The sequence below is a fragment of the Aquibacillus rhizosphaerae genome (assembly GCF_030282825.1).
Lineage (GTDB): Bacteria > Bacillota > Bacilli > Bacillales > Amphibacillaceae > Aquibacillus_C > Aquibacillus_C rhizosphaerae.
Genome location: NZ_JASTZU010000041.1, coordinates 115,343 through 173,013 on the forward strand (window position 1 = coordinate 115,343; position 57,671 = coordinate 173,013).

At 34.4% G+C, this 57,671-nt stretch carries 62 protein-coding genes, 1 tRNA gene, 2 pseudogenes and 1 riboswitch; of the genes and pseudogenes, 48 read left to right on the forward strand and 17 right to left on the reverse strand.

All coding sequences use genetic code 11. The annotated features are described in order from the left end of the window. Positions 1-36 precede the first annotated feature (36 nt). The 6 genes from QQS35_RS13920 (at position 37) to phoU (ending at position 6,899) form a co-directional block, all read left to right on the forward strand. Positions 37-2,169: a peptidoglycan D,D-transpeptidase FtsI family protein gene (locus QQS35_RS13920; protein ID WP_285932820.1), complete on the forward strand. Its 2,133-nt coding sequence runs from the start codon at positions 37-39 to the stop codon at positions 2,167-2,169. A 208-nt stretch (positions 2,170-2,377) separates the two neighbouring features. Further along, a complete protein-coding gene (locus QQS35_RS13925) occupies positions 2,378-3,415 on the forward strand; it encodes a PstS family phosphate ABC transporter substrate-binding protein (RefSeq protein WP_285932821.1) in 1,038 nt (345 codons plus the stop codon). Between the two features lie 96 nt (positions 3,416-3,511). Continuing rightward, a complete protein-coding gene (gene pstC / locus QQS35_RS13930; protein ID WP_285932915.1) occupies positions 3,512-4,477 on the forward strand; it encodes a phosphate ABC transporter permease subunit PstC in 966 nt (321 codons plus the stop codon). 1 nt (position 4,478) lies between these two features. Beyond that, positions 4,479-5,363, forward strand: a complete 885-nt coding sequence (pstA, locus tag QQS35_RS13935; protein ID WP_285932822.1) for a phosphate ABC transporter permease PstA — start codon at positions 4,479-4,481, stop codon at positions 5,361-5,363. A gap of 22 nt (positions 5,364-5,385) precedes the next feature. After that, positions 5,386-6,222, forward strand: coding sequence for a phosphate ABC transporter ATP-binding protein PstB (gene pstB, locus QQS35_RS13940; RefSeq protein ID WP_285932823.1), 837 nt, complete (start codon positions 5,386-5,388; stop codon positions 6,220-6,222). A gap of 17 nt (positions 6,223-6,239) precedes the next feature. Continuing rightward, positions 6,240-6,899, forward strand: coding sequence for a phosphate signaling complex protein PhoU (phoU, locus tag QQS35_RS13945; RefSeq protein ID WP_285932824.1), 660 nt, complete (start codon positions 6,240-6,242; stop codon positions 6,897-6,899). 200 nt (positions 6,900-7,099) lie between these two features. Here phoU and QQS35_RS13950 read toward each other — a convergent pair whose 3' ends face one another. Both QQS35_RS13950 and QQS35_RS13955 read right to left on the reverse strand, forming a co-directional pair. Further along, complete coding sequence (locus QQS35_RS13950; RefSeq protein WP_285932825.1) at positions 7,100-7,573, reverse strand: hypothetical protein; 474 nt, start codon at positions 7,571-7,573, stop codon at positions 7,100-7,102. Between the two features lie 10 nt (positions 7,574-7,583). Continuing rightward, on the reverse strand, positions 7,584-7,937 hold the full coding sequence (locus tag QQS35_RS13955; protein WP_285932826.1) for a hypothetical protein: 354 nt from the start codon (positions 7,935-7,937) through the stop codon (positions 7,584-7,586). 199 nt (positions 7,938-8,136) lie between these two features. Between QQS35_RS13955 and rpmG the strand changes: the two genes are divergently transcribed. From rpmG to QQS35_RS13970, 3 genes are all read left to right on the forward strand, one after another. Continuing rightward, positions 8,137-8,286, forward strand: coding sequence for a 50S ribosomal protein L33 (gene rpmG, locus QQS35_RS13960; RefSeq protein ID WP_285932827.1), 150 nt, complete (start codon positions 8,137-8,139; stop codon positions 8,284-8,286). 83 nt (positions 8,287-8,369) lie between these two features. Beyond that, the gene (locus tag QQS35_RS13965) at positions 8,370-8,933 is read left to right on the forward strand and encodes a 5-formyltetrahydrofolate cyclo-ligase (RefSeq protein WP_285932828.1); all 564 of its coding nucleotides are present in this window, start codon (positions 8,370-8,372) and stop codon (positions 8,931-8,933) included. A gap of 481 nt (positions 8,934-9,414) precedes the next feature. Then, positions 9,415-10,983 carry a rhomboid family intramembrane serine protease gene (locus tag QQS35_RS13970; protein ID WP_285932829.1) on the forward strand — a complete coding sequence of 523 codons (1,569 nt, stop codon included), beginning with the start codon at positions 9,415-9,417 and terminating at the stop codon, positions 10,981-10,983. Here the strand turns inward: QQS35_RS13970 and QQS35_RS13975 are convergent. Beyond that, positions 10,959-11,828 carry a hypothetical protein gene (locus QQS35_RS13975; protein ID WP_285932830.1) on the reverse strand — a complete coding sequence of 290 codons (870 nt, stop codon included), beginning with the start codon at positions 11,826-11,828 and terminating at the stop codon, positions 10,959-10,961. The two genes, QQS35_RS13970 and QQS35_RS13975, sit on opposite strands and share 25 nt — an antisense overlap. A gap of 193 nt (positions 11,829-12,021) precedes the next feature. Here QQS35_RS13975 and QQS35_RS13980 point away from each other — a divergent pair, with 193 nt between their 5' ends. The 4 genes from QQS35_RS13980 to QQS35_RS13995 all read left to right on the forward strand — a co-directional run bounded on the left by QQS35_RS13980 (position 12,022) and on the right by QQS35_RS13995 (position 17,202). Further along, positions 12,022-13,479, forward strand: coding sequence for a spore germination protein (locus QQS35_RS13980; RefSeq protein WP_285932831.1), 1,458 nt, complete (start codon positions 12,022-12,024; stop codon positions 13,477-13,479). A gap of 297 nt (positions 13,480-13,776) precedes the next feature. After that, positions 13,777-13,986, forward strand: a complete 210-nt coding sequence (locus QQS35_RS13985) for a YqgQ family protein (protein ID WP_285932832.1) — start codon at positions 13,777-13,779, stop codon at positions 13,984-13,986. 1 nt (position 13,987) lies between these two features. Beyond that, entirely contained in the window at positions 13,988-14,950 is a 963-nt protein-coding gene (locus tag QQS35_RS13990; protein WP_285932833.1) for an ROK family glucokinase, read from the forward strand. 350 nt (positions 14,951-15,300) lie between these two features. Continuing rightward, entirely contained in the window at positions 15,301-17,202 is a 1,902-nt protein-coding gene (locus tag QQS35_RS13995; protein WP_285932834.1) for an LTA synthase family protein, read from the forward strand. A gap of 163 nt (positions 17,203-17,365) precedes the next feature. Here QQS35_RS13995 and QQS35_RS14000 read toward each other — a convergent pair whose 3' ends face one another. Beyond that, positions 17,366-17,527, reverse strand: a complete 162-nt coding sequence (locus tag QQS35_RS14000) for a DUF2759 family protein (RefSeq protein WP_285932835.1) — start codon at positions 17,525-17,527, stop codon at positions 17,366-17,368. 156 nt (positions 17,528-17,683) lie between these two features. Here QQS35_RS14000 and QQS35_RS14005 point away from each other — a divergent pair, with 156 nt between their 5' ends. Next, positions 17,684-18,304: an MBL fold metallo-hydrolase gene (locus QQS35_RS14005; RefSeq protein ID WP_285932836.1), complete on the forward strand. Its 621-nt coding sequence runs from the start codon at positions 17,684-17,686 to the stop codon at positions 18,302-18,304. A gap of 424 nt (positions 18,305-18,728) precedes the next feature. Here QQS35_RS14005 and QQS35_RS14010 read toward each other — a convergent pair whose 3' ends face one another. From QQS35_RS14010 to comGA, 9 genes are all read right to left on the reverse strand, one after another. Then, positions 18,729-18,971, reverse strand: a complete 243-nt coding sequence (locus tag QQS35_RS14010; protein WP_285932837.1) for a DUF2626 domain-containing protein — start codon at positions 18,969-18,971, stop codon at positions 18,729-18,731. 179 nt (positions 18,972-19,150) lie between these two features. Continuing rightward, positions 19,151-19,222: transfer RNA gene (locus QQS35_RS14015), tRNA-Gln, on the reverse strand. A gap of 59 nt (positions 19,223-19,281) precedes the next feature. Then, a complete protein-coding gene (locus QQS35_RS14020; RefSeq protein WP_285932838.1) occupies positions 19,282-19,665 on the reverse strand; it encodes a hypothetical protein in 384 nt (127 codons plus the stop codon). Then, positions 19,640-20,086, reverse strand: coding sequence for a competence type IV pilus minor pilin ComGF (comGF, locus tag QQS35_RS14025; RefSeq protein ID WP_285932839.1), 447 nt, complete (start codon positions 20,084-20,086; stop codon positions 19,640-19,642). The genes QQS35_RS14020 and comGF overlap by 26 nt, the downstream gene beginning before the upstream one ends. Continuing rightward, on the reverse strand, positions 20,034-20,375 hold the full coding sequence (locus tag QQS35_RS14030) for a hypothetical protein (RefSeq protein ID WP_285932840.1): 342 nt from the start codon (positions 20,373-20,375) through the stop codon (positions 20,034-20,036). Before QQS35_RS14030 ends, comGF begins: the two co-directional genes overlap by 53 nt. Continuing rightward, a complete protein-coding gene (comGD, locus tag QQS35_RS14035) occupies positions 20,359-20,802 on the reverse strand; it encodes a competence type IV pilus minor pilin ComGD (RefSeq protein ID WP_285932841.1) in 444 nt (147 codons plus the stop codon). Before comGD ends, QQS35_RS14030 begins: the two co-directional genes overlap by 17 nt. Then, complete coding sequence (gene comGC / locus QQS35_RS14040; protein ID WP_285932842.1) at positions 20,802-21,116, reverse strand: competence type IV pilus major pilin ComGC; 315 nt, start codon at positions 21,114-21,116, stop codon at positions 20,802-20,804. The genes comGD and comGC overlap by 1 nt, the downstream gene beginning before the upstream one ends. 16 nt (positions 21,117-21,132) lie before the next feature. After that, the gene (comGB, locus tag QQS35_RS14045; protein ID WP_285932843.1) at positions 21,133-22,191 is read right to left on the reverse strand and encodes a competence type IV pilus assembly protein ComGB; all 1,059 of its coding nucleotides are present in this window, start codon (positions 22,189-22,191) and stop codon (positions 21,133-21,135) included. Next, the gene (comGA, locus tag QQS35_RS14050; protein WP_285932844.1) at positions 22,151-23,158 is read right to left on the reverse strand and encodes a competence type IV pilus ATPase ComGA; all 1,008 of its coding nucleotides are present in this window, start codon (positions 23,156-23,158) and stop codon (positions 22,151-22,153) included. The genes comGB and comGA overlap by 41 nt, the downstream gene beginning before the upstream one ends. A 100-nt stretch (positions 23,159-23,258) precedes the next feature. Between comGA and QQS35_RS14055 the strand changes: the two genes are divergently transcribed. Both QQS35_RS14055 and QQS35_RS14060 read left to right on the forward strand, forming a co-directional pair. Further along, on the forward strand, positions 23,259-23,753 hold the full coding sequence (locus QQS35_RS14055) for a shikimate kinase (RefSeq protein ID WP_285932845.1): 495 nt from the start codon (positions 23,259-23,261) through the stop codon (positions 23,751-23,753). Positions 23,754-23,800: 47 nt separating this feature from the next. Next, positions 23,801-23,986 (forward strand): YqzE family protein, encoded by a 186-nt coding sequence (locus QQS35_RS14060; protein WP_285932846.1) that lies wholly within the window; start codon positions 23,801-23,803, stop codon positions 23,984-23,986. An 8-nt stretch (positions 23,987-23,994) separates the two neighbouring features. Here QQS35_RS14060 and QQS35_RS14065 read toward each other — a convergent pair whose 3' ends face one another. Together QQS35_RS14065 and QQS35_RS14070 are read right to left on the reverse strand one after the other, a co-directional pair. After that, positions 23,995-24,840 (reverse strand): YqhG family protein, encoded by an 846-nt coding sequence (locus QQS35_RS14065; RefSeq protein ID WP_285932847.1) that lies wholly within the window; start codon positions 24,838-24,840, stop codon positions 23,995-23,997. Continuing rightward, positions 24,818-26,488, reverse strand: coding sequence for a DEAD/DEAH box helicase (locus QQS35_RS14070; RefSeq protein WP_285932848.1), 1,671 nt, complete (start codon positions 26,486-26,488; stop codon positions 24,818-24,820). Before QQS35_RS14070 ends, QQS35_RS14065 begins: the two co-directional genes overlap by 23 nt. 168 nt (positions 26,489-26,656) lie before the next feature. Next, a riboswitch (glycine riboswitch) is annotated at positions 26,657-26,746 on the forward strand. A gap of 153 nt (positions 26,747-26,899) precedes the next feature. On the opposite strand from QQS35_RS14070, the gene gcvT reads away from it, so the two are divergent. Genes gcvT through gcvPB form a run of 3 tightly spaced genes read left to right on the forward strand, consistent with a single transcriptional unit; the run spans position 26,900 to position 30,822 of the window. After that, positions 26,900-28,003, forward strand: coding sequence for a glycine cleavage system aminomethyltransferase GcvT (gcvT, locus tag QQS35_RS14075; protein ID WP_285932849.1), 1,104 nt, complete (start codon positions 26,900-26,902; stop codon positions 28,001-28,003). Positions 28,004-28,025: 22 nt separating this feature from the next. Further along, positions 28,026-29,372, forward strand: coding sequence for an aminomethyl-transferring glycine dehydrogenase subunit GcvPA (gene gcvPA, locus QQS35_RS14080; protein ID WP_285932850.1), 1,347 nt, complete (start codon positions 28,026-28,028; stop codon positions 29,370-29,372). Next, the gene (gcvPB, locus tag QQS35_RS14085; protein ID WP_285932851.1) at positions 29,365-30,822 is read left to right on the forward strand and encodes an aminomethyl-transferring glycine dehydrogenase subunit GcvPB; all 1,458 of its coding nucleotides are present in this window, start codon (positions 29,365-29,367) and stop codon (positions 30,820-30,822) included. The genes gcvPA and gcvPB overlap by 8 nt, the downstream gene beginning before the upstream one ends. Positions 30,823-30,876: 54 nt before the next feature. Here the strand turns inward: gcvPB and QQS35_RS14090 are convergent, their stop codons facing one another. Beyond that, positions 30,877-31,269: a rhodanese-like domain-containing protein gene (locus QQS35_RS14090; RefSeq protein ID WP_285932852.1), complete on the reverse strand. Its 393-nt coding sequence runs from the start codon at positions 31,267-31,269 to the stop codon at positions 30,877-30,879. A gap of 443 nt (positions 31,270-31,712) precedes the next feature. Between QQS35_RS14090 and QQS35_RS14095 the strand changes: the two are divergent. The 9 genes and pseudogenes from QQS35_RS14095 to QQS35_RS14135 all read left to right on the forward strand — a co-directional run. Continuing rightward, a pseudogene (locus QQS35_RS14095) lies at positions 31,713-33,152 on the forward strand (vitamin B12-dependent ribonucleotide reductase); the annotation flags it as partial. 270 nt (positions 33,153-33,422) lie between these two features. After that, a pseudogene (locus QQS35_RS14100) lies at positions 33,423-34,544 on the forward strand (vitamin B12-dependent ribonucleotide reductase); the annotation flags it as partial. A 497-nt stretch (positions 34,545-35,041) separates the two neighbouring features. After that, a complete protein-coding gene (locus tag QQS35_RS14105; protein ID WP_285932853.1) occupies positions 35,042-35,488 on the forward strand; it encodes a hypothetical protein in 447 nt (148 codons plus the stop codon). A 1-nt stretch (position 35,489) separates the two neighbouring features. Continuing rightward, positions 35,490-35,714 carry a helix-turn-helix transcriptional regulator gene (locus tag QQS35_RS14110; RefSeq protein ID WP_285932854.1) on the forward strand — a complete coding sequence of 75 codons (225 nt, stop codon included), beginning with the start codon at positions 35,490-35,492 and terminating at the stop codon, positions 35,712-35,714. 405 nt (positions 35,715-36,119) lie between these two features. Beyond that, the gene (locus tag QQS35_RS14115) at positions 36,120-36,827 is read left to right on the forward strand and encodes a DUF2306 domain-containing protein (RefSeq protein ID WP_285932855.1); all 708 of its coding nucleotides are present in this window, start codon (positions 36,120-36,122) and stop codon (positions 36,825-36,827) included. Positions 36,828-36,908: 81 nt separating this feature from the next. Further along, a complete protein-coding gene (locus QQS35_RS14120) occupies positions 36,909-37,889 on the forward strand; it encodes an NAD(P)-dependent alcohol dehydrogenase (RefSeq protein WP_285932856.1) in 981 nt (326 codons plus the stop codon). 214 nt (positions 37,890-38,103) lie between these two features. After that, positions 38,104-38,523, forward strand: coding sequence for a transcriptional regulator MntR (gene mntR, locus QQS35_RS14125; RefSeq protein WP_285932857.1), 420 nt, complete (start codon positions 38,104-38,106; stop codon positions 38,521-38,523). A gap of 265 nt (positions 38,524-38,788) precedes the next feature. Beyond that, positions 38,789-39,460 (forward strand): HAD family hydrolase, encoded by a 672-nt coding sequence (locus QQS35_RS14130; RefSeq protein ID WP_285932858.1) that lies wholly within the window; start codon positions 38,789-38,791, stop codon positions 39,458-39,460. Positions 39,461-39,632: 172 nt separating this feature from the next. Beyond that, positions 39,633-40,520: a patatin-like phospholipase family protein gene (locus tag QQS35_RS14135; RefSeq protein WP_285932859.1), complete on the forward strand. Its 888-nt coding sequence runs from the start codon at positions 39,633-39,635 to the stop codon at positions 40,518-40,520. A gap of 285 nt (positions 40,521-40,805) precedes the next feature. Here the strand turns inward: QQS35_RS14135 and QQS35_RS14140 are convergent, their stop codons facing one another. Continuing rightward, positions 40,806-41,189, reverse strand: a complete 384-nt coding sequence (locus QQS35_RS14140) for an SA1362 family protein (protein WP_285932860.1) — start codon at positions 41,187-41,189, stop codon at positions 40,806-40,808. Positions 41,190-41,714: 525 nt separating this feature from the next. Between QQS35_RS14140 and QQS35_RS14145 the strand changes: the two genes are divergently transcribed. The 20 genes from QQS35_RS14145 (at position 41,715) to QQS35_RS14240 (ending at position 57,227) form a co-directional block, all read left to right on the forward strand. Then, positions 41,715-42,209, forward strand: a complete 495-nt coding sequence (locus QQS35_RS14145) for a YqhR family membrane protein (RefSeq protein WP_285932861.1) — start codon at positions 41,715-41,717, stop codon at positions 42,207-42,209. 130 nt (positions 42,210-42,339) lie between these two features. Next, positions 42,340-42,771, forward strand: coding sequence for a type II 3-dehydroquinate dehydratase (gene aroQ / locus QQS35_RS14150; RefSeq protein ID WP_285932862.1), 432 nt, complete (start codon positions 42,340-42,342; stop codon positions 42,769-42,771). Positions 42,772-42,791: 20 nt separating this feature from the next. Next, positions 42,792-43,853, forward strand: a complete 1,062-nt coding sequence (locus tag QQS35_RS14155; RefSeq protein WP_285932863.1) for a M24 family metallopeptidase — start codon at positions 42,792-42,794, stop codon at positions 43,851-43,853. A gap of 23 nt (positions 43,854-43,876) precedes the next feature. Next, on the forward strand, positions 43,877-44,434 hold the full coding sequence (efp, locus tag QQS35_RS14160) for an elongation factor P (RefSeq protein WP_285932864.1): 558 nt from the start codon (positions 43,877-43,879) through the stop codon (positions 44,432-44,434). Between the two features lie 340 nt (positions 44,435-44,774). Then, positions 44,775-45,752 (forward strand): stage III sporulation protein AA, encoded by a 978-nt coding sequence (spoIIIAA, locus tag QQS35_RS14165; RefSeq protein ID WP_285932865.1) that lies wholly within the window; start codon positions 44,775-44,777, stop codon positions 45,750-45,752. Next, positions 45,697-46,209 carry a stage III sporulation protein SpoIIIAB gene (gene spoIIIAB, locus QQS35_RS14170; RefSeq protein ID WP_285932866.1) on the forward strand — a complete coding sequence of 171 codons (513 nt, stop codon included), beginning with the start codon at positions 45,697-45,699 and terminating at the stop codon, positions 46,207-46,209. The genes spoIIIAA and spoIIIAB overlap by 56 nt, the downstream gene beginning before the upstream one ends. 15 nt (positions 46,210-46,224) lie before the next feature. Further along, positions 46,225-46,431 (forward strand): stage III sporulation protein AC, encoded by a 207-nt coding sequence (gene spoIIIAC, locus QQS35_RS14175; protein ID WP_153736780.1) that lies wholly within the window; start codon positions 46,225-46,227, stop codon positions 46,429-46,431. A 4-nt stretch (positions 46,432-46,435) separates the two neighbouring features. After that, complete coding sequence (gene spoIIIAD / locus QQS35_RS14180; RefSeq protein WP_285932867.1) at positions 46,436-46,825, forward strand: stage III sporulation protein AD; 390 nt, start codon at positions 46,436-46,438, stop codon at positions 46,823-46,825. A gap of 25 nt (positions 46,826-46,850) precedes the next feature. Beyond that, positions 46,851-48,038: a stage III sporulation protein AE gene (spoIIIAE, locus tag QQS35_RS14185; RefSeq protein ID WP_285932868.1), complete on the forward strand. Its 1,188-nt coding sequence runs from the start codon at positions 46,851-46,853 to the stop codon at positions 48,036-48,038. A gap of 26 nt (positions 48,039-48,064) precedes the next feature. Further along, entirely contained in the window at positions 48,065-48,673 is a 609-nt protein-coding gene (gene spoIIIAF / locus QQS35_RS14190) for a stage III sporulation protein AF (RefSeq protein WP_285932916.1), read from the forward strand. After that, positions 48,673-49,326, forward strand: a complete 654-nt coding sequence (gene spoIIIAG, locus QQS35_RS14195; protein WP_285932869.1) for a stage III sporulation protein AG — start codon at positions 48,673-48,675, stop codon at positions 49,324-49,326. The genes spoIIIAF and spoIIIAG overlap by 1 nt, the downstream gene beginning before the upstream one ends. 2 nt (positions 49,327-49,328) lie before the next feature. After that, the gene (locus QQS35_RS14200) at positions 49,329-49,934 is read left to right on the forward strand and encodes a SpoIIIAH-like family protein (protein WP_285932871.1); all 606 of its coding nucleotides are present in this window, start codon (positions 49,329-49,331) and stop codon (positions 49,932-49,934) included. Positions 49,935-50,767: 833 nt separating this feature from the next. Beyond that, complete coding sequence (gene accB, locus QQS35_RS14205; RefSeq protein ID WP_285932872.1) at positions 50,768-51,259, forward strand: acetyl-CoA carboxylase biotin carboxyl carrier protein; 492 nt, start codon at positions 50,768-50,770, stop codon at positions 51,257-51,259. Positions 51,260-51,275: 16 nt separating this feature from the next. Further along, positions 51,276-52,631 (forward strand): acetyl-CoA carboxylase biotin carboxylase subunit, encoded by a 1,356-nt coding sequence (gene accC / locus QQS35_RS14210; protein ID WP_285932873.1) that lies wholly within the window; start codon positions 51,276-51,278, stop codon positions 52,629-52,631. Positions 52,632-52,733: 102 nt separating this feature from the next. Continuing rightward, positions 52,734-53,132 carry an Asp23/Gls24 family envelope stress response protein gene (locus tag QQS35_RS14215; protein ID WP_285932874.1) on the forward strand — a complete coding sequence of 133 codons (399 nt, stop codon included), beginning with the start codon at positions 52,734-52,736 and terminating at the stop codon, positions 53,130-53,132. 325 nt (positions 53,133-53,457) lie between these two features. Next, entirely contained in the window at positions 53,458-53,841 is a 384-nt protein-coding gene (nusB, locus tag QQS35_RS14220; protein WP_285932917.1) for a transcription antitermination factor NusB, read from the forward strand. Between the two features lie 13 nt (positions 53,842-53,854). After that, complete coding sequence (gene folD, locus QQS35_RS14225) at positions 53,855-54,709, forward strand: bifunctional methylenetetrahydrofolate dehydrogenase/methenyltetrahydrofolate cyclohydrolase FolD (protein ID WP_285932875.1); 855 nt, start codon at positions 53,855-53,857, stop codon at positions 54,707-54,709. A gap of 48 nt (positions 54,710-54,757) precedes the next feature. Then, a complete protein-coding gene (xseA, locus tag QQS35_RS14230; RefSeq protein ID WP_285932876.1) occupies positions 54,758-56,119 on the forward strand; it encodes an exodeoxyribonuclease VII large subunit in 1,362 nt (453 codons plus the stop codon). Further along, positions 56,103-56,336, forward strand: coding sequence for an exodeoxyribonuclease VII small subunit (locus QQS35_RS14235; RefSeq protein WP_285932877.1), 234 nt, complete (start codon positions 56,103-56,105; stop codon positions 56,334-56,336). The genes xseA and QQS35_RS14235 overlap by 17 nt, the downstream gene beginning before the upstream one ends. Then, on the forward strand, positions 56,337-57,227 hold the full coding sequence (locus QQS35_RS14240; protein ID WP_285932878.1) for a polyprenyl synthetase family protein: 891 nt from the start codon (positions 56,337-56,339) through the stop codon (positions 57,225-57,227). The last annotated feature ends 444 nt before the right edge of the window (positions 57,228-57,671 follow it).

Genomic DNA, 57,671 nt, shown 5'->3' on the forward strand with positions numbered 1-57,671 from the left:
ATAAAATTAAACTAAAATTAGAAATGGGGGAGGACAATGGGAAACGATAAAAAGAAAAAGACACATCTTCCCTTTCGATTAAATATATTATTTATTTTTGTATTTGCCTTATTTTCATTACTCATATTACAACTTGGTGTTGTTCAAATTTTAAATGGTGAAGAAGCTCAAAAAGAAATTGATAAAACAGAAAACACAAATTCAAAGCTTTCCGTGCCACGTGGGATTATGTATGATCGCTATGGTCGAATAGTCCTTGATAATGAACCAGTTCGATCCATCACGTACACTCCACCAAAAAGTGGTGATACAGCATCAGAGCGTCTTGACCTGGCGATAAAACTTTCTGAGATGATTGTCATGGAAGATGATTTAGAAGTACTCCAAGATAAAATCACTGAAAGAGATAAAAAAGAATATTGGTATATTGAGGATTCAAAAAATGCAGAAGATGCTAAGGAGCGGCTGACGACTGAAGAAATAGAAGAGCTTGATAATGGTGAGCAATACAACGAAATGCTAAACCGAATTACGGAAGAAGATTATAATGAGTATGATTGGGATAATAAAGATCTCTTAAATCTTGTGATGATAAAAAAAGAATTGGACCAGGCTTATGAATTATCACCACATGTAATAAAAAATGACAATGTAACAGAAAAAGAGTATGCAGTTGTTGCAGAACATTTATATGAGCTACCTGGGATTGATGCTTCGATTGATTGGAATCGAACAACGACTTTCGGTAGTACATTTCAGAACTTTATAGGTAGAATCTCCTCTTCCAATGAAGGTATCCCTGGTGATAATAGTAATTATTATTTAGCAAATGGATATAGTAGAAATGATCGTGTCGGCTTAAGTGGTCTAGAGCAGCAATATGAAAGTGAACTTCGAGGATTAAAAGAGGAAGTTCAATATACGATTGATAAATCAGGAGCAGTTGTTGGAATGGAAACTGTTGTTGATGGTCAAAGTGGAAATGACTTAGTGTTAACGATAGATATGGAATTGCAACAACAAGTTGATAAAATTGTACAAGAAGAACTTGAAGCAGCAATTAAAAGAGACCCTTATAAAAATAGATTCTTACAAGATGCTCTCGTTGCAATGATTGACCCTCAAACTGGTGAAATATTAGCACTTTCAGGTTCACGTTATAACCGAGAAGAAGGAACGTATTCTGATGAATCGTTTCGAGTTGTATATGATGCGCATGCACCTGGTTCAGCGGTCAAGGGCGCGACTCTATTAGCTGGATATGATTCAGGTGTAGTTAATATTGGAACAACTATTAATGATGCACCAATCAAAATTGCAGATGATGAACCCAAAAGTTCATGGACGGACTTAGGCCCAACTAATGATCGTAGAGCACTTGAACAATCTTCAAACGTATACATGTTCAAATTAGCAATAGAGATGGCTGGAGCAACATACCGCTATGGCGAACCCTTATACAACTTTAATTGGGATTCTTTTAGAACGATGCGAAATTATTTCAATCAATTTGGTTTAGGTGGAGAAACAGGTGTTGATTTACCATTTGAAAGTACTGGTGTTGTTGGACAAAATTCACAGGCTGGTAACTTATTGGATATTGCGATTGGTCAGTATGACACGTACACAACGTTACAGTTAGCGCAATATGTATCCACGATTGCTAATGATGGTTACCGTGTTCGACCACATTTAGTTAACGAGATTCGTAAATCTGAACCAGAAAAGACAAAGCAAGGACCGGTTATAAAGAGTTTCAATACCGATGTATTAAATAAAGTCTCTATGGATGACAAATATATTGAGCGCGTGCAACATGGTTTTATTGACGTGTATAGTAAAGGTACAGCTTCAACATATTGGGGTTCTAAAGCTAGTGAGTATAAAATGGCTGGTAAAACGGGTACAGCGGAAAATGATATATATGAAAATGGTGAATTTAAAGAAGCAACAGAGAATTTAACCTTAGTTGGTTACGCTCCATACGATGAACCTGAAGTAGCATTTGCAGTTGTTGTTCCTAGAAATGGTAAAGAAACTGGCAGTCCTCATCACAACATCGGTAAAAGAATTATGGATGCATACTATAATTTAAAAGAAGATAGAGCAAAAAACGGCGTGAACCAAGACCTAAATGAAGATGAAAAAGAAGAACAAGAAGAAGAATAAAGTGATTAAAAAGCCTTGATAACACCGTTATCAAGGCTTTTTTTGTCATTTAATTTAATAGTATACCCATTGTGACAAAATACTATACAAATTTACAATTTCTTTACGTTAGCTTAACTGTAAATTCACACTAAGAAGTTATGATGTACTTGTGGGTAGGTTAAGCCAAGCCCAAAAATTCAACATAATCTTTAGGGGGAAATTAGTAATGAAGAAAATGAAGTTAATATCATTTGCAGCGCTTTTAATGTTGCTTATTGGAATTCTTGCAGCATGTGGTGCAGCCGAAGAGACTGAGTCAGAAGAAAGCAATGGAAGTGATGACACAAATACAGAAGAAACAGATACTGAAACAGAAGCGGAAGAAGAGCCAGCTGAAGAAACAGCTCTTGAAGGCAGTGTAGTGATTGATGGTTCTGGTACTGTCTATCCTTTTATGGCTAAAATGGCTGAAAACTATATGCTTAATGAACAAGAAGGTGTATCTGTAGAAGTTGGACGTGCTGGTACTTCTGCAGGTTTTGAAAAGTTCTTAGTTGAAGATGGTGGAACTGACTTTAACGATGCATCTCGTACAATTAAAGATGAAGAAGCTGCGAAAGCTGAAGAATTAGGAATTGAGTACCACGAATTCCAAGTTGCTCTTGATGGTATCACAATCGTTATTAATCCAGAAAATGATTGGGCTACTGAGTTAACTGTAGATCAAGTCAAGGATATTTTCTTAGCAAGTTCTGGATACACAAAATGGAGTGATGTTGATCCTAGCTTCCCTGATGAAGAAATCGTTGCAATGGGACCTAACGAAAACCATGGTACTTATGAATTCTTCTATGAAACAATTCTTGAAGAACAAGAAATGGTTGAAGGAATTAACTTACAACAAGAATATTCAACTTTAGTTGAATTAGTATCTCAAGATGAAAATGCAATTGCGTTTTTCGGATATGGTTACTTTGACAATAATAAAGACAAAGTATCTGCTATAAATATTGATTTTGGTGATGGTCCAGTTGCTCCATCTTTAGAGACTATTGGATTAACTGAAGACTTTGGTTACATGCCATTTACTCGTCCAGTGTTTACTTATTTAAATGTTGGATTGGCAAATGAAAAGCCTCAAGTTCTAGATTATGCTATTTATACAATGGAAAATGCACAAGATGTGGCTGCTGAAACTGGATTTGCTCCATTGGCAGATGAAAAGATTCAGGAATCTCTTGATTTCCTTAATGGCTTAAAGTAATTATGTAATCCTAAAATAGAAGATGAGAAGTTCTGCTTCTCATCTTCTTAAATATTAAATATAAAAGATAGTAATTTGTCCTTATTAACAATAAGGATGAAAGGGGTAATTACGTTGGGACTTAAAAACAATAAAGAGAAAATAAATGTCCGTGATATGATTGAAAAAAATAAAAATTCATTTAATCTTAATAGTGTTACTGAAAAAGTTATCCCCTATATCTTATTAGGGATAGCAGCTGTTTCTATTATAACGACAATTGGTATTGTATTCACTCTTTTAAGTGAAACTATTTCGTTTTTTCAAGCAGTCCCTTTTTGGGATTTTTATACAGGAACTGAATTAAAACCTTTGGGTGATGATGCCAAATTTGGTATTTTGCCATTATTGACTGGAACTATTCTTTCAACTCTAATAGCTGTTGCTGTTGCCATCCCAATAGGTTTAATGACAGCAATCTTTTTAAGTGAATATGCTTCAGAACAGTTAAGGAAATTTTTAAAACCAATTTTAGAAATTCTTGCAGGAATTCCTACTATTGTTTATGGATTTTTTGCATTTACATTTGTTACACCTCTACTCAGATCTTTTATTCCCGCTCTGGACCCTACCAATATCCTTAGTCCAGGACTAGTAATGGGAATAATGATTATTCCTATGGTTGCATCACTTTCAGAGGATGCGATGAGCTCTGTGCCAAATTCCATGAGGGAAGGTGCTTTAGCCTTAGGCGCAACCAAACTTGAAGTGACTTTTAAGGTAATTCTACCGGCGGCTATTTCCGGAATAATCGCATCTTTTGTTCTTGCGATCTCACGTGCGATTGGAGAAACAATGATTGTAACTATTGCTAGTGGAAGTAACAAGGCCTTTTCATTTAATATTACTGAATCAATGCAGACGATGACAGCTTACATCGTTGAAGTAACTGGTGGAGAAGCGGCAGCTGGCACAACGCTTTACTATAGTCTATATGCTGTTGCTATGACACTATTTGTTTTCACTTTAGTTATGAATTTAATTGCCCAATATATTTCCCGTAAATTTAGGGAGGAATATTAGTATGAAATATATAGATGTAGAACAAGTAAATAAAAACATGTCACCACGTATATTTAAAAATAATTTAGCGAAGTCAATTTTTTTCGTTGCAGCGATTTTTGGACTACTTGTATTAATTACTTTAATTTATCGTGTCTTTTCAGATAGTATTGGCTGGATTGATATTAATTTTCTTATGAGCAAATTATCAACGGATGCTGAGCGGGCAGGGATATTTGGAGCGATTATGGGAACTGTCTGGTTGATGGTGGTTGTAGCTCCAGTAACAATATTTTTAGGAGTAGGAACTGCAATTTATCTCGAAGAATACGCAAAAAAAGGAAGAGTTCGAAACATCATACAAACTAATATTTCCAATTTAGCAGGTGTTCCTTCTGTTGTGTTCGGTATATTAGGTTTAACTGTATTTGTCAGAGCAATGGGGCTTGGAAATATTATCTTAGCTGGTGGTTTAACTATGGCTCTGCTTATTCTTCCAATCGTTGTTGTGGCAAGTCAAGAAGCGATTCGTGCGGTACCACAATTTTTGCGAGAAGCTTCTTATGGAATGGGAGCTACTAAGTGGCAAACGATAAAAAACATTGTTTTACCTGCAGCAATTCCAGGAATTTCAACTGGTGTTATTTTATCTCTTTCGCGTGCGATTGGAGAAACTGCACCATTAGTTGTAATTGGTATTCCAGCATTAATTATCCCAATTCCAGATAGTGTTTTTGATAAATTTACAATTATGCCGATGCAAATTTATTACTGGACAATTGATTCAGCACTTGTTGATGAGTATGCCAATTTAGCTGCTGCTACGATTGTAATTTTATTAATCATATTGTTTTTAATGAACTCTATTGCAATTATCATTCGAAATAAGTTTCAAAAGAGATTCTAAATTTTTATAGGGGTGAAAATAAATGAGTTTTGTTATGGATAAAGAAAGTAGTAGTTTAAATCAATACTCAAGTGCAAATGCTTTTAAAAATGCTGATACAGGCAATAACATTGTGTACGATACACAGGATTTGAATTTGTGGTATGGTCAGACACATGCATTAAAAAATATAATTTTACCTATCTATGAACAAGAAGTTACGGCCATTATAGGGCCCTCAGGTTGCGGGAAATCGACCTATTTAAAAACTTTAAATCGTATGGTGGAATTGGTACCAGGCGTCCGTACATCGGGAACGATCAAGTATAGAAATAAAGATATACTTGATAAATCGTTTAAAGTTGAGGAATTAAGAACAAAGGTAGGTATGGTTTTTCAAAAGCCTAATCCATTTCCAAAATCTATTTACGATAACATTGCATACGGTCCAAGGATTCATGGAATTCGCAATAAGAAAGTATTAGACCAGATTGTAGAGAAAAGCCTTCGCGGTGCATATATTTGGGATGAAGTTAAAGATAGATTGAAAGAAAACGCCTATTCACTTTCTGGTGGTCAACAGCAAAGAATATGTATCGCGCGCTGTTTAGCAATTGAGCCTGATGTTATTTTAATGGATGAACCAACATCTGCACTAGATCCAAAATCAACTTTAAAAGTAGAAGAATTAATCGAAAAATTAAAAAAAGATTACTCCATTATTATTGTTACACACAATATGCAACAAGCAGCACGTATCTCAGATAAAACAGCATTCTTTTTAAACGGTGAAGTAATAGAATATGCAGATACTAACTTCTTATTTTCAACACCAAAAGATAAAAGAACAGAAGATTACATCACGGGAAGATTCGGATAAGAGAGCGGGGATATGTAATGGTAGCTAGAGAACAATTTCAAATTGAGTTGGATAAAGTGAAAGCAATGATTATCGAACTAGCGCGAGGAACAGAAAGTCTCCTACGTGATGCTGTCAAGGCATTGTACACTGCTGACATCGAATTGGCTAAGCAAGTAATTGCTTACGATAAGGAATTAGATAAAAGAGACTTCGAAATTAATGAAGCAGCTGTTTTATTAATTGCTAAACAACAACCGGTAGCCTCAGACTTAAGGAGGCTAATTGTTGCGATTCGTATTTCTTCGGATTTAGAACGGATGGGGGATAATGCAAAAAACATTGCTAAATCAACCATTCATCTAGGAGAAAAGCATGGGATTCAGATTCATGGTGCTATAGAAGATATGAAGGACATTGCAATTAGGATGATTGATCTATCTGTTAAAGCATATGAAAATGAGGATATTACATTAGCAAGAAAGTTAGCTGAATTAGATGATTTAGTTGATGGGATGTATTCGACGGTTTTAAGAGAGCTACTAGAAGAAACTGCAACTAATCCCGAAAAAATCCAGCATATTATGCAAATGGCATTCAGTGGTAGATATATTGAACGATTCGGTGATCACGCTACAAATATTGGAGAAAACATCATGTATCTAGTGAAGGGTGAATCGTTTGATTTAAATGAATAACATAAAAGAGGGGGAAAGCATAAATTGCTTTCCCACTTAATATGGAAGACTTTTTTCAAAATATTTTTTAGACATACAACGCTATTTCTCTTTTAGGCCTAACCATCGAAAATCAACATAGCTGTTAGTGCAAACTTTATATAAAGTTTGAAGTTTGTAAAGCAACAATGTTTACGAAAATGCCTTGAGAAAAAACCGAGTTACTGGTTTGTAATCGTATTTGCTATTTCTTCCTTAGTCATAGAACTATTTATCGAAAATTCACCAATTTGAATTTTAGTACTATATTCGTTTTCTTCAAGATAAGTGATAAAATCATTTTGATTTTCTATCATTGTAGCTTCATATAGTAATTCTGAAATTTCATTAACATTCATTCCTGCCTCAATAGTAAGTGTGAATGTTGTTAGTTCTGATTCTTCTTCCTCTTCCTCTATTACTTCTTGTTCTGGAACTGTGTCAGGTTTATTGTTTTCTACTTCTTTCATTTTTTCTAGTTCCTGTTCCGTTAGAATAATATACCCTTCTTGTTGTAGTGAATTAATCATTTCATCGTTAGTTATCTCTGTTTCTTTATTCTTGTTATCAGAATTCCGATCGATAACAAGAGAGATAGTTAATATTAAAGTTGCACACAAAAGACCTAGTGCGAATGCTCTTATCGTTTGTTTCATATAAACGCCTCTATCTTTCTTTAGAAAGTTGATTAACAATAGAATGCACGTCGTACTCACTAAGTTTAGTTTCTATTGCGATTTCTTTTATTGTAGCTCCCTGTTTGTACAGGTGATTTATCTTGCGCATTAACGGTGACTGATTGTTTTCTGGTCTTCTGAATTCTGGCTCAGATAGATCCTCGGATAAAAGTTCTTCTTCTAATATTTTTATCTTTTTTTTCATTTGATAGGATTCTTGCAGTGTGGTGATGGAAATTTGTTCAACTTGTTCTTCCATTTGCTTGAATTTATCGTTCATAAAGAAGGATAAAATAATTAGTAGTAAACCAATTGTTGCTATACTTATTAGTGCTGAAATCACATGCGTCCCTCCATTTTTGTTTACAGTATTATTTATAACATAAGTAGATGTAGTAGAAAACAACAGATAAAAAATATTTATAGAAAACGGTTAACTTTTATTAAGTTAACTTGATATTTGGTAGGATTTTTGGTAATATTATTAAGTCTGAAAAAAGATATGAAATTCTAGTTAATGATAATGGTTTGGAGGGATAACAATGCGTGTAAACATTACACTTGCTTGCACCGAAACTGGTGACCGCAATTATATTACAACTAAAAATAAACGTAAACATCCAGAACGTTTAGAGCTTAAAAAATACAGCCCGCGATTGAAAAAAGTTACTCTACATCGCGAAACTAAATAATATACACATAGTATATTCGACAAACTCTTACCAGCAAAAGGTAAGAGTTTTTCATTTTCTTATTATAAGAGGTGTATCTTTATATGGATCTTAAAAAGGAACATAGAAACCGAGCGAAACAAATACTAAAAGAAATAGATATAGATACGAGAAATAATATTCAAAAAAAAATGCAGTACTACCTGGTCAATAGCTGGATTTGGGATAAAAACGATGTTATTGGCATCACAATTTCACAGAACTATGAATGGAACACACGTGAAATAATTAAGCTAGCTTGGTCACATGGGAAAAAGGTCTGTATTCCTAAATGCTATCCTACATACGGTAAATTAGTTTTTTTCGAACTACAGTCATTTGATGAACTAGAAGTTGGATTTTCAAATTTGCATGAACCAATACCAGACGATAATAGAAAAATTAACAAAGACAAAATAGATGTTATGATTGTTCCAGGATTAGTATTTGATAGAAAAGGATACCGTATTGGATATGGAGGTGGATATTATGATCGATACCTTAATAATTTCAAAGGTATTACACTTTCATTAGCCTGTAGTTTCCAAATTGTAGATACAGTACCAAGGGAACCTTTTGATATTCCAGTTAATTATCTAATTTCTGAATATGGCTTTCTCGATAATTAAATGTTTTTGATAGTCATATTTTTAACAAATACGAGCACACTATACATATTCACATTAAGGTAAAGAAAGGGTGTTATGATGAGGTCTTTCTTAGTAATATGTTCTGTTATAATTGGCTCAACTGTTGTATTTAAAAAAAGGTACAAAATTCTAAATATGTTACTAGCTGTTAATATAATAAGAAAGATTATTGTGAGTATTTCAATGAATATGCCTTATATACGTAAAAGAATACTACCGAGTATTCTGGGACGTTCAGCTGTCTAACAGCTGAACGTTTTTTTCGTATCATAAGATATTATAGATATAATGTCTTATGGAAAACTGACTATTAGCATGTACTACATCTAGCTCAAGTAAACCCGCATTTTCTTATTCTTTTCAATGGCATAAAACCATACATATCTTGATGTGAGAATCATTTTACTTAAACTAATTCTTAGGAACATGGTAATATGATGGAGAGAGGTGGGGGAACGCTTTGTTTTTAGAAGAGAAGTATCTATTAAATCGTTTAACTTACAACTTCATTCATGATTATGAATGTAATATTGTTCTTATAAATAATAGAAGTTCGGAAGTATGGTTAGAAAAGAAAATAAAAGGAAAATCTCACCTAATTCGAATTATTCAACGCAGTTTTGATTGGCAGAATCGTTTAAAGCAAGAGGTTGATTTAACGATTGAAAATGTGAAGAAATTAAAAAGATTAATAATCGGAAGAAGTGTTCATGTACATAATGTGTACATTGCTACGCATCCTCCTGTAGATGAGTGGGAATATTTAAAAAAACCAATATCTATAAAAGATAATAAATTTACTACGATGAATGTCTATTATTTGGATGAAGACAATAGAGAATACGAGGCTAAACGCTTACATGACAACATTGGAATAGATTACAAACCGGTCGAATTTCCAAATACAGAAATTGAGATGGAACAATTAACACATTACTTAAAAACATTAATAGATAGTGAATATCAAAAAAATATAAAAGAGACAGAAAAACTATTTCAGAATGGAAAACCAGTAATAACTTACTTACTTCTCATTGCTAATATTCTAATGTATATTGTTTTAGATATTAATGGAGGAAGTACTAATCCTGAAGTGCTAGTAAATTATGGAGCTAAGTACAATCCAGCAATAATTGATGGAGAATGGTGGAGAATAATTTCTTCCATGTTTCTTCATATTGGATCATTACATCTTTTCATGAATATGTTAGCTCTTTTTTATGTTGGGACTGCAGTTGAAAGAATGTATGGAAGTACTAGGTATAGCATTATTTATTTTCTAGCTGGTATTGTTGGAGGTCTTTCAAGCTTCGCTTTTAGTCCTCAAATTGCTGCTGGAGCATCAGGAGCTTTATTTGGATTGTTCGGTGCACTATTATTTTTTGGGATAAATTACAAAAGGGTATTTTTTCAAACAATGGGTTGGAATGTGATTTTTGTAATTATTCTTAATATCTTGTGTGGATTATTAGTCCCTTCTATAGACAATAGTGCTCATATGGGAGGATTATTAGGAGGATTTATTGCATCTTCTATTGTATTCTTCCCGAAGAAGAAGAAGTGGTTTGTTCAACTAATTTCTTTTATTGTTTATATAGGTATTATTTCTGGACTAATTTTATATGGACTATCAAACACTTCCGTTGAAATGGATGAAACATTACAACTTCAAAGAACTCAAGAGCTAATAGAAGCAGAAAAATTTGATGAAGTTGTAGAGATAACTAGTAAGGCAATTAAATATTCTAATGATACAATTAATTATTCTAGTGATTATGAAGCAGAACTGTTGTTTTATCGATCCTTTGCATTAATTCAGTTAGATGACTTAAACAAAGCTAAAAAGGATTTAGAAAAGGTAGTTATGATTAACCCGGATATGGCTGAAGCTCATTACAATCTTGCAATCTTGTTCTTAGATGAAGGAAATAGCGAAAAAGCAATTTCACATGCAAAGACTGCTCTTGAACTCCAACCAGATAATAGGAGTTTTGCTGATTTTCATCAACGATTGTTAAATGAAGGATAATTTTGTTTTAGCTTTTGCATTTTTTTATGTTGATCTTGAAACAAGACCAACAAATGTTCACCTTGTTTATCAAAAAGGATTAATGGTATAAAGCTATTAACGGGTTGTTCATCACGAGTAATGGTTAAAATGTAATTTTTATATAGTCCTTCCCATAACTGCCCAATTACTTGTTTTGTTTGATTTTTCGTAAGGGTTGGTATGGGATTATCCTCATAATGTTGTAAATCTGTTAATGGTACAAAAACATACCTATCTTGTGGAATCTTAAAATAGTTTATTAATTGTTTCCAATGATAACTAAGTTGCTGATTTGTCGCGTGATCCAAAGTTTTTTTCCATTCTGTTTGAGAATGATTTGTAGGTACTTCAAACGATTCTAGGGCAGTATGAGGGGAATCAATTACGTATAATTCATCATACGACATCCTATGGATACTTTTAATTTTGTCATCTGGATAATGAATCTCTCCATGGTGAAAAGAAATGGTTTGAAAATGGCTACTATCTTCACCATGAATCTTAGAATTTAATATGATGTCTTTTTCACTTTCCTTCCATTTGCTTAAAATTCCTTTTAAACGTCCATCTGTATATAGCAATGATACATCTTGGCGTAAGTAAATAGGTGTACGAAGCTTTGAAGATGAACTCCAGTTTATATCGTATTCATCCTGATCAGTTTCTGATATTAGGCTTATCTCTGTGTTATAAGAAGAGAAAGATATGGATTCATCTATAGGGAAAAACTTAATGACACTCGTATTGTCTTTATAAAATAATAATATAGACATGAAAAATGAACAGATGATGATTAATAAAAATACATTTTTTTTGTTTTTCATAGAACAAACTCCTCCTAATCTTATCCGAGCCTGTACACCTTACAATATATGTGACAGGTTCTTTATATATGAAAGTACTTTTTTGCAATTCGATAAAGTGTCTATTAGTCATAATAACTAGGGATGTATGGTAAACCGAAATAAGTGCAAGCTATAGAAGTAGAAAAGTACTTATAAAATATAGGGTGAGAATATGGAAAATCAAAAAAAGCCAATGTATCAACAGTTTAGTGAAAATGTATCGTATATGCGTGAAAGGTTAGGGGTAGATAAAAGCTTTGATGTGATCCAACTAGACCTCGAATATGCGAATCGTAAAATGGCGATGTTTATGGTTGATGGTTTCGTTAAAGACGATATCCTACACCTTTTAATGAAATTTCTTTCCAAGCTTCAACCAGAGCAACTTGAACCAGATCCATTAGACAAATTACTGAAGACGTATTTACCTTATGTGGAACTTGAAAAAGTTGATGATTTGGATGTAGCCACCGATACTGTTTTAGCTGGACCGACTGCCTTAGTAATTGAAGGTATAGACCAAATAATCATGATTGATGCTAGAACTTATCCTGTTCGTGGACCACAAGAGCCTGACTTAGAAAGGGTTGTACGTGGATCAAGAGATGGTTATGTAGAAACAATTGTATTTAATACTGCCTTAACGAGACGGAGGATAAGAGATCGTTCCTTACGAATGGAATATACGAGTATTGGAAGAAGATCGAAGACGGATATATGTGTTTGTTATATAGAAGACGTTGCAGATCCAGAGAAAGTGAAAACATTAAAAAACAATTTACAAAAGATAGATACTGATGGACTTCCTATGGCGGAAAAAACTGTTGAAGAATTCCTTGGAGGACGGCATTGGAATCCCTATCCTACAATTAGATATACGGAAAGGCCTGACACAGCTGCAGCTCATTTATATGAGGGACATATCATTTTAATCATTGATGGTTCACCTAGTGTTATGATAACACCTGCAACATATTGGCATCATTTGCAACATGCGGAGGAATATAGACAAAAACCTTTAGTAGGTGCCTATTTACGATTAGTGCGCTTTATTGCTGTAATTGCATCTATTTTTGTATTACCTTTATATTATTTATTTTCTGTTAACCCTAATTTGCTTCCAGGTGAATTAGAGTTTATTGGACCAAATGAATTTGGAGCTATACCTCTGTTATTGCAGTTTTTAATCGCAGAAATAGGAATAGATATGTTGAGGATGGCAGCTATCCATACACCTACAGCATTAGCTACTGCTTTGGGTCTAGTCGCAGCAATTCTTATAGGGCAAGTGGCTGTTGAGGTAGGTTTGTTTTCAAACGAAGTTGTTTTATATTTGGCAGTAGCTGCCATTGGTACTTTTGCTACGCCTAGTTATGAGTTAAGCTTAGCAAATCGTATTTTTCGAGTCGTTCTCTTAATTGTTACTGCAAGCTTCGGTGTATTAGGTTATGTAGCTGGTATTACGTTATGGATTATTTATTTACTTAGAATGAATTCTTTCAATACTGCTTATCTATGGCCGTTTATCCCATTTTCACCAAAAGCATTTACAGACGTACTAGTACGTACTCCAGTCCCATTAAAAAGGAGTAGACCGTCCTTTTTAAACCCACAGGATCCGGATCGTTAATTGCGATTTGGGTCTTTTTTGTTTCCAAATTAATCAATTTCATAATACCAATTTTGTCGTCATCTAAAGGCCATATATAGTTGGATAAAACCATTTCCAAACTATATATGGCCTTTAGATGACTGAATAAGGTAATTATGAAATTGACTCATATATATATGAAATTTCCTCTGTGACTAAGAAGTTAATGTCTCAAGAATAACATGGTCTTTAAAGTTAAAAATTAATTGTGAAGTATTTAATAAACTTATTTAATCTTATCAATAGAATTTGTTATAATAACAGAGGTGATAAAAAATGAAAACAATCTATGATGTTCAACAACTACTTAAAAAATTTGGAACAATAATTTATCTGGGTGACCAATTAGCAGATTTGGAATTAATGGAAGATGAAGTTAAAGAGTTATACCAATCCCAGTTTATAAAATCGGATGACTATCAAATGGCGACACTATTATTAAGACAAAGAGCTACTAAAATTCGTGAGGATAGGGGATATAAATAAAATGGAAGAGCAAATTTTTATCGGTGTAGATATAGGTGGAACGACAGTTAAAATTGCTTTTATTAGTTCAAAAGGAGCAATTATAGAAAAATGGGAAATACCAACTAGATTAGAAAATAGTGGAGTACACGTTCCTAAAGATATTTGGAACTCTATCGACGAGAGGATTGTGCGTCTGAAACTAAACAAGCAGAATATCAAGGGAATTGGTGCAGGGGCACCAGGGTTTGTGGATACACCAACTGGAGTAGTGTCTGTGGCTGTAAACATAGGCTGGAAAGACTTCGAATTAGGAGCACAGTTAGAAAGACTGTCAAATTTACCCGTTTACATTGATAATGATGCTAACATTGCTGCTATAGGTGAAAATTGGAAAGGGTCAGGCAATAAAGCCGATAATCTTATTGCAATTACCCTAGGTACTGGTGTAGGCGGTGGAATTATTTCAAATGGCCAGATAATAAATGGTGTTAATGGTACAGCTGGTGAGATTGGTCACCTCACTGTTGATCCTGAAGGAGCTGCATGTAATTGCGGTAGAAGAGGGTGTCTTGAGACAGTGGCATCAGCTACGGGAATTGTAAGACAAGCTACTGAATCAGCCCAATCCAATCAACACTCGTTACTCAGAAAGATACTGAATGCAAATGGTGAACTTACTTCAAAAGATGTTTTTCATGCTGCTTCACAAGGTGATCAAGAGTCGATAGAAATAATTGAGCGAGTCGCTAATGTATTAGGTTTAGCAATAGCTAATACTGCGACAATAATTAACCCTTCAAAAGTCGTAATAGGTGGTGGAGTATCAAAAGCTGGAAATGACTTGCTTTTACCATTGAAAGAAGCTTTCAACAAGTATGCTTTACCGCGAGTTAGCGATGCATGTGAACTTGTTATAGCAGAACTAGGAAATGACGCAGGTGTTTTTGGTGGAGCATATTTAGTTATAGAGGGTGAAAAATGATTAAGGTCTTTTTTCCATTTTAAAATAAAGATTGTAATATCCTTAAAATGTAAGTATAATGGTTGTTACTTGCTGTAAATATTCGTACTTACTTATATCTTGTTATACACCAACATAACAAGACTAAAATATTCCCTTTTGTAGGGTTTATTTTTTTGGTATCGTCAAGTAAAATAGTAATTATTAATTTTTTGTTAAAATAATTTTAAAAAAGTGAAACTTATTTCAGTTGCATAACGTCTAATGTATATGTAGTTTTAAATTGGTTACTAGTGGTATAGTTATAAAATGTTAATAAAACGTAAATTCAAATTAATAAATATAGATAGATTGTGTAAGGAGGAAATTTAATGCAGAAAAAGCAATTTTTCAATTTACCATTATATATAATAGCAAGTATATTGTTTGGTATTAAAACGTATATTGTTTATCGATTTTTGTTTAATATATCTTTAGAAAATATCATGCAGGAAGTAATCTTATTTATTAACCCTTTTGCATCGGCGTTTTTATTTTTTGCGATTAGTGTATGGTTTAAAGAAAAGGGACAAATGAGATTTTTGAGGTACGCCTCGTTAATTGGTACGCTCATTCTTTATTTTAATCTCGTCTTTTATCGTAATTTTACTGACTTCATTACTATACCTGTTTTATTTCAAGGGAGTAATGCAGCAGATTTAGGAACTAGTGCTTTGGCGTTAATGCACATCCCGGACCTATTACTATTTCTAGATGTTATTATTGTGTGGTACTTGAGTAAGAAATATACGGATGATTTTAAAGTTGATTATAAAAAGCGATCAAAGGTACTTGCATTAACCTTTTCTGTTGGTTTTTTATTGTTTAATTATTTGTTAGCAGAAGCAGAAAGACCACAGCTACTGCAAAGAACTTTTGATAGAGAGTATCTTGTTAAAAATATAGGCCTGTTTAACTATCATATTTATGATATTGCTTTACAATCTAAATCACAGGCACAACGTGTTTTTGCAGATGGTAATGAAATGCCTGAAATTGAAGATTATACTAAACAGCATAAAACTAGTGCTGAGAACTCGGAGCTTTTTGGGATAGCAGAGGATAAAAATGTTATTTTTATCTCCTTAGAGTCAATCCAAAGCTTCGTTATTAATAACACAGTTAATGGAGAGGAAGTAACTCCATTCCTAAATGATTTGATTGAGGATAGTTTTTATTTTGAAAATTTCTATCATCAAACAGAGCAAGGTAAAACGTCTGACTCTGAGTTTCTAATTGAAAATTCTTTATACCCGCTACCACGTGGAGCAGTGTACTTCACACATGGACAGAATGAATATAACGCTATGCCAGAAGTTTTAAATTCCAATGGATACAACTCGAATGTTTTCCATGCAAATAATAAAAGTTTTTGGAATCGTGATGTAATGTATGACAATATAGGTTATGACAATTTTTATGATGTTACTGCTTATGAAGTTGATCAAGAGAACTCAGTTGGCTGGGGATTAAAAGATAAAGAATTCTTTGAACAGTCGATAAAGTATCTACAATCGTTGCCAGAACCTTATTATAGTAAATTTATTACGCTAACGAACCATTATCCGTTTGAATTAAGTGAAGAAGATGCATCTATTGAACCGTATAATTCCAATTCTAAAACATTAAATCAATATTTCCCTACAGTTCGATATACGGATGAGGCAGTAGAGGCGTTCTTTGAGCAATTAAAAGAATCTGGCGAATATGAAAACTCAATTATTGTATTAATGGGTGATCATTATGGTATTAGTGATTTTCATGATAAGGCAATGAGCATGTATTTAGAAAAAGATGAGATTACTGCGTACGATCATATTCAATTACAACGTGTACCTTTCTTTATTCACATACCAGGTGTGGATGGAAAAGTAATTTCTGATATTGCTGGACAAATTGATGTAAAACCAACACTTTTACATTTACTCGGGATAGAAACTACTGAAGATATTATGTTTGGCCAAGATTTATTTGCTAGTGAATCGAAGAAGGATTTCGTTGCATTGAGAGACGGTAGCTTCATTACTGATGAATATGTTTATAGTAAAGATCAATGCTTTAATCGAGAAACTGGTGAATTGTTAGGTACGGAAGTAAACCAACTTGGTAATGAGGAAGCAGCAGGAGAGACAGCTTGTACACCAATCAAAGCTGATGTAGAGCAAGAGTTATCCTACTCAGATAAAGTGATTTATGGTGATCTCTTCCGGTTTTACAATTTTAATAATGAATAACAAAAAAGAGCGCAGTTATAAAAGGCGCTCTTTTTTGTTTTATATTTAAAAGTTTAGAAAGCATTATAAATTTCTTGTTTAGAAGGAGCTTGTGCTTTTCTTATAACAGTAATTAGGACAAATAAAAAACCCCTTGTTAATACCAAGGAGTTTGAAAGATGAACTAAAATAATGGTGACAACAGAGTTGCAATAGAGAAAAATCCAAAAACTAACGTGGAAATACCAGCAAAACCTACAGCGAAAAAGTTTTTTGTCTTAAGTTCTCTAAAGACTGCTATCGCACACAATATGGTTACTACTAAAAATAGAACGGCAAGTACCATACTTTCGACCTCCTTGTAATTCCAACACCATTTGCATATGGCTTGTTATTATAATAATATGTAATAGTTAATTATCTCTCATACATTTTAAAGGAAATTTTTTATTTTGTCGAGATAAAAATTAATATTTAATTTTAATTGAGAAGGAGAAATTTTATGAAATTAGAAAAAATCCCATTAGGTCCGTTGGGAACTAATTGTTATGTGGTGCATAATGATAAACAAGCTATTATTTTTGATCCAGGTGGGGAAAGCGGCAAATTAATTGACTTAATAAATGAAAAAAATTTAAAACCTATTGCTGTTTGCCTTACACATGCTCATTTTGATCATATCGGAGCTGTAGATGATATTAAAAATTATTATAACATTGAAGTGTATGTGCATAAAAATGAACAAGAGTGGTTAACAGATGCTAATTTAAATGGTTCAGCTTTGTTTATGGGTGGTGGAATCACAACAAGTGCTGCAGAACATTACTTAAAGAATGGACAGATGACACTAGGTTCTTTTAGATTTGAAGTTCGTCACGTGCCTGGACATTCACCTGGTGGAGTCATATTTATATTTCATGATGAAAACTTTGTTATTGGTGGAGATAGTTTGTTTCACAATGGGATAGGTAGAACAGATTTACCTGGTGGCAATATGGAGCAACTATTAAAAAGTATTAAAAAACAAATGTTCACATTGCGTAATGACTATATTGTACATCCAGGTCATGGAAAAGAAACAACTATAGAATACGAGAAAAAAAATAATACATTTTTAAAATAAAGTCTCCAGTAACAAAATAATCAATTTCTTTTATCTCTCACAAGTTGAGTGATGATATGCCGCTATGACAAAACACTCGCTTTCCATTGGGAACGCTACCTTGAAAAGAATAAGACTTTTTCTACGTGCGATTTCATTTCACTGGAGCTTTCCTTACTATTGTGGGGTCTTCACACTGTTCCTTTCCCACTGAGGACTCGCATTTTTTCTTCGATGAGTATAACTTACATGAGAAAGGTGAGTCAAAAGCGTAGCGCGTTTCTTTAGCCTGATAAAAAGTTTAAAAAAACCCATTCTTCGCTAGAATGGGTTTTTAAGGGGATGTGTGTTGCTTGTCGGTTAGGAATAAAGCAATATTATTTTAAATTAACTAGAATAACTTACTTGTCACAAGAGAATTATCTATATTTTAAAACTTACTAATTTAATGTCCGAAACCGGGAACTAGTATGAAGTTCGTATAATAAGTGAACCCAACCATAAACACGGTACAATAAGCACCAAATAAGTACATGTACATGCGTTCAGATAAATTTAGGAAACCGACCCCTAAGAAGAAAACAGTTTGTGCTAAAAATAAGAAAGCCATGCTATGCATATCCCCAACAAAAAACATAACAGTGAAAATCGCTGTCCAAAAAGAAAGCACCCGAAACATTCTGTCCATACTTTCCCCTCCTTTACATAGTTATGTATCATCGTTATTATATACGAGTTATAAGAGATTGTAAATCAATCTTAATATATCCATCGTTTTTTTGTATATACTATTTTATTAATTAATTTCAGTTAATATAAATAAAAATGCTCTTGGTGTACAAGAGCATTTTACATTATCAGGGTATACTGGGCTAGCTGGATTCGAACCAACGAATGACGGAATCAAAATCCGCTGCCTTACCGCTTGGCTATAGCCCAATGTCTTACAACAATAGCTTTGACATTTTTTATAATTCTATACATTTTTTTAGCTTATTTTAAAGATTCATTTCGATTTTTTCTATTCTGCCATAATTACCACCATTGTCGGATGTGGCATGGTACTCAATAATTAATTGGTTCCCACCTCTAATCTTATAATTAATTTTAACAAATCCGTATGGATATTCGTATGTTAGTTGTCCGTCTTCAGTAATATCCTCCATCACTAATTCTTTTGAGAATTGATAGTCACTCATTTGAAGTAAGGTTTCTAGTTTAATTTGTTCTAATTGCAGTTCTGTCATTTCGATATGGTTCTTATAGATGGAAAGACAGGATGTAAGCACCATTAATACAAGTACAGCTAGGAACATTATATAGGGGAAAATAAACCCATTACTATTATGCATTGTTTTAGTAAAAGCTGATTTTTTTTTCATACAATTCTCCCTGTAATGTTGTGATTTTAATATGGACTCCAAAAGATGTATCTTCAATAAGCATTTCTTTAATATCCCTTAGCAATATTTCATGACCAGTTCCTTTTAGTTGTCTTCGTATTAATTGGTTGTATTGTTCTATTGTTAATATGTCACCATTAGATTGTTGAAGGGATAAGGTGGAATTATTAACGGAATAGTTTGTGGCGTTATGAAGTTCATCTGTAACAAAGTGAAAGAATTGTCTAGTAGCAAGTTCATCATAAAAAGAAGTTTGGTCTGTTAAGCTGAATATAAATGGAATCAGAGGTAGCATAATAAATAATACTGTCAGTGCAAAAAGAACTGATATAAGAGAAAAACCTTTTTCACTTTTTTGTATAACCGTAAAGGCAGAGTTCTTCTTTAACTTGTTTTGCATTATTCCAACGTGCACACCCTTTCACTAATGAACTATCTTCCGTAAATGAGACCTCGACCTTTTGGTTGTCTATGTTGATATCTTTTTTAATAGGAGTTTTGAAGTCTGTAGCTAAGACAATTTGTAATTCATCATGGAGAACTGATTGTATGTTTCGTCGCTCTTTTAAGATATGTTCTTCTATTGTTAACTGATAAAAAATAGGTGTTACCGTAAGCATGATCGTTACAAAGACACTAAAAGATGCAACTACTTCTGTTATCAGAAAACCTCTAGAGTTCATTTTCAATAATATAGCTCCTTCCTTTACCAAATGGAAAGTAAATACTATACTTCCGTGTAGGCGTTTTTACATAAAACATACCTGGTTTTTTAATGGTGCCGTTAATTGTAAAAGAGATTGGTGCTGATAGAGTATTCAAATCAACCAACCAATTTTTTGGATATTCTCGTTTAACGAGAACTTCTCCAAGGCCACCTGTTTTAATTTCATAGCTATGTTCATTTGGCAATATTGTTAAGTAGGCATTGTCTCTACTGACCATTGAGATTTGTTGTAGATATAACACATCGCTTTGAAATAGCCGGAAAAACTGGTTTGCTTGATTTTGATATAAACTATGTGACTGAAATGACAAACCTATAACTAAAAATAAAGAAACAATACTTAAAACTATTAGAGTTTCAATTAATGTAAATCCTTGTTCTTGTCTCATTATTCAATTACTACGACTTCAATCGGTTTCGTTTTATCTTCTGTCAGTTGAATTTTTTTGGTGCCATTAGCACAAGTATCTTTTTTTAAATACCCTTCACTAATTAATATAGTAACTGACTGCGGGGCAGATCCGTTATCGATTTTATATGATTGTAGTTGATTTTCTGCCATTTGTACTAAGGCATCGCAACCTTTGTTTTGAACTTGTTCATTTTTATCTGCTAAATTTGGTATCAGTAAAATTAATAATGTACTAATAATTGTTAATACAATGAGCATTTCTATTAATGTAAAAGCTTTTTCGTTTTCCATTTGAGAATTCCTCTTTTCAAATATTTTGTATAAGTTGAAACATAGGTAGCATAAGTGATAAGTAAATAAAGATAATCAATGCAGCCATTACAATGAAAAAAATTGGTTGAATTAAAGAGATTATTTTTTTCATCTTTTCTTCCATATAATTCATTAAAAATTCAGCATACATGGTTAAATCGACAACTAAATCATCATTATTTGAATTTTTTTGAAAGATGGAGGATAACTCATTTTCTAGTAAATAACAGGATGGGAGTGCAGAAGTTAGAGGGTGGCCTTTTTGTAATTCATTAATTAAGAGATCCGAATAAAAAGAGATAATAGGGATGTTTGGGTTAGCTTTTAATATGTGTAAGCTTTGTTTAAGAGAAATTCCAGCATAAAGAAGAGAGCTTAAATGGATGGAAAATAAAAAGGTTGTGTTCAGTCTTTGGAAAGTTCGTATAATTGGTATTTTTTTATAAATATTAATTTGTTCTTCAGCATCCAGTTTATCCTTCTTAACCATCCAATATAGAAAGAAACCTATAACTATGATTGATCCAACAAAAATTCCGTTAAATAATATATCTATAATAGATATAGAAATTTTGTTAAACAACGATGATTGTCCTGTTGATGAGAATAACTGTATAAAAGAAGGATATACGGAGTTCTTAACGAAATAGAGTAAGATAATAAATAACAAGAACAATACAAGTGGATACCTAGTTGATTGTTTGAATTTCTTTATGAAATCTAACTGTTGTTGTAGCATCAAACAACATTGTTTTAAGGATGTTTTCAAATCACCATGTGCCATCGCAAAATACATAAAAGATACAATTTTTTCATCAAAGTTTGCTTGAAATAATGCTTGGTTTAGTGGTTTTCCTTGCTTTAAAGTATTAGAAATAGATGAAGCTTTCTCTACCCATCTATGGTCCCATTGGATTACTTCTAATGCGTTTGTTAAGGTGTAGCCATTTTCTAATAAACGATGTAGTTGTGATAAAAACTTATGTTGTTCTTGAATTGGTAATTTTGTTCTTTTATTTTGTAAATACTTCTTCGGTCGTAAAACCGTAGGCATATGCTTTCCTCCTTAATTGTTCAAAGGAAGTAAAGGCCTCTTTAGCGCTAATCTTATTATTTTGAATGGCCTGTTTAAGCTGGTTTTTATCTAGTAACTCTAAAATGGCAGCTCTTGAGGGTAGGTGAGAGTTTGTGGTGATTGGGAGTAGCTGTAGAGATGCGACTGCAATTAAACTTTGTTCTAGGTCGGTTTTTTTTATCCCCATTTCCAGTAAGCGGTGAATAGTACCGATAGCATTCTTAGCATGAAGTGTGCTTAACACTAGGTGACCAGTATAAGATGCATGAAAAGCGAAGTGTGCCGTTTCTCTATCTCTAATTTCACCGACCATAATAATATCTGGATCATGGCGCAATGCAGCTTTTAGTCCGACATTATAGCTAACACCCGACTTTTCATTTACTTGCACCTGAAGTATATTACTTATTTCTTTTTCGATTGGATCTTCTAAAGTTATTGTTTGGAAGGAATGTTCAGTAAGAAGTGATTGAAGTAGGGCGTAAAGTGTAGTAGTCTTACCGCTCCCTGTTGGTCCGGTGAATAAAATAATTCCTGAACGATGTGTAATCCATTGTTTTATTTTACTTAATTGGTTTGGGAATAAAAATAACTGCTCTAACTGAAGTAATTCTTGTTGAGGAAGCAAACGAATGGCTAAACTTTCTTGTGAATTGACAGGAAGTGTTGATAATCGTAAGGAAAAATTGTGTTGAATTGTCTTAAAGGAGATCGTCCCATGTTGAGGTTTTCTTGTTTCACCAATATCCATTCCTGATGTGAATTTATAATAGGTGAGAAGTGTTTCATATTGGTTTAATCCAATAGTGTGGTGGGATATTCGTTTACCATGTACTCGAAAATAAATGGCTGTTTCTTTTTCAGAAGGACAAAAGTGGATATCTGATGCGGTAGCTTGGATGGCTGATAGAAGTAATTTGTTGGAAAATACTGCTGCTGGATTCAATAAATAGTTCACCTCGCTTTTTCTAGATGATACAATATTCGACAGGAAAAAAATATATCCTTCTAAAAATATAAAATATTTTCAACAAAGGAGATTTTAAATGAAAAGTATATATTTAATTGGTTTTATGGGAAGTGGCAAGACTAGTGTAGCAAAACGCTTATCAGAGGTATTGCATGTATCTCTTATTGACACAGACGACTTGATTGAAGAAACTTACCAGACAACCATTGCTAATATCTTCGCTAAAAGTGGAGAAAAAACATTTCGTGATTATGAAACAGATATTTTAAGAAAAACTCCAATAAAAGATAGGATTATATCAACAGGTGGAGGTATTATCGAGCGCCAGGAAAATATTGATTGGTTGAAGAGTAATGGTATTGTAATTTATTTGCAGACAAGTTGGCAAGAAATTGTACATAGACTAAAAGATGATTCTGCACGTCCGATTTGGAATAATGAACAGAGAGATAAGAAAAAAATGTTAGAAAAAAGAGATATAAAGTATAAAGAAACAGCAGATTACATTATTATTACGGATGGCAAAACACCTGAGATGATTGTGAATGAACTTATTACACTTATAAAATAATCAATTAAGGATAAAATAGACATATAACATAAACTGAGGTGATATTAATGTCCGGTAATGATTATATGAAATTTATGACCCAAGAGATAGTGAAGTATATGGATATGCCTCAAGAAGAAAAAAAGAAAAGAAAACAGGAAAAACATTTTCGCAAAAAACAAGAAAGCATGTCTAGTCGGTGGTTTGGATTGTTACCGTTTGCCTTTAAACTATTAGTGAAAAAGAAAAAGTAGTAGGTTCCTTAGTGGATCCTACTACTTTTTTGATTATCTGAACTAGGGGAAAGCATTATTCTGTTAGAGGTCACTTGGGATAAATAAAACAAACCACCGTTTATTACTGATAGATGAATGGTTGGTTTAAAAAGACTTTCTATGTCTTTTACTTCCTGTTCAAATCGATTTTCATAGGCTTCATCATCTGTTGTGTTGTGATAAAAATGTTCAAGTAACTTTTTTTCTTCTTGTAGATGATTCCAAGACTCTTCTGCCCAGGAATGGTCTTTATGCTGTAAATAATCTTCAAAGTAATTTATGATTCGTTGATATCCACTTTTTAGCCGTATCATCGGTGTCATCGTGTAACTAAAATCTGCAATAGATGATTGTAATCTTACTTGTTCAAGGTGATTCATCATGTCTATTTTCATTGCACCATTTATTAATTGAAGTCCCATCGAAATAATTTCGTCTTTTTTGTGTTTGCCTGTATAGCTTATTTCCATATTTATGATAAGCCAAGGAACGAGAGCGGTTCTTTGTCCGGTCTCTATTTGTTCAAAAAGTCTAGCGAATTTACCTTGGGTCGTAAGTGTATAAAATATTTGATGTAATCGTGGACTTCCAAAGTGAATCCATTCGCCTTCTTCTTCACGTCTATCTGGATTAGTAATTAAGCTCATTTTCATTGGTTCACCTGGATAACCTAGCTTTTTAACATATTGCCAGTAGAAAGGACGGTTCATGAGGAGCTCATCCATTGTATCGTTTAGTTGTATTTGTAATTTTCCATTGTGATTTTCTATTACTTCACATTCGTTTGCTGTAAAATAATCCGTGAGAAAATCATGAAGATTCGCGAGTGTCATTGAAGTCCTCCTCAGAATAATTATTTTGTGCATAGGATATGACGGAAGAGAGATTCTCTAGTTTGATTTTTGCTTCGCCCTCCGTTGCAGATTCTTGAAAAATAGATTGTATTTCTTCTTCCACATCTCCTATTTCTAATTCAGCTAAAATAGCATCTAAGTTTCCTACAACACGTTCGAAAAGTTGTATTTTTTCATATAGAAGTTTTAACACATGTTCTTCCATTGTATTTTTAATGGCAAAATTATAGATGTTTACATCGTGTTCTTGACCAAAACGATGAATTCGTCCAATCCTTTGCTCTAAGCGCATAGGATTCCAAGGAAGATCATAGTTAATCATATTGTTACAAAACTGAAGATTAATACCCTCACCACCAGCTTCCGTAGCGATTAAAACTTGAGCTTTATTTTGGAATAATTGTCTCATCCAGTCTTTTTTACCTCTTTTGAAGCCTCCTCGAAAAGGAACCGAAGAGATGCCATGTTGTTGAAGGTACAATTGTAAATAAAATTGAGTCGCTCGATATTCCGTGAAAATAATAAACTTTTCATCTGTATCTTCAATTAATTCAATTACCTTTTCAGCTTTCGCGTGATGTGGCATCTCTTCAATTAGATTTAAGAAGTTTTCAAAATCGGTTCTATTGGCTATTCCTTTATCCTGATTAAGCATTTTTTTTAGCGAAAGATAACATGCTTCCCTTGATGAACATAATTCCCGTGTATAAGTAATCGATGAAAAATTGGCGGCTTCACTAGTAATTCTTTTTAGCTCATTATATGCTTCTTGTTCTTTTTCTGAAAAATCAATGTAGATCGTTTCAACTTTCCTTTTTGTCCAATCAATTCCCGTGTCTTCCCTTCGGTTTCTAACCATTACTTTTTGAATTAATTGTTTTAAATGCGCATCATTAAATAAGTTTTTTCTGTCTCTACCAAATTGCTTCGTGAACTCTTCATAATTCCCAAGGTAACCTGGCTTAAGAATCGACACCAAATTAAAAATGTCCGATAATTTATTTTGAACAGGTGTTGCCGTTAATAATAGGCAATACTTCTTCTTCAACTTTCGTACAAATTCATAATTTTTTGTTTTATGGTTTTTTAATTTATGTGCTTCATCTATTAAAACGAAATCATATTCTTGTTCTAGAATAATGTCTCTATGAGGTTGTCTTTTTGCTGTATCAATAGAAGTAATCACTATATTGTTTTGGTCCCAAACAGGACGCTTTCTTTGTGAAATAGCTGGAATATAGAATTTTTGACTTAATTCATTAGCCCATTGATTAACCAAGGATGCTGGCACTAGAATTAAAGCTTTTTTCACTAAGCCACGAATCATGTATTCTTTTAAAATAAGACCTGCTTCGATAGTCTTACCTAAACCAACCTCATCTGCTAAAATTCCACGTCCATTCATTTCTTCAACAACTTGTTGAGCGCATTCTAGTTGGTGATTTAAGAAATTCATTTGTGGAAGACGCTTAGGTGCAGTTAATCCTTTAAAATCTTTTGTTACTGTAGCCAGGGAAGATTGATAAGACATTTTAAATATGTCCCAAGTGCTAAATGGACCATCATGATCGAGTTTAGTTTCTAGTTGGTCAATAAAGTCATAGTCACGATTAAGTTCTATATTCATATAATAATCCACCTCTTTTAAGCTGTTTTCTAAAAATTCTTAACACAAACATGTTTTGCTATGATATAATACTTTTAATTTCTTGTATGAAAAGTAGTTGTAATAGTAGTTTGGAAGTATAATCATAATTATTAGTATGTCCAGGTTTTAATAATTTAAAATAAGCGAATGATTACAAGAGGAGAGACTACTTTTGTGGCGCCGAAGGAGCAAGCAACTAATTGCGAATCTCTCAGGCAAAAAGACTTTTGTATGACGCAACTCTGGAGAATGTTTACATCACTTGTAAACTACCCAAGAAGCAAGCCTATAAGACTAGGCCAAACTTTCTGGTTCAAGGACAGGGATTTCACTAAATATTGGTGAAATCCCTGTTTTTTTATGTTAAAAATCTATTTTTGGGGTGGGAAAATGACGAATTTAAAACGTACACCTTTGTTTCCAGAGTATGAGAAACATGGAGCAAAGACGATTGATTTTGGTGGGTGGGATATGCCTGTTCATTTTGTCGGTATTAAAAAGGAACATGAAGCGACGAGAACAGCAGCAGGATTATTTGATGTATCACATATGGGAGAGATTTTTGTAGAAGGCAAAGATAGCGAACGATTTTTACAAAAAATGTTAACAAATGATGTTTCTAAGTTAACACCAAACAAGGCACAGTACACAATGATGTGCTATGAAGACGGTGGTACAATTGATGATTTGATTGTTTATAAACTTGCAGAGAATAATTTTCTTTTAGTAGTAAATGCAGCAAACACCACAAAAGACTTTGATTGGCTAGTAAAGGATAAGTATGGGGATGTTCAGATATCCGATCGTACAGCTGAGTATGTACAAATTGCAATTCAAGGTCCTAAAGCTGAAACCATTTTACAAAAACTAACAAAAACAGATTTGTCCAAGATAAGTTTTTTTAATTTTGAGTCAGAAGTGTTATTTGAAGGTATAAATCAAAATGCAATAGTGTCAAGAACAGGGTATACAGGTGAAGACGGATTTGAAATATACATAAATGCTGATTTTGGTAGCGAACTTTGGAATTTAATCTTACAAGCAGGTAAGGATATTGGGATTCAACCAATTGGATTGGGTGCTAGAGACACTTTGCGTTTTGAAGCTAACTTAGCTTTATATGGTCAAGAATTAAGTAAATCCATAACTCCGATAGAAGCAGGATTAGGATTTGCTGTCAAGACAGATAAAAAAACAGACTTTATTGGAAAAGAAGTACTTAAGCGTCAAAAAGATGAAGGTGTAAGACGAAAACTAGTTGGATTAGAAATGATTGACAAAGGCATTCCACGCCATGGTTATCGGGTGTTAGACATGGGAAGAGATATCGGGTTTATTACAACAGGTACACAGTCACCAACACTTAAAAAAAATATTGGATTAGCATTAATTGAATCCCAATATTCAAAGATAGGAACGGAATTGTTTGTTCAGGTGAGAAATAAAAAACTAAAAGCGGTTGTTATATCAACACCATTTTATAAACGCGGATAACTAGGGACGAGGGGGATTAATTATGGAATTTCGTTACTTACCAATGACAAAAGAAGACAAACAAGAAATGCTCGAGAAGGTAGGAGTTTCACGGACAGAGGATTTATTTAGTGATATTCCGAAACAAGTTCGATTAAACCGGCATTTAAATCTTCAGAAGCCAACGAGTGAATCACAATTAATGAAAGAGTTAACCAAGAAAGCTAATAAGAATGTTAATGTAAAAACGCATACATCTTTTTTAGGGGCAGGGGTGTATGATCACTATATACCGTCGATTGTTGATCATACCATATCTAGATCTGAGTTTTATACAGCTTATACACCTTACCAACCTGAAATTTCACAAGGTGAATTACAGGCAATTTTTGAATTTCAAACGATGATTTGTGAACTTACGAGTATGGATGTTGCAAATTCTTCGATGTATGATGGCCCGACAGCTCTTGCTGAAGCTGCTAACTTAAGCGCTGCACAAACGAAACGTAAAAAAATTCTTGTTTCAAAAACGGTTCATCCAGAATCGATAGAAGTTATTCATTCTTATGCCAAAGGGCAAGGAATAGAGGTAGTTGAGGTGGATCATAAAGACGGAATCACTGATATCAATGCCTTAGAAAATGAATTAAATGATGATATAGCAAGCGTGATTATCCAGTATCCTAACTTCTTTGGACAAATAGAGCCTCTTGAAAAAGTCCAACAATTAGTTGCAGATAAAAAGACAATGTTTATTGTGTCGAGTAATCCATTAGCATTAGGGTATCTTACGCCACCGGGTGAGTTTGGGGCGGATATTGTTGTAGGTGACACACAGGTATTTGGTATACCGTCTCAGTTTGGAGGTCCACATTGTGGATATTTTGCTACTACAAAAAAACTCATGCGCAAAACTCCAGGCAGACTTGTCGGCCAAACTGTTGATGAAGATGGTAGGAGAGGGTTCGTTTTAACATTACAAGCAAGGGAACAACATATCCGTAGAGATAAAGCCACTTCAAATATATGCTCAAACCAAGCGTTAAATGCTCTGGCATCTTCTGTAGCTATGAGTTCACTTGGAAAACAAGGAATTAAGCAGATGGCTTGGTTAAATATGCAAAAAGCACATTATGCTAAACGTAGATTTCAGGAAAAGGGAATGGAAGTTGTATTTAGTGGTTCCCTATTCAATGAACTGGTAATTAATGTAAAGTTCTCTGTTACAGATTTAAATAAAGCACTTTTAGAAAAGGGTTTTATTGGTGGATTTGACCTAGAACGAGTAGATAAGAATTATAGTGGCTATATGTTAGTAGCTATTACAGAAATACGTACGAAGGAAGAAATTGATGTATTTGTTGAGGAAGTAGGTGCTCATATTGGCTAATCAAGATTTTCCATTAATATTTGAACATAGTAAACCTGGTCGCACAAGTTTCAGTTTGCCAGAACTAGATGTACCGGAGGTTGATGTTGCTGAATTAATAAATGATGTGTACATTCGTAAAACTGCTCCAGAGTTACCAGAAGTTAGCGAACTTGAAATAGTAAGACACTATACAGGGTTATCGAGGAGAAACTACGGTGTAGACTCTGGATTCTATCCGTTAGGCTCTTGCACGATGAAGTATAACCCTAAGATTAACGAAGATGTTATTCGCTTAGATGGTTTCAGTCATATTCATCCATACCAAGATACTAGTACTGTCCAAGGTGCATTAGAAGTGATGTATGACTTACAGTGTTCATTAGCAGAAATTACTGGTATGGATGAAGTATCGCTTCAACCAGCGGCTGGAGCGCATGGGGAGTGGACTGGATTAATGATGATTCGTGCATTTCATGAAGCGAATGATGATTTTAATAGAACAAAAGTAATCGTTCCAGACTCTGCTCACGGTACGAATCCAGCTTCGGCTACGGTAGCTGGTTTCCAAGCCGTTACTGTGAAATCAAACGAGCGTGGCTTAGTAGATTTAGAGGACTTAAAACGTGTTGTTGGAGATGATACAGCTGCTTTAATGTTAACAAATCCTAATACGTTAGGGTTATTTGAAGAAGAAATTTTGGAAATGGCTAAAATTGTTCATGAAGCTGGTGGTAGGCTCTACTATGATGGTGCGAATTTAAATGCAATTATGGGTTATACACGACCTGGAGATATGGGATTTGATGTTGTTCATTTAAATCTGCATAAAACGTTCACTGGTCCCCATGGTGGGGGTGGACCAGGATCAGGTCCGGTTGGAGTTTCCAAAGAATTAGCGAAATTTTTACCAAAGCCTATATTGAAAAAAAATCAGAACTCCTTTGTTTTTGACTATGACCGACCAAATTCAATCGGTAGAGTAAAACCATATTACGGTAATTTTGGTATTAACGTTCGTGCTTATACGTATATACGCACAATGGGTGCAGAGGGACTGAAAAAAGTAAGTGAGTATGCGGTATTGAACGCGAATTACATGATGAGAAGTTTGCAAGACGAATACGTTTTACCTTATCCACAACATTGTAAGCATGAATTTGTTTTATCCGGCAAAACGCAAAAAAAATTAGGTGTTCGTACACTTGACATTGCTAAAAGACTGTTGGATTTTGGTTATCACCCACCTACAATCTACTTCCCATTAAATGTGGAAGAGGCAATGATGATAGAACCAACAGAGACTGAATCAAAAGAAACTTTGGATGGATTTATTAATACGATGCTCGATATAGCAAATGAAACAAAAGTGAATCCTGAGATTGTACAGGAAGCTCCATACACAACGATTGTAAAACGCATGGATGAAACAACGGCTGCAAGAAAGCCCATATTGCGTTACAAAAAGTAAATAGATGAAAAAAACACCCACTTCATTTAAAAATGAAGTGGGTGTCTCATTTAATTAATAGTTTGCTTTTTTGGACTTCTTAACTTTACCATTCCATTTCTTAAATCCACCTTTAAGCTGATTTAAGTCTTTGTAGCCTTTTTTGTTAAGAAGCATGGCAGCTCTTATTGTACGTGAACCATTCTGACAATAGAGATAGACTGGTTGATCTTTACGAAGCTCTATTAAGCGCTGACGCATTTGTGTTAGTGGAATATTCCGGGCACCTAAAATATGACCTGCTTCAAATTCTTTTGGTTCCCTTACGTCAATAAGCTGGGCTTTACGATACCCTTCACGAAACTCGTCTTCTGTTAATGTAGTTAACACCTTTTTTTGTTTGAAGTATCGATAGACGCTAAATAATATTAACACTATAACTAGTCCTATTAAAAAATATAACTCCATTGCTAATTTCCCCCGTTTATCTTTAAGTTCTGTATAGCTATTATATGACGATTATATCATTTTTTGAAAGATATTTCTTTAAGAAAATATTAGGTAGTGTAAATAGGAGGTTGGCTTTGCTTCCAAAAAGAGATTTGTCAGGATTTGTCGTAATATTGTCTTTAATAAAACATTGTTTTTATTTTCGCAAACCGAAAAAAAGTCTTAATCTAAATAAAATGAAATAGTTATCTTGAATTATCTATTAAATACATGAGAATTCGTAGATTTTTATCGTTTGACAAAATTAAGAATAATGGTTCTTTTTTCCATATGTAGTATTAATATAAATTAACTATACAATATATTGTTTTAACTCCTTGGTTTGTGTTAAATTAGAAATTATAAATAACATCATAGATTTACATAAGTGTAATCTATTTAAAAGAGGAGAGATGTTTTAAATGGGAGCTGTGACAGAAATCCAGATGGAGATTAATGTCGAAAAGTTAAATGAAGACATTAGATCGTTCCCCCAAGTCCACAAGATAACAAGTGATATGAGGTTAACTCATAAAGGCGTTTCTAGACTAGTTATGTTAGATCGTTATGCGTTTAAGGATACAGAAAAGACGACGTTGTCTGAAGGTGACTTTGTTGTTTTAACAGTTAAAGCAGACCCAAAATTCCCAGCTAGAGGGTTTGGATATGTTAAATCTATTAATTGGAAAAGTAAGCAAGCAGATATTCAAGTAGACAAAGAGTTTATTTCAGTGCTAGATAATGAAGCAGAATCAAAAACTGGAGTTGTAACTAGATCACTTGACGTGATTGATAAACCGTTAGAGATTTACTATGAGCAAATAGCACTTCGTAATGCTACTGGGTTATCTCAAGTTGAAACATCGGAAGAAAATAAGCAAGTATGGTTTGAAAAATTTTATAAAGAACTATCAAGCTTGAATTTCATTCCAGCAGGTCGTGTGCTTTATGGTGCAGGTGCAGACACAGATGTAACGTACTTTAATTGCTATGTAATGCCGTTTGTAAAAGACTCACGTGAAGGGATTTCTGATCACCGAAAGCAAGTAATGGAAATAATGAGTCGTGGCGGTGGCGTTGGCACAAACGGTTCGACACTTAGACCGAGAAATACTCTAGCTCGTGGTGTGAATGGTAAATCTTCTGGTTCTGTATCGTGGTTAGATGATGTCGCTAAGTTGACACATCTTGTAGAACAGGGTGGATCCCGTAGAGGGGCACAGATGATAATGCTTAGTGATTGGCATCCAGATATTATTGAATTTATTATTTCAAAAATGCAAAATCCAAGAATTCTTCGGTTCTTGATAGAAAATACAGAAGATGAACAAATCAAACATTTAGCTAAAGAAAAATTAAAGTTTACACCATTAACTGAAACAGAGCGTGATATGTATCAAGGAATTGTAAATTATAAAACTATTCCTGGTCTGGGAGGATTTCCAGAGCGTGCTATTAAAGAAGCAGAAGAGAAGTTAAATATCGGCGGTACTTACAGCGTACATAATGCAGAATTTTTGACTGGTGCAAATATTTCTATATGTTTAACGAAAGAATTTATGGAAGCAGTTGAGAATGATGATTATTATGATCTTCGTTTCCCCAATGTGGAAAATTATTCACAGGAAGAAATGAACTCATACAACGAAACGTGGCATGAATATGGTGACGTACGTAAGTGGGAAAAACAAGGCTATGAAGTTCGTGTTTATCGACGAATTAAAGCGAAAGAATTATGGGATTTAATAAACATTTGTGCAACATATTCTGCTGAACCTGGTATTTTCTTTATAGATAATGCCAATGACATGACCAATGCAAAAGCTTATGGTCAGCAGGTAGTTGCAACAAATCCATGTGGTAAATAGTTTGCCTCATGTAAAAAACTGCGGAATGAAGCGGGAAGGCTGAAACGCTAATCCGAACCGAAGGCTAATCTAAGATTAGTCAGGGGCAACGCATAGCAGGTGAAAAGATATAATCCTGCCACGAGGCCGCAGCATTACAAATTGAGTATCTATATAAAGGTTGTCTAGTTTATGAAAGATATTTGTAATGAATAGATATGCTGAACTTGCACGAAAAACAAGTGTAAGAATCAAAGGATAAAAAGCCTTTGAGATAACAAATTGGAACAACCTCTAGCACCATATAGTGTTTGTAATCTAGCGGCAGTAAATCTTGCATCTGTTGCAGATAAAGGGAACAAAAAAGTAGATTTTGAAAAGTTAAAACAAACAGTAGAAACTGGTGTTAGATTACAAGATAACGTAATTGACGCTACACCATATTTCCTTGAACCAAATAAAAAACAAGCTTTAGGAGAACGCCGCGTTGGGCTAGGAGTAATGGGGCTACATGATTTATTAATTTATTGTGAAACTGAATATGGTTCACCAGAAGGTAATCAACTAGTTGATAGTATTTTTGAAACTATTGCAACGACAGCGTATAGAACTTCAATAGAACTAGCTAAAGAAAAAGGTAGTTTCCCATTTCTAGTTGGAGTAACAGAAGCTGAAACAAATCAACTTCGTCATAACTTTATCAATACAGGTTACATGAAAAAGATGCCTGAAGACATACGCGAAAACATCTTGAAATATGGAATTAGAAACTCGCATTTACTAACTGTTGCACCGACTGGTAGCACAGGGACAATGGTTGGAGTTTCTACAGGGTTAGAACCTTACTTCTCGTTTTCTTATTACAGAAGTGGTAGGTTAGGTAAATTTATTGAAGTGAAAGCAGAAATAGTCCAAGAATACCTTGATAATCATCCAGAAGCAGATCCGAATAATCTACCGAAATGGTTTGTCTCTGCAATGGAGCTTGCACCTGAAGCGCATGCAGATACCCAGTGTGTTATTCAAAGATGGGTGGATAGTTCCATTTCTAAAACCGTAAACGCTCCTAGAGGGTACGCGGTTGAACAAGTAGAAGGTGTCTACCGGAGATTGTATAATGGTGGTGCCAAAGGCGGTACTGTGTACGTTGATGGAAGTCGTGATTCACAGGTATTAACTTTAAAGGCTGAAAATAATAATTTTGATGAAGAAGATGAAACAGGAACACAAGGTAATAAGCCACACGTAGTCTTAATGGATACGATTCAGGAGCTTGAGAAGACCAATGTTACAATTGGATCAGAAGTAGGAGATACGTGCCCGGTTTGTCGAAAAGGTACTGTAGAAGATATTGGTGGTTGTAACACATGTACAAATTGTAATGCCCAATTAAAATGTGGACTGTAATAGGAATTTCAGAATAAAAAGCGTGGCTTTGAAATAAAGTCGCGAAGAAGTACCTCTTTGGATATTTTTTGTCTAAAGGGGTGTTTTTTTATGTCTAAAAGAACTAGCACACCTAAAATTGATAAAGGTGTTAAATAAGGTCGTGGCTCTGAAATAGGCTCAGATTATAAGTCTTGGTTGGTTATTTTGGACGTTTCTTCACCTGGTCGTTCTACTCGATTATGACGAATTTAAAAACGTAGTCAACAGAAATTTTGTCATACTTAGAATGAAACTACTTTTATATGACGGATGACTTTGAATTTCTTACTGATATGCTAGAACAATTTCCTTTATTATCGTTGGAAGAAACCATTGGCATTGCGGATGATTTAGGTATTAAACCGGTTTTCATGGGAAATGGTGTAATTTGTACTTGACTCTATGTATAGTTTGGTTTACATTATGTATATAATAATTTACTTTATGTAAATAGGAGTGTACAGGAGGGGTGAACCATGACCTATCAAGAAAAGAAGAGCTTCGTATCACTGATCAGCACTATCATTATTTTCGGTGCTTATTGTGCCTACATGTATCCTCAGTATCCCGATGGTGTGCAGGAGTCGACGGAAACTTTTCGTTTTTGGGGTTCCTTCGTTCTCATTTTGACGTTGGTTCAAATTGTTGCACATATCGTGAACAGCATTGTTTTTAACATCATCTTCCGGATAACAACGGGAGAAAAGGAACCATCTTTTGCAGATGAAATGGATAAAATCATTGAACTGAAATCATTTAGAAATTCTTTCTTTGTGTTTGTTCTTGGTTTTCTTCTTGCCATGGGACCGTTGGTAATCGAACAGCCGTTACAGCTGATGTTCGTTATCTTAATCATCTTCGGATTTATCTCAGATGTGACCGGTTCTTTCACGAAACTTTATCATTACCGGAAAGGAGTCTAATATGAGCAAAACTCTTGTCGGCAATCATATCAGAAAATTACGCTTCAACTATGATGAAATGACCCAGCTGCAATTGGCTGACAAGGTAGGCGTAACAAGACAAACCATCGTGGCTCTAGAAAAGGGAAACTACTCCCCGTCTCTAGAACTTGCTTTTCGAATTGCTAACGCCTTTAACTTACCTTTAGAAGAGGTATTCTTTTATGGGGACAATACAAAGCAGTAAGAACTATGATTGTTATTGATTTACCGTTTATAAGTTTGTGAAAAGAGGGCGATAAAAATGGAATTAATTCTTGGCCTTTTAGTGGTTTGAACTTCAACTTTTTCTCTTAAGCCAGATTGGAGAGTAGAATGAAGATAATAACCTCGAATCTCATCCTTGGGGAGGGTTTACAGCTATGGTGGCATGGATCCTTTTCATAATCATTCAGTCGATCCATCTATATGAAAATCTTTCGTCAGTAACTACCAACGCATGGACAATTATCCATTACTTGGCCATCGGCATGTCTCTCTTTGACCTAATCTGCATTTCTACGTTTTACGTCGGGCAAGTGAAAGAAGCTGATTGGCTTGAAAATGTGCTCTGGTTTGAAAGGCCAGAGCAATCTATTTAAGGAGCTGAATTATGAAAACGAATGTCTACGATGAAGGTCAAGCCACCGATGTTCCTCAACATAATAATATAGGGAAACCTATACCTCAGAAAACCAAAGCACCGAAAAAAGCTGTATCGTCAAAGTGGATTATCGTGGCATTACTCGTGTTGAGCGTCGTTCCGATCGCGGCAGGGTCCTTCCGTCTTACTGAGCTGGCGGGCGGCGCGGAAATCACACCGGACAACGCACGCTTCTTTGCTTCACCCCTGCCGGTGGTCTTGCATATCTTGAGCGCTAGTGTATATGCCGTCCTGGGCGCGTTCCAGTTCGCAACTGGTTTCCGGCGGCGCAGGCCAGCTTGGCATCGCGCGGCCGGGCGGTTCCTGGTTCTATGCGGCCTATTGGCTGGGCTTTCAGGTCTGTGGTTGACCCTGTTCTATCCCCGCCCGGAAGGCACCGATCTCCTTTATGCATTACGGCTTCTGTTTGGAACCGGTATGGTTGTGTCCATCCTTCTCGGCTTTGCCAAGATCCTGCGAGGGGACGTAATTCGGCACCGTGCATGGATGATTAGAGGCTATGCAATTGGGCTTGGTGCTGGTACCCAAGTTCTGACCCTTTTGGGTGGGACATTAATCATTGGCCCACCGGGTGAGCTCAGCGAAGCGCTATTGATGGGTGCAGGCTGGGTGATCAACCTCGCTGTGGCCGAATGGGCTATCCGCAAACGGTCATAATAGTGTATCTGTATTTTACTGGTCTATTTATTCGTAATATTGATATTAAATTAATAAATAAACAAATCTGAGGTGGGTATAATGAAAGCTATTGTGTACTCAAGGTACGGTCCTCCTGATGTTCTTGAACTGAAACAGGTAGAAAAGCCTATTCCTAAGGATAATGAAATACTGGTAAAAGTAAAAGCGACAACTGTAACAGTAGCAGATATTCGTGCACGGAGTTTTACAGTTCCTCTTTCTGTTTGGCTGCTTGCCCGAATAGCATTGGGTTTTAGACAACCCCAAAAAAATATATTGGGAATGGAATTAGCTGGAGAAGTAGAGTCAGTAGGAAAAGATGTCAAGCGATTTAAGGAAGGTGACCAAGTATTTGCAGCTTCCTTAGTGGGTTTTGGTGCTTATGCTGAGTATAAGTGCCTACCTGAAGACGGCCCAGTATCTATTAAACCCAACAATCTATCTTTTAAGGAAGCCGCAACTATACCGATAGGGGCAAGAACAGCATTGTGTCATCTTAGAAAAGCAAACATTAAAAAGGGTCAAAAGGTTCTTGTCTATGGCGCTTCTGGAAGTGTAGGGAGCTATGCAGTACAAATTGCCAAGTGTTTTGGAGCAATAGTTACAGGGGTATGTAGCACAAAGAATTTAGAATTGGTAAAATCTCTAGGAGCCGATAAGGTAGTTGATTACACTAGTGAAGATTTTTCAAGTAAAGGGGAGAATTATGATGTTATCTTTGAAGCGGTAGACAAGAGTTCCTTTTCAGCTTGTATGAAATCGCTAAAGAAGGATGGAACCTATATAAATGTTTCTGTACAGGTACCAGGTGTAAGAATCCTATGGACTAAAATGACAAGCAGCAGGAAAATAATTTTGGGTCGAAATTCACCTGAAAATTCTAAAGCACTAAACTTCCTCAAAGAACTTGTTGAGGCGGGAAAGTTAAAAGTGGTCATTGATAGGTACTATGAGCTTGAAGAAATAGTAGAAGCACATAGGTATGTCGAGAAAGGACACAAGAGAGGAAATGTCGTTATTAATGTGGAACATAAACACTAATCTAAGGTGTATTAAAAACATACCTCTTGAAGAATATCTAGATGGTGTTAATTGGTGTACCCGTCTATTAAAAAGTAAGATTTGTAAAGCTGCAAGAAGACGACTAATATAGTCGTCTTTTTCCTATATGGACAAGGAATTAGCTTGTCTCATAAAGTATTTTGGTGTATCCTTTTTATGATAAGAAAAAAGCGGAATGAAATGGAGGCGCAATATGCCAACACCCAGTATGGAAGATTATATTGAACAAATATACATGTTAATCGAAGCAAAAGGATATGCAAGAGTATCTGATATAGCAGAAGCACTTCAAGTACATCCTTCCTCCGTAACGAAGATGGTTCAAAAACTTGATAAAGATGAATATTTAAATTACGAAAAATATAGAGGATTAATCTTAACTCCTCAAGGTAAAAAAATTGGAAAACGTTTAGTATATCGCCATGAATTATTGGAGCAGTTTCTAGAACTAATTGGTGTAGATAAAGAAAATATTTATGAGGACGTAGAAGGAATTGAACATCATCTAAGTTGGAATTCAATTGATCGAATTGGTGATTTAGTCCTATATTTAGAGAACAACCCGAATCGGGTAGAGGAACTAAAAGAAATACATAAAAAAAACGAACAATAAAAGTCTCGCCAATGCGAGGCTTTTTTTGTAGGAATAAATTTAGTGGGAATTTGTCGCGCGATTATTTGGTATCAAACAGGTTTTCAGAGAAGATATTCCAACACATGGATAATAAAAGTTTATTAGTTATAATTTTGTACCCCCTTTACTTGTTCATTGATTAAACTAGTTTAATCACAAGAGAAGTATAGAATTTTCCATTTCTTATGACATAATAAATATAGTTAAAGTAACCATAGATATAACTCATTTTAGGGGGAATATAATGATTTTCTTTGATATTGACGGAACTTTACTTGACCATACACTTGCAGAAAGACAAGGAGCACTTGATTTCTATCATAGATTTGCAGATGAGTTCATTTATTCAGAGAGTCAATTTGTGAAAAAGTGGAATGACCTATCTACTAAGCATTTTCAATTGTTTTTAGATAACAAATTAACTTTTCAACAACAGCGCCAAATGAGAATGAAGCAATTATTTAAACATAAACAGTTAACCGATTCCGATGCAGATGCAATGTTTGCTGTATATGTATCCTTGTATAAAAATAATTGGGTGATTTATAAAGATGTTATTTCTTGTCTGGAAAGTTTTAAAAAACAAGGTGTATCTTTAGGGATAATTAGCAACGGTGATTTCTCTCAGCAAAAAGAAAAGTTAGATAACATAGGTGTATTAGATTACTTTTCTGTAATAATAACTTCCAGTCAAGTAGGAGAAGCAAAGCCTAGTCTGAACATTTTTACAGAAGCAGCATCACAAGCTAATTTTAGGGTTGAAGACTGTTACTATATTGGGGATAACCTAAATGTAGATGCAATCGCAGCTTGTCACGCGGGTATGCAAGGTATTTGGATCAATAGGCTAAATGGGAATAAATCAAGCCAAATAAAAACAATAAGTAGCCTTATTGAACTAGATGAGATTATATAAAAATAAAAAAAGTAGTTGTAACATAGATAATAAGGCGATATTATTGTTATTTCATAAACAACTATGTTTAAAACACCGATGGATAATTAAGAGAGCCATCCTGAAATAATTTCGTTCTAAATTGACTGTCATCTTCTTATAAATAGTAGAAAAGTAATAATTGAGGTGACCCATGAAGATTGATGGTGTTTTCTCTGGTGGCGGAGTTAAAGCCTTTGCGTTTATTGGAGCTTTAGAAAAATTAGAGGACGAGGGCTATACATTTTCTCGGTTAGCTGGAACATCTGCTGGTGCGATTGTAGCTGGTTTAGTTGCTGCCGGGTATAAGGCGACAGAAATAGAAGATTTACTCACTGAGTTAGATTTGAAATCGTTTTTAGATACAACCGATATTGGGAAGTATTTGCCTTTTCTAAAGTGGTTTAAATTATATTTTACGATGGGATTGTATAAGGGGAATGCTTTTGAAAATTGGTTATATAAAGTACTAGCTCAAAAAGGGGTTTATACATTTCATGATCTACCCAGAGGTTCACTTAAGGTTATTGTTTCCGATTTAACATTAGGAAGAATGGTCGTTTTACCAGATGATTTAAAAAGTCTTTATGGGATTAATCCAAATAGTTTTCTTATTTCAAAATCGATTCGCATGAGTGCAGGAATTCCTTACTTTTTTAAGCCGGAAAAAATAACAGGTTTAAGTTATGGTAAAAGTGTTATCGTAGATGGTGCTTTATTAAGTAACTTACCGATGTGGGTTTTTGATAAAGATCGATCAACTAAAAAAAGACCGATAATCGGAATGAAATTAAGTGAGACAATTGGAAGAATACCTTCAAAAAAAATAGATAATGCCATTGATATGTTACAAGCTTTGATTACAACCATGATGAAAGCACACGATACAAGATATGTGTCTAAAAAGCATATAAATGATGTTTTGTTTTTACCAGTAAAGGATGTTGATACTACAAATTTTGAATTAACTCAACAAGCAAAAGCGGATTTAATTAAATTAGGACGAAAGCACACTGCTACATTTTTAAAAAAGTGGCCTTGAAAATTATGAGTCCTTAACTAGTGTTTTATAGTTTTATTTCGTAGTCGAATGGAAATCGGGTGTAACTTCATTATTATTGCAGGATTTCCAACGCTGCGAAAAAACTCGCTTCCCGCGGGATACTTCAGTCTCCTCGTAAGCAAAAAGCACCCAATGCGAAATATTCTTTCCGAACGCATCATGACACTTAACCTTCATTAATATTTTCATGACTAGACACTTTATAGGTGTTTAATCACAAACAGTCTATTATAAATTTATTAAAAAAAAGAAAAAATCGAGATCTTAAAAAGATGCTCGATTTTTTCTTTTTTGTTTGTTTCCTTCGATTACCCGGAGATGTGTAGCACGTGCATTAGATTGCTTTCGTTTATTTAGTAGTGGTTTTTGTTTTTTTACAGCTTGTGTGTGTGTCTTATTTCCTGTTCTGTCACTTTTATATTTCATTTTTGACTGTTTAACTGCTTTTTTATATTTTTTAAGGTCATTTGAACTGCGTTTTCTTAGGAAAAAATAGTAGACGGCACCATAAATGAGAGCACCTACTGCAACCATTATAAATAAATTCATAAGCAGTGAAGTCGTATTTGTTAATAGGTTAAACGCGAAACCAAATATTGCAAGGCCGATAAGCACATATATCAAAAGGGAAAGCTTATGGCGTATCATTTAACAAATCCTCCTTTCGTTGTAAGTCGCCTACAAAAAACTATCTTACTACCATGTATACCACTTAATGCATTTATTTCTACATGATTTATTAAAAAAATGTAAAAATAAATCATGTTATCTAGAAAACCAAACTTCATAACTTAATTTTTAATTGTTAAGTTTGGAAAGTAGCAACATTGAAAAGATAATTTGTTTTACCTAGTAATAGGCGAATTGTTTAATAGATGTTACCGTTATCGTAAGAGTTTTAAAAATCCTGTACAATGAGAATTTTTTTAATCCTAACTATTAAAGATTCTTTCCTTTCTAAGGAAAAATATTCAATACTTTTCTTTTTTTTATATATCATTTTTAAGTGTGAGTTTATAATTTTATTTTACTAGAAAGCCAACAGATTCACTAGCAGATTATTTTTTATATGTGTAGAATTTTCTAATTGTTAAATTACAAGGTGAGCCTCCATTAAGAAATGGATGAAAGTTTTACAAATTGGTCATTCTAAAGGGTGGAGGTGTTCTATAAATGGACAATCAAGAGCTAGAACAAAATAAACATGAAAAACCGATACCGCTTCTACCAAAGGCGTTATTAACTGGATTTATTGGAGGTGTTTTGTGGAGTGTAGTTGGTGCAATTGCAGCTTATTTTAATTTTACATCAGTTTCACCAGCATCTTTCATATTACGTTCTTGGTTACATACCAACTGGTCTGATGGCTGGCTAGGACAACTTATATCCATTACTGTAATTGGTTTATTATCTGTTTTAACAGCTATTTTATATTATGGTCTGTTAAGAAAGACAAAAGGAATTTGGCCAAGTGCTACTTTTGGTGTGGCCCTTTGGTTTATAGTTTTCTATTTATTACAACCGATTTTTCCTAATGTTTCACACATGACCGACTTAGATATAAATACGATTGTGACAACACTTTGTTTATTTTTATTATACGGGATATTTATTGGCTACTCGATTTCATATGAATATTTAGATACAGTAACAAAAGATAATGTGTAATACAGCGCGTTAGTTCTTTGTTTATGGATAATTAATTTTAATAACAATCCTTGATCATACAAAATACACACAATTATGATAAACTAGAATTGCGATTCACTTTGAACTGGCTAGTGGGGTGATTTTAGTTATGAAGAAAATATTGTTATTAAATGGGCCGAATCTAAACCGTTTAGGTAAACGAGAACCGGATATCTATGGTATAAAGACATTAGAAGATATCGAGCAAGAACTTAGTCAGGTAGTTAAGACTCATCATGGTACGTTGCAAGCCTATCAATCGAATCATGAAGGGGAACTAATTGATTTTATTCATCAATCGGACGGGGAGTATGATGGAATTATTTTTAATCCTGGAGCATACACACATACAAGTATTGCTCTTAGAGATGCGATAAGTTCTATAGCTGTGCCTGTAATTGAAGTGCATATATCAAATGTGCATCAACGGGAATCTTTTCGTCATACTTCGCTGCTAGCACCTGTGTGCCAGGGGCAAATAGTAGGATTAGGTATAAAGGGATATGAATTAGCAGCATTAGCATTTTTACAAGAGGATTAACAGAAAGGAATGAGTTTATTATGGGGAAACTTAAACAACTCCGTGAATCAATCAAGGAAAAAAACTTGGATGGTTTACTAATCACTAGCCCGATAAATAGAAGGTATGTTACTGGATTTACTGGTACTGCCGGAGTAGTACTGGTTACAGAAACAGATGCACTACTAATTACTGATTTTAGATACATAGAACAAGCGAATGATGAAGTTAACGAATTTAAGGTAGTTGAACATAAACAGACAGTGGGAGTAGAAATTTCCGAGCAAGTAAAACGTTTAGGAATACACCAGCTAGGTTTTGAAAAAGACGATGTGTCTTTTGGTGTTTATGAACAATATAAAAGTGAAATAGCTGCTGAGCTAATTCCAACTAGTGGTACGGTGGAAAAGTTACGCTTGATTAAGACAGAAGATGAGATTAATATATTAAAGGAAGCAGCTAAAATTGCTGATGGAGCTTTTGATCATATCCTTACTTTTATTAAACCAGGTGTAAGGGAAATAGATGTATCTAATGAATTGGAATTTTTCATGAGGAAACAGGGTGCAACATCTTCTAGCTTTGATATTATTGTAGCGTCAGGATATCGTTCGGCTCTGCCACATGGTGTTGCATCAGAGAAAAAAATCCAAGCTGGAGAGTTAGTAACGCTTGATTTTGGTGCGCTTTACAATGGATATTGTTCTGATATTACTCGAACAGTGGCTGTTGGCGAAATTAGTGAAGAGCTAAATACCATTTATCATACTGTATTAGAAGCTCAACTCAAAGGTATGGAAGGAATTAAAGCAGGTGTAACAGCCAAACAAGCGGATGCATTTACACGTGACTATATTAAAGAAAAAGGTTATGGAGAGTATTTTGGACATTCCACAGGACATGGACTTGGATTAGAAGTACATGAAGGACCTGGTTTATCATTTCGTTCCAATCAAGTTTTGGAAGAAGGAATGGTAGTGACAGTAGAACCAGGAATATATGTGCCAGGTGTTGGTGGTTGCAGAATTGAAGATGATACTGTAGTAACGAAACAAGGCAATGAAAAGCTTAACTTTTCACCTAAAGATTTAATTATTTTGTAAGCAAAGCAATAGGAGGAGTAGTAATGATTTCTGTTAATGATTTTAAAACTGGTTTAACAATTGAAGTAGATAATGGTATATGGCAAGTGCTTGATTTCCAACATGTAAAGCCAGGAAAAGGCGCTGCTTTTGTTCGTTCAAAGCTTCGTAACCTTAGAAATGGTAATATTCAAGAAAAAACATTTCGTGGTGGAGAAAAAGTAAGTAAAGCTCATATTGAGAATAGAAAAATGCAATATTTGTATGCTTCCGGTGCAGTACATACATTTATGGATACTACTACGTATGAACAGTTAGAACTACAGGCTTCTCAAATTGAATATGAACTTAAATTTTTGAAAGAAAATATGGAAGTCCACATTATGACATATGAGGGAGAAACGTTAGGTGTAGAACTTCCGAATAATGTTGAATTAACCGTTACAGAAACAGAACCTGGAATTAAAGGTGATACAGCAAGTGGTGGTACAAAACCAGCTACTGTTGAAACTGGACTTGTGGTACAGGTGCCATTTTTTGTTAATCAAGGAGATGTTTTAGTAATTAATACAAGCGATGGAAAGTATGTTTCTCGCGGATAATATTTGGAATAAAAATTCACATTAATTGAGTCAATTTCATAATTACCTTATTCAGTAATCTGCGACAATATATAGTTTGGAAATGGTTTTATCCAACTCTATATTGTTGTAGATGACGACAAAATTGGTATTATGAAATTGATATCATAAAAAAGATTCACTGCCAGTATATTGGCAGTGAATCTTTTTTTATACTTTCTATCAACTCGGTATAAAAAGCTTATAAACATTCTAGTAACAATCTATTAATTTCATTTTCTATAGTCATATATAGGACAGGGTAGCATACATATACAATAAAGAAACCTTGATTGGTAAATAGGAAGAAGTGAAATGAATTATGGACGAGATAATACGTTTGTTTCCTCCCAAATTGAAAAGCAGAATAGTAAGCGACATAGGTTCCGATTGGTCATCTCTTCAAGAAATACGGATTAGAGTTGGACGAACTATCGAGTTAATTTTTGATAATCATACAAAATGGGTTAACAATTTGTTGCCTTCCATGGAGGATGGGGTATTTCTAATTAATCAACTTAGTCAATTTTCGTTATATCGTATTGAAGATGAATTGCGCGAAGGGTTTATTACAATTGAGGGTGGGCATCGAGTTGGGCTTACAGGAAAAGTCAATACATCGCATGGTGCAGTAAAAGCAATTAAACATATTTCTTCGTTTAATATACGAATAGCGAAAGAAAAAATAGGAGTTGCATCTAATTATATTTCTTATTTATATGAAAAACACTTATTAAATACACTAATAATTGGACCACCTCAAACTGGAAAAACGACTTTATTAAGAGATTTTGCGCGACTAATATCGAATGGTTGGAAAAATAACTCACCACTTAAGGTTGGTATTGTTGATGAACGTTCAGAAATTGGTGGAAGTATCAAAGGGATTCCACAACATGATTTGGGAAAAAGAACTGACATTATGGATGCTTGTCCAAAAGCAGAGGGACTCATGATGATGATTCGATCTATGTCACCTGATGTGATAATTGTCGATGAAATCGGTAGTGAAAAAGATGTTTTAGCTTTACTGGAGGCGATGCATGCCGGTGTAAGAATCATCTGTTCCGTTCATGGAGATTCTTTATCTGACATAAAAAAAAGGCCATCGTTACAACTCTTACTTAAACAACAGGCATTTGATCGATTTATATGTTTAGAAAGAACAAATACACCAGGCAAGGTAAGTACGATTTTGATGAATGATGGGAAAAATATTCTAAGGAAACCGAGGTGCACACAAGATGAAATGGATCGGGGCACTTCTCCTGTTATGCAGCACTACTTGGGTAGGATTTGAACTAGCTAGAAAACTAAATGATCGTCCGAAACAAATTCGTCAATTAAAAAATGCGCTTCAAATATTAGAAGCTGAAATATTATATAGTCAATCACCTATTATTGAAGCGTGCTTCAATGTGTCTAAACAATTGCCACATCCAGTAGCATGGTTTTTTAAAGCGGTTAGTGATGATTTGCAAAAGAAAGCTACGAGTCTATCTGACATATGGATAAAAAATTTGGATGATTTTTGGCCATTAGTTTCATTAGGTTCAAATGAAAGGGAAATTTTGCGTCAATTCGGTCTCACATTAGGACAACATGATTTCACACAACAACAAAAACATATTCAATTAGCTCTTACCCATTTAGAAAGAGAACTTCAAGAAGCACAGGATTACCAGTATAGATACAGTAAGATGATGAAAAGCTTGGGCTTTCTTACAGGCTTACTGGTTGTAATACTCTTGATTTAGAAAGGAGTAAGATGAATGCTTGGCGACGCATCAGTATTATTTCAAATTGCTGGAATTGGAATTATTGTAGCAATGATTCACACCATTTTGAAACAGATGGGAAAAGAAGAGTATGCACAGTTCGCTAGTTTAGTAGGGTTTATCATTGTGCTTATATTTGTAATAAATGGAATTTCAGATCTTTTTCAAGAAATTAAATCAGTTTTTTTATTCCAGGGGTAATGATATGGAAATAATACAAATCGTAAGTATAGGGATTGTAACAAGTTTGCTAGTTCTTGTAATTAAAGAGCAGAAGCCATCATTTGCTTTCTTTCTAATATTACTAACCGGGATAACAATATTTGTGACAGTTATTCAATATATTTCGGAGATACTTCAGTTAATTCAATATCTAGGTGATAAAGCTAATGTTAATGGAATGTATATAGAAACAATACTACAAATCATAGGAATTGCTTATATTGCAGAATTTGGGGCGCATATTGTTAGGGATGCTGGTTTAACAGCTGTAGCAGCTAAAATTGAACTTGCGGGAAAAGTGTTGATTCTCGTTTTAGCTGTTCCGATATTGACGGCAGTTATTGAAACCATTATAGGGTTTATCCCGACCTAACATGGAAGGGAGTAAGATTAAGTGAATGAAGCAGCTGAACAGATTGATAAGTACTGCAATTGTAATATTCGTTCTCTGTTTGATTTTTCCTCTTCAGATTTCCGCAGCTAATGATCAGAGTAATGAAATAGAAGCTCAGAGTTTTAATTTTGATGATATATCATTTGGTGAAGTGAAAAACTATTGGGATAAAGTTGTAAATGAGTATGGTGGTTACTTACCAGGACTACAAAAGACTACATTTTTGGAGTTTGTTAAAAATAGAGAAAACTTATCAGTAAAAGAATGGATAAGTGGAATTGTAGAGTTTTTATTTTTTGAATTGGTTATGAATGGAAAGTTATTGGGTTCTTTAATTATGCTTACTTTATTTTGTATGATTTTACAAACATTACAAAATTCATTTGAAAATAAAACAGTAAGTAAAGTGGCATATGCCATTATATATCTCGTATTAATTGTATTGGCACTTAATAGTTTTCAATTAGCCGCTTCTTATGTGAACGATACGATATCAACCATGAGCGGATTTATGATTGCCTTGCTCCCATTAATGTTAGGTCTGATGGCCTCTTTCGGGAATCTTATGGCAGTATCATTTTTTCACCCAATTATTGTGTTTTTAATTCACACAAGTGTACTGCTTATCTCTAAGGTTGTAATTCCGTTGTTTTTTTTATCTGCACTGTTAAATATTGTTAGTACGTTAAGTGAAGGTTATAAAGTAACACAATTAGCAAATTTATTAAAAAATATTGGATTAGGTTTACTTGGAGCTTTTTTAACTATTTTTTTAGGTGTGATATCCGTTCAGGGCGCTGCAAGTGCTATTCAAGACGGTGTTGCTATGAAAACTGCAAAATTTGTTACAGGAAATTTTATTCCTGTTGTTGGAAGGATGTTTACAGATGCTACTGACACAGTATTAAGTGCATCCTTATTGTTAAAAAACGCAGTTGGGATTGTTGGAGTTGTCATATTATTAGCAATTGTTTTATTCCCGGCAATAAAAGTTTTTGTTATCGCCATTATTTACAAGTTAACTTCCGCGTTGTTGCAGCCAATAGGAGATGGTCCAGTAATAAAATGTATGGAAATTATAAGTAAGCACATTATTTATATATTTGCTGCATTACTAGTAGTTTCATTCATGTTCTTTTTAGCGATTGTTATTTTAGTAGCTTCAAGTAATCTAACATTAATGCTTAGATAAAGGGGGAGGTAGCAGTTGATTTATTAATAGATTGGGTGACACAAATAATTCTGTTTTTGTTATTGGCCATGGTTATTGAATTGATCTTGCCTAACTCTTCCATGAAAAAATATATCGACATGGTTGTTGGTCTACTACTCATTCTTATTTTTTTACAACCAATATTTCACTTGTTCCAAGTAGATGTACAAGAGTTAGTTAATAAGGCAATCCCTGAGTTAGACACTTCTTTTCAGGAAGAAAATATGAAAAATTCAATAGAATTAAAGAAAAATGAAATACAAGCCTCACAAGATGCATATGTTGTAGAAGAGATGGCTGTCCAAATGAAAAATCAAGTGGAAGAGGGGTTGAATGAACAATATGGTGTAGGCATTGTAGATATCACATTTCAGTTTAATGAAGACGAAGAATCAACAATTAATATGGAAAACTTAGAAACAATTAACATTATACTTAATGAAACTGAACAAGAGCAAGAAGAAGGTACAGTCAAAGAAGTTGTTATCTCCGTTGAAGATTCTAATCAAAAAGACGAGCCGAAACCCGAAGTAGAAGAAATAGAGTCTTATTTATATGAATCTTGGCAGCTAGAAGATCAAAACATATCAATTCTATGGGAGGGAGGGGTATAGTGGAAAATCCATTAAAGAGATTTTTCTCTCAATTAAAATTTAAAACAGAAGATGGTAAAAAAACAACTAAAATGGGATATATCCTTGTGATAGCACTACTTGGTTTACTTGTTCTAATCGTTAGTAATATGTTTCAAGGCCAAGCAGAGGATAATAATTCACTTTCACTATCTGATAATAATGTATCAAGTAGTGAAGAGGAAACTTTTCTTAGCAAAGATGACGATGAGAAAAGCGAAGAAGTAAAACAAGTAGAGGGACAATATGAAAAGGATTTAACAGACCTATTGGAAAAAATCTCAGGGGTATCAGAAGTTGAAGTAATGGTGAATCTGGATTCTTCTGAAAAGAAAGTGTTTGAAAAGGATTTAATTATTGGTACTCAAACCACAGAAGAAACAGATCAAAATGGTGGAGAAAGACATGTGGAAGATTCTACTGAAGAACAACATGTGGTTATCGTAAGGCAAGGAGATAAAGAGGTGCCACTCATTGTTCAGACAAAAAAACCTGAAGTTAGAGGTGTACTAGTAGTAGCTAAAGGTGTTGACCATATAGAACTAAAACAATGGGTAGTAGAAGCTGTATCAAGGGTGCTAGATGTCCCATCTCATAGAATAGCAGTAATGCCTAAAAATAAAGGGGAGGAATAATAATGTTAAAAAAACAAACGGTGTGGTTATTGACCATGTTAAGTCTAATGATTGTGTTAAGTGTTTATTACATGAGTTCACCAAATGGGGAGGACCTTGCTTTTATTAATAATGATGGTTTAGAAGATCAAACAGCCACAACAGAGTTGGGTGAAGAAGATACTAGTTTAGAAGAAGGGAACACCGATGAAGCAATGGAAGATACTACAGAAGGAGAAGAACCGTTAGAAGGGGAAGTAACTTCTTCAACTGCAACAGATGAAATATTTACAACAATCCGAATGGAATTACAAGATGAAAGAAGCATGGAGAAAGAAAGATTAGAAGAAATTTTTGCTTCAAGCACAACTACTTCTGATGAAAAAGAAGAAGCATATGAGAAAATCAAGCAGATTGACACTGTTTCAACCCAAGAAGACATTTTAGAGCAAACCCTAAAATCAGAAAAAGGTTACCAAGATGTTTTAGTTCAATCAACAGGAGAAGATGTTCTTGTAACAGTCAAAGCTGATGAACTATCTAAAACAGAAGCTAACAACATTGTGAAAATGGTTAGTGATAAATTTGGTCAAGTAAAAGTTGAAGTTAAATTCCAGCCGGTTAGTTAAAGTGTAAAAAAATACAAAAAGTAAAAACTGGCTCGCAAGGTTATATTCTTGTGAGTCAGTTTTTTAGAGCTTAAAAATAAGGTTCTTTTATATATGTTGGGGTATGAAAAAAATTAAGCATAAGAAAACACGCAAGCTCCTATATCCTTTACACTTGAATTGACGAGAAACAAATCAAAGGGGATAGGAGATGCGTGTATATGCAGTTTAACATGAATTTGCCTGGATTAGAAAGTGTTATAGTCACTAAGATGGAGGAGCTAGAGGTATTTAGGCCTTAATTCCATGTACTATAACGAAACATATTTAAAAAATCAACTATCACAAGAAAGATTATGCAAATAGATTTTGTTTGAGGAGCGGGGGCGCAGCTCTAGTACAGACTTTATATGTTATTTGTCACAAATTAATCAATTTCATAATACCAATTTTGTCGTCACCTACAACGATATATAGTTGTATAAAACCATTTCCAAACTATATATCGTTGTAGGTGACTGAATAAGGTAATTATGAAATTGACTCAAATAACAAACTTTTAGAAAACCGCTAAAAAAATATATTTTCGTATGAAGTATAACAATATAAAGTGTAACAAGCATATTTTAAAGGTTAATCATTAGTTTTGATACTGTGACAATCTTTTTTAGATATAACAAAATATATTTTTTGTTATGAAATTGACCTGTGTTATTATAAGTACAACGGTTAAATGTTGGGAAAAATAGAAATCATATAAAAGCAAAGGTTGCAGTTTTAGCTTCCTTTTCGTAATATATTAAGAGGAGTTATTAGTACCTGTTATTAAATGCAAAATACAGAGGGGTGCAAGAATGTTGAAAATTAATGAAATTCATGAACTTATTAAACGGATTGATGAATCATCTATTGATGAATTTACTTTTGAAACGAATGAAACAAAACTATCACTTAAAAAACATAAAGGCGAAGTAGAAACTATGCCTCAAAAGTCAAATCCGGTAGTTACTACATCAACTACGTCTGTTGATACAGCTAACAATGGACATCAGATTATTAAAGAAGATAGTGATTTTAGTGAAGAAAAAGAAACAGTAAAGAACTATGACCATGAAATTGTATCACCAATGGTTGGTACATTTTATAGTTCACCGTCACCAGATAAAGACGTATTTGTCAAAAATGGTGAAAAGGTTAATAAGGATACAGTAGTATGTATAGTAGAAGCAATGAAGCTATTTAATGAAATTGAAGCGGACATAGATGGTGAAATTGTGGACGTTTTAGTTGGAAATGGTGAGCTTGTTGAATATGGCCAACCATTATTTAGAGTAAAGACAGTGTGAGTGAGGGGATGACAACGTGATTAAGAAGATCTTGATTGCTAATCGGGGAGAAATAGCAGTTCGAATCATTCGTGCTTGTAAAGAGCTAGATATCGAGACAGTGGCTGTGTATTCAGAAGCTGATAGTGACTCATTACATGTTCAACTTGCAGATGAATCATACTGTATTGGTCCTAAATATAGCAAAGATAGTTATTTGAATTTCACAAATATTATGAGTGTAGCAACATTAACAGAAGTAGATGCTATCCATCCTGGATACGGTTTTCTTTCCGAAAATGCAGATTTTGCTGAGATCTGTAAAGCATGTAATATAATTTTTGTCGGACCAAGCCCATATGCAATACAAAAAATGGGAACCAAGGATGTAGCAAGAGAGACCATGAAACAAGCTGGCGTACCAATAGTACCCGGTTCAAACGGCATTATACATGATGAGCAAGAAGGTATCGCAATTGCCAATGAAATTGGTTATCCAGTAATAATCAAAGCAACTGCTGGAGGCGGTGGAAAAGGCATTCGAGTGGCTAGGTCTGAAGAAGACTTAATCAAAGGAATCCGTGTAACACAAAATGAAGCAGAAAAGGCTTTTGGAAATCCTGGAGTGTATATTGAGAAATTTATAGAGGACTTTCGCCATGTGGAAATTCAGGTATTAGCTGATAACTTCGGTAATGTTGTCCATTTAGGTGAAAGAGATTGCACAGTCCAAAGACGTCTACAAAAATTAATCGAAGAGACACCGTCACCAGCGATTGATCCGCAAATGCGTAAAAAGATGGGTGATGCTGCAGTGAAAGCAGCAGCAGCAGTGGATTATTCAGGGGCAGGAACTATTGAATTTATTTTTGATAAGAAACAGGAAACGTTTTACTTTATGGAAATGAATACAAGAATTCAAGTAGAACATCCTGTAACAGAAATGGTTACTGGTGTTGACCTGATTAAAGAACAAATAAATATTGCAAATAATGAAAAACTTTCATTTTCACAAGAAGAGATACAATTTAATGGATGGGCTATTGAGTGTAGAATTAATGCTGAGAATCCATTCAAAAATTTCATGCCCTCTCCAGGAGAAATTAGCATGTATTTAGCACCGGGTGGTTTTGGCGTAAGAGTTGATTCTGCGGCGTATCCAGGTTATAAGATACCGCCGTATTATGATTCAATGATTGCAAAATTAATTACATATGGTGCAACTAGGAAAGAAGCCGTTGATCGGATGAAACGAGCCCTTGATGAATTTGTTATTGAAGGTGTTTTTACTACAATTCCGTTTCATAGCAGAGTGATGAGGCATCCGGTTTTTGTTGAGGGAGACTTTAATACGAAATTTTTGGAAAAGTATTCTATAATGGATAGTGATTAGTATTAAAGTGGGTTAAAATATTTTTACGAAATTTTTGGAAAAAATTATCCTTCATTAAATCAATTAATTTTGAATTGTTTAAATATAAAGGAGTGTATGCAAATGAGCGAGAACTCTTTGTTAAATGTAAGTGAGGATTCCAATCTAGGAAAAGTAGAAATAGCTCCCGAAGTTATTGAAGTTATTGCTGGAATTGCTACCACTGAAGTGGCTGGTGTATCCCATACTAGAGGCAACTTTGCTACTGGTGTAGCAGAGCGATTAGGAAAGAAAACTCATGGTAAGGGCATAAAGGTTGAATTAACCAATAGTGGTGTTTTAATTGATGTGTTTGTAATTATTGATTACGGTGTTAGAATCCCTGAAGTCGCACAAAAAATACAGACTAATATTCGCCAAGCATTGAAAAACATGACTTCACTCGAAATTGATGAAATCAATGTGCATGTAGTCGGTGTTCATATGGATTTGAAGGAAGAAACGGGCGAATCACAAGAATAAGCTTGTTTAAAAAGGGGCCCAAGAGACGATATGTCTCTTTACGGCCTCTTTTTTTGTAGCATAGGTTGGTATAGATTTTGCGGATAACTGACTGTTAGCATGTGCCACGTTTAGTTACAGCCGCTACCCGAGTCAATCCTCTATGTGGGTAAAATTCCAGACTAGCTTAATTGCCTTATGTTGAGCCAGGCACCCCGAGCTTTTCGTATTGAACCAAATACTTTGATTAGGTAGATGAATTTAAGTATAACCATGAATATAGCATTGCATTGTGGAAAATGTTATCATTTGAAACAGATATGAGCTAATAAGGAGATTGAAAATGATGAAAAGAAGAACAGCAAGAGAAAAAGCATTTCAAATTCTTTTTCAAATGGATATGAATGATATTGAGCCACAAGAAGCAATTGAACAAGTATTGGAAGAAGAAGAAGAGGATTTGTTTTTAACAAATATCGTAGTCGGAGTAACAGAAAATAGACAAGCTATCGATCAAAAGATAGAGGAGAATCTGGAAAAATGGAGCTTTTCTCGATTGGCATTTGTGGAAAAAGCATTACTACGGATCGCAGCGTATGAACTGTTCTATAGTGTAGAAGAAATTCCACAAGGTGTAATTATAAATGAAGCTTTAGAAATAGCCCATATATATGGCGATGAAAAATCAGCTAAATTTATTAATGGTGTACTTTCTAAAATGATTAAATAGGGGGAAATCAGAAATGGTAGCAGAAGTAATTTATGGTAGTGAGTTAGCTGAAAGCTTGCGTGAAGAAATGCGTGAAGAGGTAACAAGTTTAAGGCAACAAGGTATTGTACCAGGTTTAACAGTAGTTTTAATTGGAGAAGATCCTGCTTCGCAATCGTATGTACGTGGAAAACAAAAAGCGTGTGATTTTGTAGGGGTTAATTCTAATTTAATAGAACTGCCGAGCAGTACTTCTGAAAAAGAACTGTTAGAGCTTATTGATAACTTGAATGTTGATAAGAATGTACATGGTATATTAGTGCAACTCCCACTACCAAAACATATTAACGAGCAAATAATCATTGAAGCAATCAGTCCGGAAAAAGATGTTGACGGTTTTCATCCAATAAATATTGGTCGTATGATTGCAGGTAAAGATACTTTTTTCCCTTGTACACCGTTTGGTATTATAACAATGCTAAAATCTAAGAACATTGAGATTGAGGGTAAGAAGGCTGTTATTGTAGGTCGAAGTAATATTGTCGGTAAACCAGTGGGTCAACTGTTATTAAATGAAAATGCAACGGTGACTTATTGTCATTCAAGAACAAAGAATATGAAACAATATACGATCGATGCTGACATTTTAATTGTTGCAGTTGGTAAAGCGCACTTTTTATCTGGTGAAGATATTAAAGAAGGTGCAGTAGTTATAGATGTTGGTGTAAACAGACAGGAAAATGGAAAATTAACAGGCGATGTTGAGTTCGAATCGGCAAAAGCAAAAGCTGCTTACATTACACCAGTTCCTAAAGGCGTTGGGCCAATGACAATTACAATGCTATTACATAACACAATAAAATCAGCAAGAAAGTTTCACCAACTTTAAGACCAAAAGCAATCATACAAAACCTTATAATGATTTGGGTGTGTTTCGATGAACGATAAATATTTAACTGTAAGTGCACTTACAAGATATATGAAACGAAAGTTTGAATTAGATAAGCATTTAAAAGAAGTGTGGTTGAAAGGTGAAATATCAAACTTTAAACACCATAGTCGTGGTCATATGTATTTGACGATTAAAGATGATAATTCTAGAATTCAAGCAGTCATGTTTGCTGGGAATAATCGCAGTTTAAAATTCAAGCCGGAAAACGGGATGAACATATTAATTAAAGGTGAAGTAAGTATTTATGAACCACAAGGCCAATACCAGTTATATATTCAACAGATGGAGCCAGACGGGATTGGTGCTCTCTATCTTGCTTTTGAACAATTAAAACAGAAGTTGACTGCAGAGGGGTTATTTGATGAATCAAATAAAAAATCCATTCCTGAATATCCAACTCATATAGGGGTTGTAACTTCTCCTACAGGTGCAGCTGTACGTGATATCATTACTACAATTCGTCGCCGTTATCCAATAGTGAAAGTAACTATTATACCTGTATTAGTCCAGGGGGATCAGGCTGCGTCATCCATTGTAAAAGCAATTCAGTTTGCCAATCGTTTGAAGACGTTTGATGTATTAATTGTTGGACGTGGTGGAGGATCTATTGAAGAACTGTGGAGTTTTAACGAAGAAATCGTAGCAAGATCCATTTCTGATTCCAGTATCCCAATTATATCTGCTGTAGGTCACGAGACAGACTTTACTATAAGTGATTTCAGCGCAGATATTAGAGCAGCAACCCCAACAGCTGCAGCGGAAATAGCAGTGCCTTCTCAATACGAAATTAAAGACAGAATTTTAGCGTTTGAACGATCGCTTAAACGTTCCATCTCTGAACAAGTATCAAGGTCAAATGAACGGTTATTGAAACTGAAAAGGTCCTATGCGTTTCGTTATCCAGAGCAATTAGTTAAACAAAAAGAACAGGAATTAGATAAAAATGTTGATCGTTTAACTAAAGCCCTGGTGCGTACACAAGAACAACACCAGACCCAATGGATGTTTTTGCATAAACGATTAATGCAACAACACCCCGAGAGACAAATCAATCAATTGAATGAAAACATTAATCAATTAAAGTTAAGAAGTAAACGTGCATTTCAAGCAATATATAAAGATGAAGAAAAAAGATTTGCATCAACTCTTGAGAAACTTGCTTTATTAAATCCTTTAAACACAATGAAAAGAGGATATTCGATATCCTACTCCAAAGAAGGAAAAGTAGTTAACTCTATAGATCATGTGCAAGCTGGTGACCAAATAAAGGTGAATATTGTTGATGGCATATTGGATTGTCAAGTTTTAGATGTTGAGGAGGAGAAAACAGATGACAAAGAAAGATGAACTATCTTTTGAAGAAGCGATGAAGAAATTAGAAGAAATTGTTGATAAGTTAGAAGAAGGTGAAGTTCCGTTAGAAAAAGCTATCAATTATTACCAAGAAGGAATGAACTTGTCTAAGGTTTGTAGCGACAAGTTAACGAACGTCGAGAAGCAAATGGAACAAATTGTGAATGAGCAAGGTGACTTTCAAGCATTTTCAATTCAGGAGGAAGAATAGGTGGAAAATACGAATACGTTAACGGAGTATTTAACGGAACGGCAGAAGTTTGTTAACGATGAAATAACTAATTTGATAAAACAAATGGACGCACCACTTCAATTAAAAGATTCAATGTTATATTCAATGGAAGCTGGTGGGAAAAGGTTACGCCCAATCTTAATGATGGCTAGCTGTGAATCGTACGGAGGAAATTATAAGTCCGTTATGACGATAGCGGTGGCACTAGAAATGATACATACATATTCATTAATTCATGATGATTTACCGGCAATGGATGATGATAATTTTCGTAGAGGAAAACCAACTAATCATCGTAAATTTGACGAAGCAACAGCTATATTAGCTGGAGATGGACTACTTACACACAGTTTTACGGTCATATCTGAAGACAATCAATTAACATCAGATCAAAAGGTTTTTCTTATTCAAGAACTGGCTAATGCAAGTGGACCAACTGGTATGGTAGCAGGTCAAATCTTGGATATTGAGGGAGAAAAAGTTGAAACATCTTTAGAAGACTTAGAAGAGATACATTTACTGAAAACAGGACAATTAATAAAGTTTGCAATTGTTAGCGGTGCCTATATTGGTGGGGCTTCAACACATCAACTGGAATCAATAAATGATTTTGCTTATTACTTAGGTTTGATTTTCCAAGTGCAAGACGACATATTGGACGTTTCAGGTGATCAAGAATTAATGGGAAAACCTGTAGGTAGTGATGAAAATAATTTCAAGAGCACATACCCAAAATTGCTTGGCCTAGAAGGAGCAATTGAGCAAAAAGAAAAATATGTACAAAAAGCAAAAGAAGCTCTTAAATCTGCAGGAATTAAGAACTCACTTTTAGAAGAATTAACTGATTATTTGAGCAATCGCGATTATTAACCGGGTGATTGAGTAAACTGATTATCTGTGTTATATTATTTATACATTAGGAATGGTGCAGTATTCTAGTCAGTCCTCCGTTTCTGAAGGCGGGCCTAAAAATCCGCCAAAGGGCACATCGATGAAGTTCCTTGTGCCGGCTTGAGGCGCCCAGCCTTGGGTCGGTGCTGGGAGTTAAGGTTGTAGGGCGATCCACAAAGGCATGTGGGCGAGGACCCTACTTCCGCGGAGGCCCATCTCTGTGGTGACTGCTTAGCCAAGGAGTTGCTATGGAATGGGGTATGAACCTACGTAATTGGGATGGGGAATCCTTGTTCGTAGCGTAGCCTGCCTTGAGTGGTGCTTGAGGGGATTATGGTCACAAGTGCATGAAGAAGATGGCCACTTCTTAAAGCGCTTTTCTGCCATATGAAATCAGCACTGCAAAAGAGGCTAGGAAACGGT

Bases quoted from the DNA above. Each gene is read 5' to 3' on its own strand.
- pstA (WP_285932822.1), top strand. From the start codon at position 4,479: ATGAAATATATAGATGTAGAACAAGTAAATAAAAACATGTCACCACGT.
- QQS35_RS13925 (WP_285932821.1), top strand. From the start codon at position 2,378: ATGAAGAAAATGAAGTTAATATCATTTGCAGCGCTTTTAATGTTGCTT.
- QQS35_RS13990 (WP_285932833.1), top strand. From the start codon at position 13,988: ATGGAAGAGCAAATTTTTATCGGTGTAGATATAGGTGGAACGACAGTT.
- QQS35_RS14215 (WP_285932874.1), top strand. From the start codon at position 52,734: ATGAGCGAGAACTCTTTGTTAAATGTAAGTGAGGATTCCAATCTAGGA.
- QQS35_RS13920 (WP_285932820.1), top strand. From the start codon at position 37: ATGGGAAACGATAAAAAGAAAAAGACACATCTTCCCTTTCGATTAAAT.
- QQS35_RS14010 (WP_285932837.1), bottom strand. From the start codon at position 18,971: ATGGACAGAATGTTTCGGGTGCTTTCTTTTTGGACAGCGATTTTCACT.
- comGC (WP_285932842.1), bottom strand. From the start codon at position 21,116: ATGGAAAACGAAAAAGCTTTTACATTAATAGAAATGCTCATTGTATTA.
- QQS35_RS14020 (WP_285932838.1), bottom strand. From the start codon at position 19,665: ATGAAAAAAAAATCAGCTTTTACTAAAACAATGCATAATAGTAATGGG.
- spoIIIAC (WP_153736780.1), top strand. From the start codon at position 46,225: ATGCTTGGCGACGCATCAGTATTATTTCAAATTGCTGGAATTGGAATT.
- xseA (WP_285932876.1), top strand. From the start codon at position 54,758: ATGAACGATAAATATTTAACTGTAAGTGCACTTACAAGATATATGAAA.
- gcvT (WP_285932849.1), top strand. From the start codon at position 26,900: ATGACGAATTTAAAACGTACACCTTTGTTTCCAGAGTATGAGAAACAT.
- comGB (WP_285932843.1), bottom strand. From the start codon at position 22,191: ATGCCTACGGTTTTACGACCGAAGAAGTATTTACAAAATAAAAGAACA.
- QQS35_RS14060 (WP_285932846.1), top strand. From the start codon at position 23,801: ATGTCCGGTAATGATTATATGAAATTTATGACCCAAGAGATAGTGAAG.
- QQS35_RS14145 (WP_285932861.1), top strand. From the start codon at position 41,715: ATGGACAATCAAGAGCTAGAACAAAATAAACATGAAAAACCGATACCG.
- rpmG (WP_285932827.1), top strand. From the start codon at position 8,137: ATGCGTGTAAACATTACACTTGCTTGCACCGAAACTGGTGACCGCAAT.
- comGD (WP_285932841.1), bottom strand. From the start codon at position 20,802: ATGAGACAAGAACAAGGATTTACATTAATTGAAACTCTAATAGTTTTA.
- QQS35_RS14070 (WP_285932848.1), bottom strand. From the start codon at position 26,488: ATGAATATAGAACTTAATCGTGACTATGACTTTATTGACCAACTAGAA.
- gcvPA (WP_285932850.1), top strand. From the start codon at position 28,026: ATGGAATTTCGTTACTTACCAATGACAAAAGAAGACAAACAAGAAATG.
- QQS35_RS14135 (WP_285932859.1), top strand. From the start codon at position 39,633: ATGAAGATTGATGGTGTTTTCTCTGGTGGCGGAGTTAAAGCCTTTGCG.
- pstB (WP_285932823.1), top strand. From the start codon at position 5,386: ATGAGTTTTGTTATGGATAAAGAAAGTAGTAGTTTAAATCAATACTCA.
- pstC (WP_285932915.1), top strand. From the start codon at position 3,512: ATGAAAGGGGTAATTACGTTGGGACTTAAAAACAATAAAGAGAAAATA.
- QQS35_RS14130 (WP_285932858.1), top strand. From the start codon at position 38,789: ATGATTTTCTTTGATATTGACGGAACTTTACTTGACCATACACTTGCA.
- mntR (WP_285932857.1), top strand. From the start codon at position 38,104: ATGCCAACACCCAGTATGGAAGATTATATTGAACAAATATACATGTTA.
- QQS35_RS13975 (WP_285932830.1), bottom strand. From the start codon at position 11,828: ATGAAAAACAAAAAAAATGTATTTTTATTAATCATCATCTGTTCATTT.
- QQS35_RS14000 (WP_285932835.1), bottom strand. From the start codon at position 17,527: ATGGTACTTGCCGTTCTATTTTTAGTAGTAACCATATTGTGTGCGATA.
- nusB (WP_285932917.1), top strand. From the start codon at position 53,458: ATGAAAAGAAGAACAGCAAGAGAAAAAGCATTTCAAATTCTTTTTCAA.
- QQS35_RS14140 (WP_285932860.1), bottom strand. From the start codon at position 41,189: ATGATACGCCATAAGCTTTCCCTTTTGATATATGTGCTTATCGGCCTT.
- QQS35_RS14065 (WP_285932847.1), bottom strand. From the start codon at position 24,840: ATGACACTCGCGAATCTTCATGATTTTCTCACGGATTATTTTACAGCA.
- QQS35_RS14115 (WP_285932855.1), top strand. From the start codon at position 36,120: ATGAAAACGAATGTCTACGATGAAGGTCAAGCCACCGATGTTCCTCAA.
- folD (WP_285932875.1), top strand. From the start codon at position 53,855: ATGGTAGCAGAAGTAATTTATGGTAGTGAGTTAGCTGAAAGCTTGCGT.
- aroQ (WP_285932862.1), top strand. From the start codon at position 42,340: ATGAAGAAAATATTGTTATTAAATGGGCCGAATCTAAACCGTTTAGGT.
- QQS35_RS14120 (WP_285932856.1), top strand. From the start codon at position 36,909: ATGAAAGCTATTGTGTACTCAAGGTACGGTCCTCCTGATGTTCTTGAA.
- QQS35_RS14110 (WP_285932854.1), top strand. From the start codon at position 35,490: ATGAGCAAAACTCTTGTCGGCAATCATATCAGAAAATTACGCTTCAAC.
- phoU (WP_285932824.1), top strand. From the start codon at position 6,240: ATGGTAGCTAGAGAACAATTTCAAATTGAGTTGGATAAAGTGAAAGCA.
- QQS35_RS13950 (WP_285932825.1), bottom strand. From the start codon at position 7,573: ATGAAACAAACGATAAGAGCATTCGCACTAGGTCTTTTGTGTGCAACT.
- QQS35_RS14005 (WP_285932836.1), top strand. From the start codon at position 17,684: ATGAAATTAGAAAAAATCCCATTAGGTCCGTTGGGAACTAATTGTTAT.
- QQS35_RS13985 (WP_285932832.1), top strand. From the start codon at position 13,777: ATGAAAACAATCTATGATGTTCAACAACTACTTAAAAAATTTGGAACA.
- QQS35_RS14090 (WP_285932852.1), bottom strand. From the start codon at position 31,269: ATGGAGTTATATTTTTTAATAGGACTAGTTATAGTGTTAATATTATTT.
- QQS35_RS13995 (WP_285932834.1), top strand. From the start codon at position 15,301: ATGCAGAAAAAGCAATTTTTCAATTTACCATTATATATAATAGCAAGT.
- QQS35_RS14155 (WP_285932863.1), top strand. From the start codon at position 42,792: ATGGGGAAACTTAAACAACTCCGTGAATCAATCAAGGAAAAAAACTTG.
- spoIIIAB (WP_285932866.1), top strand. From the start codon at position 45,697: ATGAAATGGATCGGGGCACTTCTCCTGTTATGCAGCACTACTTGGGTA.
- comGF (WP_285932839.1), bottom strand. From the start codon at position 20,086: ATGCAAAACAAGTTAAAGAAGAACTCTGCCTTTACGGTTATACAAAAA.
- QQS35_RS14055 (WP_285932845.1), top strand. From the start codon at position 23,259: ATGAAAAGTATATATTTAATTGGTTTTATGGGAAGTGGCAAGACTAGT.
- efp (WP_285932864.1), top strand. From the start codon at position 43,877: ATGATTTCTGTTAATGATTTTAAAACTGGTTTAACAATTGAAGTAGAT.
- spoIIIAD (WP_285932867.1), top strand. From the start codon at position 46,436: ATGGAAATAATACAAATCGTAAGTATAGGGATTGTAACAAGTTTGCTA.
- QQS35_RS14105 (WP_285932853.1), top strand. From the start codon at position 35,042: ATGACCTATCAAGAAAAGAAGAGCTTCGTATCACTGATCAGCACTATC.
- spoIIIAE (WP_285932868.1), top strand. From the start codon at position 46,851: ATGAAGCAGCTGAACAGATTGATAAGTACTGCAATTGTAATATTCGTT.
- spoIIIAA (WP_285932865.1), top strand. From the start codon at position 44,775: ATGGACGAGATAATACGTTTGTTTCCTCCCAAATTGAAAAGCAGAATA.
- QQS35_RS13980 (WP_285932831.1), top strand. From the start codon at position 12,022: ATGGAAAATCAAAAAAAGCCAATGTATCAACAGTTTAGTGAAAATGTA.
- QQS35_RS13965 (WP_285932828.1), top strand. From the start codon at position 8,370: ATGGATCTTAAAAAGGAACATAGAAACCGAGCGAAACAAATACTAAAA.
- accB (WP_285932872.1), top strand. From the start codon at position 50,768: ATGTTGAAAATTAATGAAATTCATGAACTTATTAAACGGATTGATGAA.
- QQS35_RS14200 (WP_285932871.1), top strand. From the start codon at position 49,329: ATGTTAAAAAAACAAACGGTGTGGTTATTGACCATGTTAAGTCTAATG.
- QQS35_RS14235 (WP_285932877.1), top strand. From the start codon at position 56,103: ATGACAAAGAAAGATGAACTATCTTTTGAAGAAGCGATGAAGAAATTA.